Origin of the sequence: Pandoraea pneumonica, from assembly GCF_049918595.1 — a bacterium.
Taxonomy (GTDB): Bacteria; Pseudomonadota; Gammaproteobacteria; order Burkholderiales; family Burkholderiaceae; genus Pandoraea; species Pandoraea pneumonica_A.
The window spans coordinates 1-57,671 of record NZ_JBNCRZ010000009.1 but is presented as its reverse complement, the minus strand read 5'-3'; the positions used below and the strand labels follow the sequence as shown (position 1 = coordinate 57,671).

Here is a 57,671-nt window from a genome sequence, read left to right as displayed (position 1 = left end):
ACCGAAATCGCCCGCACCGCTGGGTGCCCCGTCCACTATGCGAAAGCGGCCGATGCAAGCTCGCGCGCAACACACCGTGGAGACCATTTTCGAAGCGACTGCTCAGGTTCTCGATGAGGAAGGCGAAGGCGCCCTGACCACCAATCGCATCGCCAAAAAGGCCGGATTCTCGATTGGCACCCTGTATCAGTACTTCCCGACCAAGGAAGCCATCCTGCTCGCGATGATCGCCCGCGAACGCCGTCGCGTGATGGACGAGCTCAACGAGCGGCTCGCCCGGGCAGCGGAGGAGGGGGCCGACCCCGAACGTGTGATTCGCGAGCGGCTGCGCGTATTGATCGAAGCCTTCGGCTCCGGCGGACGCGTGAAGCGCTCGCTCATCAAGATGGCCTGGCAACTCGACCACCACGAAAACATCATGCAAGCCCTGCGCGAAGCGTCGGAACACATCGCTATCGCCATGGCCCGGCGCGATGCACCCGGCATGCGCCCACCCACCGCCGCGACGGTGTTCGTGCTGACCCGCGCGGTGATGGGGACGCTGCGCTCGGCAGCCCTCGAAGACTCGCCATTGCTTGGCACTCCGGAATTCGAAGACGAGCTTTACCGGTTATGCTGGGGCGTTTTGCGCGCAGACGTATGAAGGTGGTTTGACCGTGATTTGAAGGTGGTTTGCGCATCGCTTAGCTGTCCTCCCCCCGTCGCACAAAGGAAACGCATTCCATGGGCGAAATCGTTAAGGCGGTAAGCATTCTGGCCGGCGGCGTCGGCATCTTTCTGATCGGCATGTCGATGATGTCCGACGGCCTGAAACTCGCCGCGGGACCGGCCCTCGAACGCATCCTCGCAGGTGCCACACGTACGCGATGGCAAGCCTTCGCTTCAGGTGTGCTTGTCACCGCGATCACGCAGTCGTCGTCGGTCGTGACCATCGCGACCATCGGCTTCGTCAACGCCGGTCTGCTCAAACTCGGCGGCGCCCTCTGGCTGATGTTCGGCTCGAACCTCGGCTCGACGATGATGGGCTGGATCGTCGCCGTCATCGGGCTGAAATTCAATATCGACGCGTTTGCGCTGCCGATGATCGCCGTCGGCGTAGCACTGCGCCTGACCGGCTCCGGCTCGCGGCGTGGCGCCATCGGCGGCGCGCTCGCGGGCTTCGGCCTGCTCTTTTTCGGTATCTCGCTGCTGCAATCGGCATTTATCGATATGGCCGGGGCGATTCGCATGCCGGACGGCGAAGGGCCGCTCGATGTGCTGCTGCAAGTGGTCGTCGGCTTCGTGCTGACGTGCATCGTGCAATCGTCTGCCGCCGCCATGGCGATCACGCTGACCGCCGCGCAAAACGGCATGCTGAGCGCGCAGGGCGCGGCCGCTGTGGTGATCGGTGCGAACGTCGGCACGACGGTCACGGCCGTCATCGCGGGCATTGGCGCGACGCCCAACGCACGGCGGGCAGCCATGGCGCACGTGGCATTCAACGTCGTCGCGGCGTTGGTGGCGTTGCTTCTGCTGCCATGGATGATCGGTGCGATTACCGCCGGTATGCGCTGGCTCGGTTACGCCGACGATCCCGCGATCAAGCTCGCCATTTTCCACACCACTTTCAATGTGCTCGGCGTGCTGCTGATGATTCCGCTAGCCACGCCGTTGTTGCATTGGCTTGAGCGACGCTTCCGCACTCGAGAGGAAGACGAAGGCGCGCCGCAGTTTCTCGACGATAACGTGCTGCAAGTGCCGCAACTGGCGGTAGAAGCCCTGAAACACGAAGTGGATCGACTCGGCGACATGTGTCGACACATGGTGCGCGGCGCGCTGCTTGGCACGAGTGCAGGCGCACTCTCGCAAGAGCACGCCTCGGTGACACGGCTGGGCGGCGCCTGTCAGACGTTTGCCGAACGCATGAGCCGCGTGGCGATGGAGGCAGGGGCGGCACAAGCGCTCGCCAATACGCTGCGCACATTGCGCTATTACGAAAGTGCCGCCGAGCAAGCCGTGGCCGCCGCCGCGCTGCGCGATCAGACGAACACCGCGACAGGGCTGACCGATGTCTACAACGCCTTCGTGCGCGAAGCGACAGCGTTGCTCGATCACGTGGAGGGCGATGCGATGCCTGCCGATGGCGGCCAGTCGCTCACAACGCATGCGTCGGCGATGGAAGCGTCTTACGGTGGGCTCAAGGCGAAGCTGCTTGCCGACGGTGCAGCAGGCACCGTACGTATTGCCGTGATGGAAGAAGCCCTGCGCCGCTACAGTGCGTTGCGTCGCGCGCTGCAACAAACGGTGAAGGCGAGCACGCGGCTGGCGAGAGGCACCGATCCGATCGATTGATCGTTTTGACGAGGTTGGGCCTTCTCAAGCCATCTGATATGCCATGGGCGTGGCCCGCATACCGTCGTCGCAAGATTCTTCGCCTCGCGACACGAACCCGAGCGCCTGATAGAACGGATAGGCGTACGGCGACGCGTAAAGTGTGACTTCGCGAATGTCGGGATGATGCGTGCCCAAATGCACGCACGCGTGGTTCCACAGACGACTGCCAATACCTTGGCGTGCTTTGACGGGATCGACGAATAGCATGCGCAACCACGTGGGCTTCGGCATGATAAGTACGCCCGTCATGACACCAGCATCGAACCATCCGATGCAATAGCGATGTGCTTCGTCACCGGTTTGGAGCATGGCAGCGGAGACCGCCGCACAAAATGACTCGCTCGCTTCCATCGACCAGTCTGGCGCGACATAGTGCGTGAAGCTCTTTCGAACGAGCCGAGCCGCGTCTTCATAGTCGTTATCCGAGAGCCGGTGAATACCGAAACGCATCGGCTCGTCGTGCTGAGAATGTGCCATTCGATGTCGTCGTGTGAGGCGTTGCGGAGAGTGAAAGATATTGTGTCGCCGCCGTGTGACCGTTTGGCTCAGTGCCCCCGACCCTCACATCGGGATGTTGCTGCGTCGCGTCACCCCATCTTGCGCGACATGAAACGCCCCGCTAGAATCCGCAATTGATTGATGGCAGTCGGTGGCGATTCATGTGACTCACATGATGATGTGCCGGTGCCACGTAAGCGTTCACGTCAACCAACGCATTCTCCGCGACAGCGGTCGGTCAGTCCGGCTTATCAAGCGAGGGATGTGCGTTCGTATGGCGATCGCCGGACAATGTTTTCCATTGCACCGGTCCTCCTCCGCGCTGCGTATTCTCTTTCCCTGATTCCCCCGGTGACCCTCTGCGTCGCGGTCGTTCGACCGCCGGCTAGCGCTCGATTTGTCATGCGCGCCGGTCTTACGTGGAGTCTTTTCGTATGTCGTCTTCTGCTGCATCGCCCGCTCAGGCGGCGCTCGCACCTGCCAACGCCACAGCGTTGCTCGTGCGCTTCTCTCTCAACGTGTTTCTCGCCTGCCTGACCATCGGCATGTCGCTCTCGGTTGTGCCGCTGTTCGTGCATGACACGCTCGGCTATCACAACGTCGTCGTCGGCTTTGCCGTCGGCATTCAATCGCTCGCTACGGTGCTCACGCGTAAGTTCGCGGGACGGACGGCCGATCAACGAGGGGCGCGCGTTGCCCTTCAACGTGGGTTGTTTTTCGTCTCGCTCTCGGGCGTCGCGCTGCTCGCCACCAGTTGGCTTGTGCTGCCCGCCGCGCCTCGTCTTGGCGTACTTACCGTTGCGCGACTGTTGCTTGGCGTCGGCGAGAGTCTCGTCATCACCGGCACACTCACGTATGCGATCGGTAGTCTCGGCGCACCGCAATCAGGCCGCGTGATGTCGTGGACCGGCGCCGCCATCTTCGGCGCGCTCGCCGTGGGAGCGCCGGTGGGGCTGACGCTCTACAGCGTCACGTCGCTCGCCGGTGTTGCCATCGCGATCTGCCTGCTGCCGCTCCTCGGATGGTGCGTGATTGCGCGCATTCCGGCGGTAGCCCCCGCGCATCACGAAGGCGGTGCGTTGCCGTATTCGCAGGTGCTGCGGATCGTCTTTCTGCCCGGTCTCGCCCTTGCGTTGCAAGGCGTCGGTTTCGCGGTGGTCGGCGCGTTCGTGGTGCTGTTCTTCGACTCCGCACGTTGGTCGGGGGCGGCACTCGCACTGTCGGCGTTCGGGGCGGCGTTCGTGTTGATGCGTCTCATCGGCGGACGCTGGCCGGAGCGGTTCGGCAATCTGCGTGTTGCGCAAATTTCGATGATCGTGGAAGCGCTGGGATTGTTGCTGGTCTGGCAAGCACCGGGTGCTGGGCTGGCGTTGGTTGGCACCGCGCTTGCCGGGGCCGGTGCATCGCTGATCTTTCCTTCGCTGGGTATCGAAGTCGTCAAGCGCGCCCCGGCGGCGAGTCGCGGCACGAGTCTGGGGACTTATGCCGCGTTTCAAGACATCGCCATTTTGCTGACCGGACCGCTCGCAGGGGCCGTTGCCAACCCGTTCGGCTATCGTGCCGTGTTTCTTTGCGGCGGTGTCGCGGCCGTACTCGGTGCGGTGGTGGTCGTCACATTGCGTGCACGTCACCGCTGATCCAGCAACCGGCGGCGGCATCGAGTGGGTCACGTAGTGTCACGGTGATGGCAGAGGGATGTCCCATCGCCACACCCTGACGCACCACGACGCCACGCTCGCCCGGTGCCAGCCAACCGTAACGGCGTGCGCCGTATAGCAGCGCGGCGGCTGCGATGCCGGTCGCCGCATCTTCTGGGTAGCCGGACGAACGCGGGAACTGGCGGGCTTGCAATACGGGCAGTGTCTTGCCGTCGCCTGCCGATTCCCGTGCGCAGGGGTAAAGCCCGGTCGAGCCAATGGCATCGCAGGTGGCAAGCATGGTCGAGAAATCGGGCTGAAGCGCTTGCAGTTGTTCAACGTTACGCAGCGGCACCAACGTCTTCACCCGGCTAGTGGCGGCGTTGCATATGCCTTCGGGCGCAATGTCGTCGGGCGAGATGCGCAGCGTCGCGCAAATGGCGGCGATTGCACTGGCGTCGAGAATCGGTTCGGTGCGTCCGGCCGGTTGGCTCACTTCGATGTGTTCACTGTCGGCGGCTAGCTGGCCGTCGACCAGACCGCTCAACGTTTCGATTTTGACGGGCTTGCCATCCCATCGCCCAGCGCGGCGTAGCACCCACAGCGACCCCAGCGTCGCGTGTCCGCACATCTCCATTTCATGATTCGGCACGAAGAATCGGAAACGCCACGCGTTACCCGCATGTTCTGGCGCCATGACGAACGCACTCTCGTGACCGTAATGCGCTGCAACGCTACGCATCTCGTCAGGGCGCATCGCATCGGCGTCGAGCACGATAGGGGCGGGGTTGCCACCATTGGTGGCAGCAGGAAAGACGCTCACCAGCGAGACGGTGGCGGGAGCGGGAAGCGAGGGTGAGGTGTGCGGCGTCATAGGCTTACGAAGTTCGTTGTCTACGAAAGATTACGCGCTGCGCTGGCGGCGCGTAAGCCTCATCGAAAAGGTATTTTCGGATTCGGCGCGGCATCGACTTGCGTGTCAGTGCTCGTGTTGCCCGCAGCGAGCGGGATTTCGCGTCTGACAGCGGTACGAACAGTGTGCAATGTCAGTTCACGCAATGCGTCACATTGTTGCGACATATGAAACAGGATGCGCTTTCAGAAAATAACCATTGACTGAATCAGTGCTCGAAGTCGAGCGGCGCTCGATGGTTTACAATCGCGCCGGCCTCCCAAAAACGAAAGGGGATGGCAGGGTGAGAACCGTGGCGCAGCGGCCTATCCGGCTGAGGCGCGACGTCCGGAGACAATGCCTCCGGACCCCGTGTGATGCATTCTCGTCACACGAGAATCGTGCGGTCTGAGAGAGCAGTCGAGTGGGTAAGGCGGCGTGATCGGTGCGAGTGGTCCGTGGGCAGCGTTGCAGTAGCAGTTTTGGCTGCGAGGGCAGCCAACGATCGAAGTGGAGACCATGAGTACTATCGCTAGCGGTACCAATACCGGCGCACGCACGCGCGAAATCGAGGCGCAAGCCTACGCGAAAGCCACCTGGCGTTTGTTGCCATTCTTGTTCCTGTGTTACGTCGCGGCCTACCTCGACCGCGTGAACGTGGGCTTCGCCAAGCTGCAAATGCTGAACGATCTTCAGTTCAGCGAGACGGTGTACGGTCTGGGGGCCGGCATCTTCTTCATCGGTTACTTCTTCTTCGAAGTGCCGAGCAACATCATCATGCACAAGGTCGGTGCGCGCCGCTGGATCGCCCGCATCATGATCACGTGGGCCGTGCTCTCGGCCGCAACGCTGCTCGTCAAGACGCCCACGCAGTTCTATCTGGTGCGCTTCTTCCTCGGGGTGGCCGAAGCGGGCTTCTTCCCGGGCATCGTGCTGTACCTCACCTACTGGTTCCCGGCGCAGCGCCGTGGCCGCATGAACGCGCTGTTCATGATCGGTATTCCTATCGCCGGTGTGTTCGGCGGCCCGCTCTCGGGCTGGATTCTCGCGGCGTTCAACGGCGTGGGTGGTTGGGCGGCATGGCAGTGGCTGTTCTTCATCGAAGCCATTCCGTCGGTGATTCTCGGTGTCGTCACGCTGATGTACCTGCCGAACGGCATTCGTGCGGCCAAGTGGTTGACGGACGAAGAGAAGACGATTCTCGAGAACAACATCGCACAAGACAGCGCTGGCAAGGCCCAGCACTCGATCGGCTCGGTGTTCACCAACGGCCGCGTGTGGCTGATGGCGCTGATCTACTTCTGCTGCATGATGGGCCTCTATGGCATCGGCTTCTACCTGCCGACGCTGATCAAAGCCAGCGGTGTGAAGAACGCACTCGACGTGGGCCTGCTGACGGCCATTCCTTACGCTTGCGCCGTGGTGAGTATGATCACCGTGGCTCGCAGCTCGGACCGCACGCGTGAGCGCCGTTGGCACTTCGCGATCGTGTCGTTTGCTGGCGCCGTTGGCCTGTATCTGAGCACGGTGTGGGGCAATAACGTGCCGCTGGCCATGGTCGCACTGTCGATCGGCACGGCAGGTATGCTCGCCACGATGCCGGTGTTCTGGACGTACCCGAGCGCACTGCTCGTGGGCGGCTCGGCGGCGGCGGCCATTGGCATGATCAACTCGATCGGTAACTTGGCCGGTTTCGTGAGCCCGTTCATCATCGGCTGGCTCAAGGACGTGACGCAAAGCACGAACGCAGGGATGTACTGCGTGTCGGCGGCGCTTGCCCTGGGTGCCGTGCTGGCACTCACGCAGTCGAAGGAGCAGGTCAACCGCTGATGCGGAGTCTGTGAGTCTTACGCCACCCGGCCTGCGTCGGGTGGTGAAGCCAACAAAAAAGCCGGCAATTTGCCGGCTTTTTTGTTGCTGCTGTCCTACCTATTTACGCCTTGGCGACGCTTTCCAGCGCAGCGTTGAACGTCTTGCTCGGGCGCATCACCTGATCGAGCTTCGCGAAGTCCGGCTTGTAGTAGCCGCCGATGTCGGTCGGCTTACCTTGCACGTCGGCGAGTTCGCCCACGATGGTCTTCTCGTTTTCGGTCAGTTGCTTGGCCAGCGGCGCGAACTGCTTGGCCAACTCGGCGTCGTCCTTCTGAGCGGCCAGTTCCTGCGCCCAGTACATCGACAGATAGAACTGGCTGCCGCGGTTGTCCAGCTCGCCAGTCTTCGGCGACGGACCCTTGTTGTTGTCGAGCAGCTTGCCCGTGGCAGCGTCGAGCGTCTTGGCGAGAATCTTCGCGCGCTCGTTACCCGTCTTGATGCCCAGGTCTTCCAGCGACACGGCCAGCGCCAGGAATTCGCCGAGCGAGTCCCAACGCAGGTGGTTTTCTTCCACCAGTTGCTTGACGTGCTTCGGTGCCGAACCGCCAGCACCCGTTTCGTACATACCGCCACCGGCCATCAACGGCACGATCGACAGCATCTTGGCGCTGGTGCCCAGTTCCATGATCGGGAACAGGTCGGTCAGGTAGTCGCGCAGAATGTTACCGGTCACCGAGATGGTGTCCAGACCGCGGATCACGCGCTCCAGGGTGTAACGCATGGCGCGCACTTGCGACATGATCTGGATATCGAGACCGTTGGTGTCGTAATCCTTCAGGTACGTTTCGACCTTCTTGATCAGTTCGGCTTCGTGCGGACGGTACGGGTCGAGCCAGAACACGGCCGGCATGCCCGAGTTACGCACGCGGTTCACGGCGAGCTTCACCCAGTCGCGAATCGGCGCGTCCTTGACCTGGCACATACGCCAGATGTCGCCCGCTTCCACGTTTTGCGAGAGCAGCACTTCGCCCGTCGCGATGTCGACAATGTTCGCCACGCCGTCTTCAGCGATTTCGAACGTCTTGTCGTGCGAGCCGTACTCTTCTGCCTTCTGCGCCATCAGGCCAACGTTCGGCACCGTACCCATCGTGGTCGGATCGAAGTTGCCGTTGGTTTTGCAGAAGTTGATGATTTCCTGATAGATACGCGCGAACGTGCTTTCCGGAATCACAGCCTTGGTGTCCTTCGGACGACCATCGGCACCCCACATCTTGCCGCCGATGCGGATCATGGCCGGCATCGAGGCGTCGACGATCACGTCGTTCGGCGCGTGCAGGTTCGAGATGCCCTTGGCCGAATCGACCATCGCCAATTCCGGACGGTGCTCATGGCACGCGTGCAGATCGCGGATGACTTCTTCGCGCTGCGTGCTCGGCAGCGTTTCGAGCTTTTCGTACAGATTGACCAGACCGTTGTTGACGTTCACGCCCAGTTGGTCGAACAGCTTGCCGTGCTTCTCGAAGGCGTCCTTGTAGAAGATCTTCACGGCGTGGCCGAACACGATCGGGTGCGAGACCTTCATCATGGTGGCCTTCACGTGCAGCGAGAACATGACACCGGTCTCGCGCGCATCTTCCATCTGTGCTTCGTAGAACTCGCACAGTGCCTTCTTGCTCATGAACATGCTGTCGATGATTTCGCCGTCGAGCAGCGAGACCTTCGGCTTGAGCACGATCGTCTTGCCGCTGTTGGTGACGAGTTCCATCTTGACGTCACGGGCACGATCGATCGTCATCGACTTTTCGCCGTGATAGAAGTCGCCGTGCGTCATGTGCGCCACGTGGGTGCGCGAAGCCATGCTCCACTTGCCCATGCTGTGCGGGTGCTTCTTGGCGTAGTTCTTGACGGCGAGCGGGGCGCGGCGATCCGAGTTGCCTTCACGCAGCACCGGGTTCACGGCCGAGCCGAGGCATTTCGAGTAACGCTTTTGAATCGCTTTCTCTTCGTCGGTCTTCGGGTCTTCCGGATAGTCCGGCACCTTGTAGCCCTTCGATTGCAATTCTTTGATCGCGCTCTGGAGCTGGAACACCGATGCGCTGATGTTCGGTAGCTTGATGATGTTCGTGTCCGGGTTTTGCGTCAGACGGCCCAGTTCGGCCAGGTTGTCCGGCACGCGCTGGTCTTCGGTCAGAAACTCGGGGAACTCACCGAGAATACGGCCCGAGACCGAAATGTCGCTCGTGTCGACCGCCACGCCGGCCGGCGCGGTGAACGTACGAATGATCGGGAGGAAGGAGCTCGTGGCCAGAAGCGGAGCTTCGTCGGTCAGGGTGTAGATGATGCTGGGTTGCTGCTTACTCATCGCGAAGTCTCGAATCCAAGAATCAGGAAAAGGTGGGGGAACGCCGCCGACTGGAAACAGCCCGGTAGCCATGTGCGAATTTCCCCGATTGTGACACGGGTCGGGGGCAAAACTGAAATGCCTTTTCGTAATGTGAAGGCTTAGGTCTTATATAAGACTTGCCCTATAGGCCCCGTGAGACCGTGCAAACGCCCGCAGCATGCGGCACTCGGCCCGTGGGGCGGACGCGCGAGACGGGCAAAGCAGGCCGCGCGATCGTCCGTTGACGAGCACGCAGCGACAAATGCGAACGAATTGTCGCGAAAAAGCAAGCGCAGAAACGCGTTTGACGACGTTCTGATTCGCTTTGGTGATGCTTGGGAATTAAAGTGCGCGAGAGGAAGTTGCGCAAGAATCAGTATTTCGGAGGAGGGCTTTTCCGTCTCGGGGACTGACTCACCGCTGAGTCGGAAAAGCCTGAAATACTGGTGGGTGGTACAGGGATTGAACCTGTGACCCCTGCCGTGTGAAGGCAGTGCTCTACCGCTGAGCTAACCACCCAAATCATTAACTAAATCAATGACTTAGTGTTGATTGCTGAAGCTTTCGTTTCGCAATCAGGAGCAGAACTTTAACTGTTTTCGCAGAAGTCTGCAACCTTTCTTTTAAATCTTTTTTGCTGCCGTCGTGATGATATCTCTCGATCACTTCACGTCGTTTCTTGCGATGACTCGCAAGCAGCAAAGACAGCGATTATAGGGACGTTTGTTGCGCTTGGGAAGGGGTTCTTGCGAAAAAATCGCAAAAATTATCGGCTCACGCTGCGGGGGCCGCTTCACCTTCCGGCGGTGCTGGTTCTGTACGCCAAACGCACGTGCCCTTGATGCCCTTGTCGATCTCGCTGAGTACGCCGTCGTGCAGCGCGACTTCTTCGGCCGCAGCCTGAATGACCGGCAATTCGAACTGGCGCAGCGAGATCTTTTCGCGTTGCGCACCGCCTTCTTCATCGTCCTCACCGGCGTCGATCACCAGACTCTTCTGTCCGCGCGTCATGGCCAGATACACGTCGGCCAACAACTCCGCGTCGAGCAGTGCGCCGTGCAACGTGCGGTGCGCGTTGTTCACACCGAGCCGTTCGCAAAGCGCGTCGAGCGAGTTGCGCTTGCCCGGGAACATCTCGCGGGCGCGCAGCAGCGTATCGATCAGGCTCGAACAATGCTCCATGAATGGCGGCCAGCCCATACGGCCGAACTCCATGTCAAGGAAGCCCAAGTCGAACGCCGCGTTGTGAATGATGATCTCGGCGCCGCGGCAGTATTCGCGCAGCTCTTCGGCGACGTCCGCAAACTTCGGCTTGTCCGAGAGGAATTCGGTCGTCAGGCCGTGCACCGCCAATGCGCCCGGATCGCTGTCGCGCTCGGGGTTGATATAGAAGTGCAGGTTGTTGCCGGTCAGGCGCCGATTGACCAGTTCTACGCAACCGATTTCCAGCAGGCGGTCCCCCGTTCGTGGATTCAGGCCAGTGGTTTCGGTATCGAGAATGAGTTGTCGCATGGTGTTCGGTATCTTTCGGAATTGGCGTGCTGCATGGGGCGGGCGTTCAGCCAGAATCTACGCAGCAGGGGGCAGGGCTTACGCCCCGCGCAGACTCTCGACGCCGCGATTGGCCAACTGGTCGGCGGCTTCGTTGCCCGGATGGCCCGCGTGGCCTTTCACCCAGCGCCACTCGATGTCGTGCTTTTGCGAGACGGCGTCGAGCAACTGCCAGAGGTCGGCGTTCTTCACGGGTTCTTTCGCAGCGGTTTTCCAGCCGCGCGCCTTCCACCCGTGAATCCACTCGCTGATGCCTTTCTGCACATATTGCGAATCGGTATGAAGCACCACCTGGCAGGGCTTATTCAGCGCCTCGAGCGCGCGGATCACCGCGAGCAGCTCCATCCGGTTATTGGTGGTGTTGGCTTCGCCGCCAAACATTTCCTTGCGGTGTTGCCCCGCGACGAGCAGGGCGCCCCAGCCGCCGGGGCCGGGATTGCCTTTGCAGGCACCGTCGGTATAGATATCAACTTGCGGCAAGGTCATCTCTCAAACAATCAATCAGGCAGGTCGGCCACTTCGGCAATCTTGCGATGCGTCGTGTTGGGCGTGGCCACCGGCGCCGCAGCCGGCTGGAGACCGAGTATACGCTTGCGCACTTTACCGACCAAGCGCATGCCGCGCACGCGCTTGACCGCACGCACGGCGTAAAGGGCGCCAAAGATCGGCCACCACCGGTCGCCAGCCGGTTCCATGAAATCGAACCGTTGCAGCCAATGCTCGCCTCGTAGCGGCGGGCGGTAGCAACCGAAACGGCCACGGTCGATATCGAACGACAGCAGCTTGAGCCAGTCTTTGAGCCGGGTGAACGCAATGAGATCGGCCCCCGGCGGCAGGAACGGCGCACCAGCGAGCTTGCCCAACTCTTCGCGTGCGCCCCACAGACTCAAATTGTTGAACCCGGTGATGATGACTTGCCCCTCAGGCACGAGAATGCGCTCGACTTCACGCAAGATGTCGTGCGGATTCTCGGCAAATTCGAGCACGTGCGGCAGCACCACAAGATCAGTGCTCGCCGTCGCAATGGGCAATTCGTCGAAGCGGCTCACGAGGATGTCGCGCGTGACCATCTCGGGCATCACGGGCGACGCGGTCTCGCACGACGGGTTGCCGGTGAGGTTGCTCGTATCGGTGGTATCTCTGGCCGCCTTCGTCATGAGAGGCGGTGCTTCGACGCCACGCGGTGCGGTGAGGACGAGGCCCCGGTAGGGCATGCGGTTCTCGCGCAGCGTATCGAGCTCGGGGCGGCCGAGTTGCAGCGCATGATAGCCGAACAGATCCCCGACCCATTGATCGAAGAGGGCCTGTTCCCATGCGAGCGCGTAGCGGCCTGGCGGTGAGACGAGCCAAACGGGCCAGTCTATAATCGGACGTTCTGACATGGTGGCGAGTATATATGGATGCGCACGCAGATGCGGTGACCGGGCAGTCGACCGGTACACTGACCGTCTTTCCGGTCCCCGCGTTCCAAGATAATTATCTCTGGGTCGTCGACGACGGCAAAGATGCCGTCGTGGTCGATCCGGGCGACGCCGCACCGGTCCTCGCCTATCTCGATGCGCGCAAACTGACGCTGCGCGCCATTCTCATCACGCACAAGCATGCCGACCACGTCGGCGGTGTCGACGCGTTGCTCGAACGCTTCGATGTGCCCGTGCATGGCCCGGCGCACGAGGCGATCGCCTGCGTCGATCATCCGCATCACGATGGCGAGACATTCCACATCGACGCCCCGGCCATGTCGCTTAACGTGATCGACGTGCCCGGCCACACCTTGGGTCACATCGCTTACTTCCTTGGCGCGGGCCCGGCCGATGCGCCCCACCTGTTCTGCGGCGACACCCTGTTTTCGTGTGGGTGCGGACGTCTCTTCGAAGGCACCCCCGCGCAAATGCTCGCGTCGCTCGACAAGCTCGCTGCACTGCCACCGGCAACGCTCGTGCACTGCGCGCACGAATATACGCTATCGAATATTCGCTTTGCGCTGGCGGTCGACCCCGACAACAAAGCACTCGTCGCCTGGCACAACGAAGCCACGGCACTGCGTGCGGCCGGGCGTCCCACGCTGCCGACGACGCTCGCACAAGAGCGCGTCACCAACCCCTTCCTGCGCAGCGACGCCCCCGCGGTGGTGGCCGCGGCCGAAGCGCACGCGGGCCGCACTTCGCTCTCGCGTGAGGCTGTCTTCGCAACCGTGCGCGGCTGGAAAGATACGTTCCGTTAATCGGTCGTCATCACCGTTTGCCCTAATCTTGAGTACGTCAGACTGTCAACAGCCTGACGTGCCATGACTTCTGTCCTGAACCGAGCGTTGACACTTGCTCGCGTGCCTGCTCTTCCTTGTGTGATCGCCTCACCGATGACGTTTCGGTGTCATATCGATGGCATCGTATATGCGCAAAATGCGTGAAGTGCGTGTGGCGAAGCGTTCACAATTCAGTGCTTCGATCTAAGGAATAACCCTGATTTTTCGGGCATTTCGGGCGAAAATTTGCAAAAAATTTAGGCATAAAGGTTGACGCATCCGAAGGGTTTCCTTACCATCCTTGCCAATTTCATGAAGATGTCACCCTATTCGAGCCCGATCAATGCGACTTATCGTTAGCTTGCTCCTGACGCTGCTTCTGGCGGCTTGTGCCAGTACAGCGCCACCTACAGGTGCATCGAATTCCACGCCCCAAGCGCAGAGTAAGTCGCCGCTCGCATCGAATGCCAAGGGCAAGCAACGTGTGTCGAGCGATCAGACGATCGACCTCGATAACGACTCGATCAACGATCTGGCCTACGGCAGCGACGATGCCGACCTCTGGGCCCGCATCCGCCACGGCTTCGCCATCCCCGATCTCGATACCGATCTCGCGCAAGACCGCACGCAGTGGTACGCGCAGCGCCCCGAATACGTGGAGCGCATGATCGAGCGTTCGAACAAGTACCTGTTCCATATCGTTGAAGAACTCGAGCGCCGTCATATGCCGACGGAACTCGCGCTGCTGCCGTTCGTGGAAAGCGCCTACAACCCGCAAGCGCTCTCGACGGCCAAGGCCGCTGGCATGTGGCAGTTCATTCCGAGCACGGGCAAGACGTACAACCTCAAGCAGAACATGTTCCAGGACGAGCGCCGAGATGTGCTCGCGTCCACGACCGCCGCGCTGGACTATCTGTCGAAGCTCTATGCGATGTTCGGCGACTGGCACCTGGCACTCGCCGCCTACAACTGGGGTGAAGGCAATGTGCAGCGCGCCATCGACCGCAATCAGGCGCAAGGGCTGCCGACCGATTACCTGAGCCTGCGCATGCCGACCGAGACGCGTTACTACGTGCCGAAGTTGCAGGCCATCAAGAACATCATCGCGCACCCGGATCTCTACAGCGTGAAGCTGCCCGAGATTCCGAATCACCCGTATTTCGTGAGCGTGACCACCAAGCGCGACATCGACGTGGCACTCGCCGCGAAGCTGGCCGACCTGCCGCTCGATGAATTCCGTGCGCTCAACCCGTCGTTCCGCAAGCCGGTGATTCTCGGTGCTGCACAGCCGCAGATTCTGCTGCCGTTCGATAGCGCCGAAGTGTTCCAGAAGCGTTTGAAGGGTTACGACAAGCCGCTGTCGAGCTGGACGACCTACACCTCGGCGTCGCGCGAGCGTCCGGAAGATGTGGCGCGCAAGCTGGGCGTCGACGCTGCTGTGATCCGCTCGGTCAACAACATTGCACCGCGCATGCGTCTGAAGGCGGGTTCCACGCTGTTGGTGCCGCGCTCGGACGATATCGACGAAGACATTAGCGCTTCGGTCGCGACCAACGCCGTGCTGGCGCTGGAGCCGGATCTGCCCGATACCCGCAAGGTGATGGTGCGTGCCCGCAAGCACGACACGCTCGCCGCCGTGGCATCGCGCAGCGGTGTGTCCGTCGGGCAGATCAAAGGCTGGAACCACCTGCGCCGCGACACGCTGACCAGCGGCCAACTGCTGGTGTTGCACGTGCCGGTGAAAGATGCGTCGCGTGTGATCGCGGCATCGGCAGCCCCCGCCGCGCCGACCGCAGCCAGCAAGGATGACGACGATGCACCGCGCACGCGTCTGGTGAAGGGCAAGAACGGCAAGATGATTCGTGTGGTCGACCATCGCCCGGCCGCCAAGCCGACCAAGACGGTGGCGTCGAACACGAAGGCAGCCCCGGCGAAGACGGTCAGCAAAGCACCGGCAAAGACGGTTGCCAAGACCGCAGCGAAGCCTGCTGCCAAGGCCCCGGCCAAGGTCACGAAGACCGCCCAGCGCTAAAGTCGTCGCACCGCCGCCACGCATCGCTGGCGGACGTCGCAGCGCCAAAACAAAAACGCCCGTGAGGAAGCCCTCGCGGGCGTTTTGTTTTCAACCTCCGAAAAGACGTCGCCGCCGCGTGTCATCCCTTCGGAAAATTCCCATAAATGCTTATCCACTCGTTTCCTATGATGGAGACGCGGACGATGTCGTTCGCACTCATTCAATAAGGAGTGCTAAATGAATAAGGCAATGGCAACTGCGAAGGAAGTGACCGAACTCGAAGTGTTCGCCTCGGTGGATGCCACGCATGCGACGCGCGGCGTACTCGGCAACGACGTGGAGGGCATCACCGTTTTGCCGCTGTGCTTCAAGCCGATTTGCATTCCTACGTTGCCGCCGCTCACCGGGGGCAATGCCTGAGGTGTCCGACCCGACACAAATCGGAACCGGCGCGTGTGCGGACGCGCCGGTTTTCCGTCATCTGGCACCTGATGTCCACATCGCGGGTATCGACCGTCACGTCGTGGTGCTCAAGCTCTCGCACGACCGCTACTTCAATCTTTCGTATCCGCATTCGCAGGCGTTGCGCCAGTTGATCGGCTGGCCGCGTGACGGGGATATCTCGGCCGATACGTTGCTTGCGACACAGGCGATGTTCGAAGCGCAGGGCATTCTCGCGCCGCTTGGACGCACCACACCTGACCCTCGCATTGCGACTCGCGATATTCCGCCACGACTCGGTTTCGACGCTTGGCTGGCGCTGCCTGCCGACGTTGCCCGCGCGCCGCGTGTGCGCGATGTGATGCGCGCGGGGTACTGGCTTTGGCAGGCCCAGCGCGTGACCCGGCGCGCACGGATGCGCGGCGTCGTCGACATGGTGGAGCGCGCACAGGCCGAAGTCACCACGCAGTACGGCGCGCCACAAGACTATCTGCCCTACGTGGCGGCGATGCACCGTGCGGCGCTCGTGTATCCGCAATGCTCGCCGTGTCTGCCGTGGTATGCGGCGCTTACCGCGTGGTGCGCGCGTGACGGCTTGCGGCTACGGCTGGTGATCGGCGTGCAGCGTCAACCCTTCTATGCCCACGCTTGGGCGGAAAGCGACTCACGCGTGATCGGGGACGATCTGCGCCGTCGCGAGCAACTTGCCGTGATTTACGAGACCCCGGCCTAAATGGTCACTGCTTGGCCACTGTTTGGCCGCTGCGCTGCATCTGACCCGCGATGACGTCACAACGATGTCGCGAGCGCATCCCTTTCCCGACCTATCACCCATCCACGTACGGAGTCAGCGATGAAACTTGCCCGCCTCAGACCGGGACCGGCCGAACGACACGATCCCTTTCCCGATGCGGTGGTGATGCGCGGTCTGGACGGCGTACCGGTGGCGCGCATCCGCCCGGGTACCGACAGCACGCGCCGTCATTCGAGCGGGCAGAGCGAACTGCTGGCGTGGTACATCAGCGGCACGTTGTTTCTCAAGGATGATGGGCGAGACGTGACGCCCGGTATGGACGTCGCGCGATTGGCGCTCGAATCGCCCGAGCGTTTTGTCGAGCGTTATTGGGGGCACTATCGCGTGATCGTGCACGACCGCTGGCGCGGCACGACGCTCGTGCTGTGCGACCCCTGTGGGCATTGCCCGACGTACTACCGCTTTTGCCGAGACGGCGCCGTGCATCTGGCCGCCGACCCGGTGGCACTCGTAGACGACCACCCCAGCTTCGATAGCCTCGCGCTGAAGTCCTTTCTCGTCCATGGCGATCTGGGCGGCATACAGTGCGCGCTCTATGACGTGGAGCGTTTGCCGCTGGGCCATGCCCTCTGGATTCCTGAGCGAGGCGCGCCGCAGACGCGCGTGGTGTGGTGGCCTGAATGGAAAATGGCCGATGAGCGAGCGCAGAACGTGGCCTCGGGCGAAGGCTTGCTGCGGTTATTGCGGCACTCGGTCGAGCGTAGCGTCGGCGACCGGCCCGCCGTGCTGGAGCTCTCGGGCGGCGTGGAATCGACATCGCTCGCGTTGGCGCTTGCCGAGTCGGGGCGGGCGCCTGCCTGCACCGCGATCAATCATCGTGACCCGTCGTCGCCGTCAAGCGACGAGTCGCATCATGCCGGGGGCGTGGCGCGACATGTACGCATGGCCTTCGAGCGATTGGATATCGACTGCGCGGCATTCTCGCCCGCTGCGCAGATTCCACGGCTCGCCCGCCCGGCCCTGCATTTGTGCATGCTGGCGCAGCTCGACGCCGTGCGCGAGCGGCTCACCGACTATCGCGACCATCGTCTGGTGAACGGGCACGGTGGCGACGCGATCTTCCTGGCGCCACCGCCAAACGGGGCTTTCCTCGATGCGTTTGCTGACAGACAGTGGCGGCGGGCCTTCAGCGCGTGGCGCGATTTGGCGGTCATGCAGCGTTTGCCATTGTGGTGGGTGGCGCAGGGCGCGTTCGAGCAGCTTCGACAGCGTCACGCGAATCCCGATGCGGCGCTCTCGACGGGATTGCTCACGACGGCCGCCCGCATTGCCGACACGCCGCGCACCGAACCGCTGGCAGCCGCATGGTTGTCGCGCTGGACATTGCGCATGCGCCCCGGCAAGCGCGCCCAGATTCTGGGCGTCCTTGGCAACTTGCGTGACGTAGAAGTGCAGCCAGCGCTCGCGGCGGCGGGCACAGTGTTTCCGTTTCTCACGCAACCTGTTGTCGAGGCGGGGCTAGCGATGCCGACCTACCGGCTGTTCAACGCGATTCATAACCGGCTGCCGTTGCGTCGTGCGGCGTATCTGGCAAGCGGGCTACCCAACCTGTGGCGGCGCGATAAGGGCGTATTGACCGGTATGGTGGGCGCGGGTGTGGCGGCGAACCTTCCGCATATCGAAGAGGTTTGCCTTGACGGCTATTGTGCGGCGTCCGGATGGATCGACCGGGATGCGTGCCGTCGCGCCATCGGCCGCATGGCACACCATCACCTTGAATCCATGACGACGATCCGCCGACTCTACGCGATCGAGATGTTCGTACGCGGTTGGCGCGCGGGCACCGTATGACACGACAAGCGGGCTGGCGGGCGTTGTGCTTCGTACTAGCGAAGCTATGGGCGCGCGAGACGCAGGCGTCGCGCCATCGTCTCTGGATCGTGATGGCGGCGCTGGCCGCGGCATTGATGCTCGCCTTGCGTCTGGTAGCCCCATGGGTACTCGGCCTAGCCGTCGATGCGCTGACCGGTGAGCGCGCCGTTGGCTTTGCGATGCCACTGGCGGTGGGGTACGTGGTGCTATGGTCGGCGGCGTCTGTTGGTGAGCGCGGTAAAGACTTGTTGATTCAGCGCGCAATGGAAGACTTGCGGCGGCGCACGGCACAGGGTTATCTGTCACGGCTCGTCGATTTACCGGCCCATCGTGCGCGCGAGGTGAATGCGGGGCAGGCGCTCGATTGCCTCTTTCGTGTCGAAGTCGCGCTGCCCGTCATCGTGACGGGGCTAGTGTTCGGTTTGTTGCCGCTGGCGGTGCAAGTGCTTGCGACCGGCATCATCCTGACCGTCAATTTCGGTGCGATCTACGGCGTGTTGCTCGGTGCCACCGTGGTGGCTTATGTGCTCACGCTGCGTCCGTCGCTCGCACGTGTGACGCGCAGGGAAGCGCAGGCGAACGACATCTCGCGCACGACGATGGGTGCGCTGGCCGACACGCTGAGTCAACTCGAATGCGTGAAGACGTTTGCGCAGGAGCCTGCCGAAATCGAGCGACTGTCGCAACGGCTGCGCACGCGCTATGTCGCAGCGCTTGCGACCGCCACCACGGCGCAGGCCACGAGCGCGTGCCAGATGGCGATCATGGCGCTTGGGGTGTCGGCGATGACGTTGTTCGCTGTCGGCGACGTGATGCGAGGCGCGGAGCCGGTCGGCACCTTGGTGCAGATCAACGCGTATCTGCTGCAATTCGCGTTGCCTGCGGCGATGCTCGGGGCGTTGGTGTCGCAAGTGGCTAGGGCGTTGGTGAGTGTCGATGAGCATCTGCGCGATGCCGCGACCGACCCGGTGGCAAAGGCGGTGGCGCCCGTCGATGCTGGCAACGCACAGGCCTACCCGCGCGGCGTAGCGCGATCGACACTTTTCGGTGTGGCCGATGAGATGGGTTCACCACGCCGGTCAGCGCAAAGCGCGCCACGTATTCACCTCGACCTGGTCGGCGTCGATACGACGAATGGGATGTCGATCATCGCGCACGCCAATCTAAGCATCTATGCGGGAGAGTACGTGGCCATCGTCGGCCCCTCGGGCGCTGGGAAATCCACGTTATTGCGTTTAGTGGCAGGGCTGACGTTGCCGACGCGAGGGCAGCTACATATCGACGGTCATCCTCTGGATGCTGCCTCGGCAACGGCACTGCGTCGCGTGACCGGCTTCGTCACACAAGACTGCCGCCTGTTCGACCGGACCGTGTTCGAGAACGTGGCCTACCGGGCTGGGTTGCCCGACGAAGCACTCCCTGACGATATCGAGATTCGCAAAGAATTCGCACGTGTAACGGCGGTCGCCGAAGTGCCGCACGCGATCTCCGTTGCCGGGCTGTCCGGTGGTGAGCGCCAACGCGTGAACATCGCCCGCGCGTTATGGGGACGCCCGCAATTGCTGCTCTTCGACGAGCCCACCGCAGCACTCGATGTCCTCACCGAAGCCCGCATCCTGAGCCGCCTTGCTCGGGAACGCGCGGGGGCCACATGCGTGGTCGTGGCTCACCGGCTTGCGGCAATTTGTCGCGCCGATCGCATCGTCGTGATGGAGCAGGGCCGCATCGTCGACATCGGCGATCACGCGGCGCTCCTTGCCCGCAATGGTCTGTACGCCCGCATGTGGGAAGCGCAGCAGGCCGATCTCGTCGCGGAACCCTCCGCGTAATCCCTAGGTAAGTCTCGTCTCCGTTGCGCGCTACGGTAAGCCTTCCGTAAGCGTCAACGCGCACACTCGATCCAAAACATGCAAGGAGACATCATGACTTCGTACGCGTCGTTTCACGCTCGTTCAGTCGACCCCGAGTCGCGCGAGGCTTTCTGGGAGGAACAAGCCCGCCTGATCGACTGGGAGACACCGTTCACCCAGGTGCTCGACTACGACAAGCCGCCGTTCGCCAAATGGTTCGTCGGCGGCCGCACCAACATTTGTCACAACGCCGTCGACCGCCATCTGCCGTCACGCGGCTCCCAAAATGCTTTGATCTGGGTGTCGACGGAAACCGAACAAGAGCGCGTGTACACCTACGACGCGTTGGCCGCCGAGGTCAACCGCATGGCGGCGTCGCTGCAATCGCTGGGTGTGACGCGCGGCGAGCGCGTGCTGATCTACATGCCGATGGTGCCCGAAGCACTCTTCGCCATGCTCGCCTGCACACGGCTCGGTGCCATTCACTCGGTGGTCTTCGGCGGGTTCGCCTCGGTGAATCTTGCGGCACGTATCGACGACGCGCGTCCGAAAGTCATCGTCTCGGCCGATGCCGGTTCGCGAAACGGCAAGGTTGTGCCGTACAAGCCGTTGCTCGATGAAGGCATCACGCTCGCGCAAAGCAAGCCGTCGAGCGTGCTGCTGATCGACCGCGGCCTCGCCCCGATGGATCGCGTCGAAGGGCGCGACGTCGACTATGCGGTGCTCCGTGAGCAACATCTCGATGCCGTCGTGCCGTGCGAATGGCTCGAATCGAGCGAGCCGTCGTACGTGCTCTACACGTCGGGCACGACGGGCAAGCCGAAGGGCGTGCAACGCGACACCGGCGGTTATGCCGTGGCGCTAGCCTCGTCGATGCAGCACATCTTCTGTGCGAAGCCGGGCGACACGATGTTCTGCGCCTCCGACATCGGGTGGGTCGTCGGACATAGCTACATCGTCTATGCGCCGCTGCTCGCAGGCATTGCGACGGTGATGTACGAAGGCACGCCGATTCGCCCGGATGGCGGTATCTGGTGGCGCATTGTCGAGAAGTACCGCGTGACGCAGTTGTTCACCGCGCCGACGGCGATCCGCGTGCTGAAGAAGCAAGATCCCGCTTATCTCACGCAATACGATCTGTCGTCGCTGCGATTGATCTTCCTCGCAGGCGAGCCGCTCGACGAACCCACGGCGCGATGGCTGACAGACGGTGTGGGCAAACCTGTCGTCGATAACTACTGGCAGACGGAAACCGGCTGGCCGATTCTCGGGATGGCGCGCGGTATCGAAGTCTTGCCAAGCAAACTTGGTTCTCCAGGCAAGCCGGTATATGGCTACGACGTGAAACTGGTCGACGAGGTCACCGGCGAAGACTGCGGCCCGAATCAGAAAGGCGTGCTGGCCATTGAAGGACCGTTGCCGCCGGGGTGCATGAGCACGGTGTGGGGTGACGACGCGCGCTTCGTCAAAACGTATTGGCAGACCGTGCCCGGGCGGCAGTTGTATTCAAGCTTCGACTGGGGCGTGCGCGACGACGATGGTTATTACTTCATCCTCGGGCGCACCGACGATGTGATCAACGTGGCGGGCCACCGGCTGGGTTCGCGTGAGATTGAAGAGAGCATTGCGAGCCATCCGGCCGTGGCGGAAGTCGCGGTGATCGGCGCGCAAGATGCACTCAAGGGGCAGGTCGCCATTGCATTTGCCGTGCTGCGTCAGCCGGAGCTGATCGAGACGACGGAGCAACGGCTCGCGTTGGAAGGCGACGTGATGAAGACGGTGGACAAGCAACTGGGTGCGGTGGCGCGTCCGGCGCGCGTGTTCTTCGTGACGATGCTGCCCAAGACGCGCTCGGGCAAGCTGCTGCGCCGCGCGATTCAGGCGATCTGCGAGGGGCGTGAGACGGGGGATCTCATCACGCTGGAAGATCCGGCGGCGCTGGAGCAGGTGCGGGAGGCTGTGCAGGGGCGGTGATATCGCAAGCGTTGACGACGGCGGCGATCGAGGGCATCGCGGGTGCCGAGGGTATCGACGGTGTCGTGGGTGTGCGAACATACGCGCATTCGTGAACCCGTCGACCTGTTGAAAGCGCAGCGCTATGACTGAAACCCCTCTCACTGCTTGGCGACAGAAGGCGATGCTGTTGGTCGTGTCCGTCGGCTTCTTCATGCAGACGCTGGACTCGACGATCGTCAACACCGCCTTGCCCGCGATGGCGCGCGATCTGGGCCAGTCGCCGTTGCACATGCAGGCGGTGGTCATCGCCTACGCGCTGACCATGGCCGTGACCATTCCGCTCTCGGGGTGGCTTGCTGACCGTCTCGGCACGCGCATCGTCTTCACGAGCGCGCTCACGATCTTCTCCATTGGCTCGGCCATGTGTGCGTACTCGACGACGCTCGATGCGCTCGTCGTCTGGCGGGTGGTGCAGGGGTTCGGCGGGGCGATGCTGTTGCCGGTGGGGCGTTTGGCCGTGCTGCGCGCGTTCCCTCGCGAGCAGTATCTGCAAGCGCTGGCCTTCGTTGCCGTGCCGGGCATGATCGGACCGCTGATCGGCCCGACGCTCGGCGGCTGGCTGGTCAAGGTCGCTTCGTGGCATTGGGTGTTCCTCATCAACGTGCCCGTGGGTGTGCTGGGTTGCGTCGCGGCGCACTTCTTTCTGGTCAATGCGCGCGCGCCGCATCAGACGCGGTTCGACGTCAAAGGTTATCTGCTGCTTTCGGTCGGGATGATCGCGACGTCGCTCGCGCTCGACCGGCACGCCGACATGGCCGGGGCGCACGCGCTGATGCTCGTGTTACTGGTCGTCGGCTTTGCCGGTTTTGTCGCCTATGGGCTGTATGCGAACCGCACACCGCAGCCGCTGTTCTCGCTGGCAATGTTCCGCGTGCATACGTTCAGCGTGGGGCTATTGGGGAATTTGTTTGCACGCATCGGCATCGCGGCGGTGCCGTATTTGGTGCCGCTGCTGCTTCAGGTGAGTCTGGGGTATTCGGCGTTCGAAGCCGGGTTGCTGATGCTGCCGATCACGATCTCGGGCATCTTCGCGAAGAGCCTCGCGACGCATCTGGTCACGCGCTATGGCTATCGCCCGGTGCTGGTCTGGAACACGATTCTTGCTGGCGTGGTCATGGCGAGCTTTGCGCTGGTGACGCCGCATTACCCGGTGCCGTTGCTCATCGTGCAGTTGGGTATTCTCGGCGGGGTGAATTCGATTCAGTTCACGGCGATGAATACGCTCACGCTCAAGGACCTGAACCCGGACGATGCGAGCGGCGGCAACAGCCTGTTCTCACTCGTGCAGATGCTGGCGATGAGCTTCGGCCTGACGGTTGGGGGCGCGTTGCTCGTCACGTTCACGGGCGCCTTTGGCGAGAGCGCGGGCGTGGGGGCGTTGCCCGCGTTCCGTGCGACGTTCGCTTGCGTGGGTTTCATCACTTGCTGCTCGGCGTGGATCTTCGCGCAACTGACCGATCGCGAGCAAATGGCGAACGACGAACATGTGACGCCTGCCCAAGCCACTGCTGCGGCAACTACGCCGCCACCGCCGGCTAACTAGCGAGCGGCCGGTCCAAAATCTCCGGCGCGCGGATCGCATCGATCAGCAGCCCGAGGAAGGCTTCGACCGGTGCGGGTAGGGTGCGCCCGGCCATCGTTTGCACTTGCAGCGAGCGCTGATGTAGTGCCGGATTGCGGATCGGAATGGCGACAAGCCCTTCCGGCGCGAGACGGCTGCGTACCGTCAGCAAACCGGTGAGCGTGACGGCGTTGCCCGTGCGTACGAAGCTGTGAAGCGCCGCGTGATAGTTGCTGACGAACACCGGCTCGAACAGCAAGCCTTCGAGGGTGCAGCACAGATCGAACATCTGCCGGATGGTCACACCGGCGTTCGATAACGCCAGCGGGTAGGGCAATAAATCGGCCAACGCCACGTCACGCCGCTTTGCTAGCGGATGCGCGCGCGCCATGAGCGCATAGATCGGTGCGGGCTGCGTGTGCACCACCTGCACACCTTTTTCCGGTGCGACGCTGAAACAGACGGCGATGTCGGCTTCGCCATCTCGCACGCGTTCGGTGGCGGCGAATGGCGAGATGACGTCGAGCAGGAAATGCGCGCCGGGATAAGCCTCTCGAAATCGCGCAAACACTTGCGGCAGGAAGTCTCGCGCGACGCCTTCGGAACTCGCCACACGAATGGTGGCGCGGCCGACTTCCGACAGTCCGCGAATCTCCGAGGTCACGCGTTCCGCATCGAGCAAGACGCGTCGCGCATGGTCGGCGAGCAGTTCTCCCGCTTCGCTAAGCACCATGCCGCGTGGTCGCCGTTCAAACAGTGGCGTACCCAGATCCTCTTCCAACTTCGCGATTTGCCGACTCAGTGCCGACACGGCGACGTGCAGACGCTCCGACGCGCGGCTGAGCGAGCCGGTCCGGGCGACTTCGAGAAAGTAACGCAGGGCATGGGTTTGCATGGGCGACGCAGCGGCAGTGAGAGGGCGGGAGGGCGCGACGCGGTAAGTGCGAAACGCTCGTGAAACGTGTGGCTTTTGCTTTGCCGAAACGGCAACGGAACGTTCGAAATATTATCATTGTTGTCAAAAAAACCGACTCCTAGAATGGCCTGAACGGTTGTGCCAGAGCGTGCTACCGACACGCGTCGCAGCGCGAGTGCGAGCCCCGGCCGCCGTCCCCATAAGCCATTTGGAGACATGCAGTGACCCGTAATGCCGCAATTGCTCAAGCTACCGCCCAATACGATTCGGGCGCGTTTCTCGATACCCTCAATCGCCGCGTGGCGTTCAAGACGGAGAGTCAGGAAGCCGATAGCGGCGAGATTCTCCAAGCCTATCTCGCCGATGAAATGACGCCCGCGCTCGCCGCGCTGGGCTTCACTTCACGCATCGTGCCGAACCCGGCACCGGGCGGCGGCCCTTTCCTGATTGCCGAGCGTCGCGAGGGGGATGACCTGCCGACGGTGCTGACCTACGGTCACGGCGATGTGGTGCGTGGTTACGACGCGCAATGGCGTGCCGGGCTAAAGCCGTGGGAGATCGTTGTGGAAGGTGATCGTTGGTACGGCCGAGGCACGGCGGACAACAAGGGTCAGCACACGATCAATCTGGCGGCGCTCGCCGAGGTGCTAGCCGCACGCGGCGGCAAGCTTGGCTACAACGTGAAGATGATCGTGGAGATGGGCGAGGAAATGGGCTCGCCGGGTTTGCACGCGGTCTGCGAGCAGTTGCGCGAGGAGTTGCGTGCCGACGTGCTGATCGCCTCCGATGGCCCGCGTTTGGCTGCGACGCATCCCACGGTCTTCTTGGGCTCGCGTGGTCTCGTGAATTTCAAGCTGAGTCTGAATCTGCGCGAAGGTGGTCATCACTCGGGCAACTGGGGCGGCTTGCTGCGTAATCCGGGTGTGGTGCTCGCCAATGCGATTGCGTCGATGGTCGATGGCAACGGCAAGATCTTGATTGAGGGTCTGCGTCCGCCTGCATTGCCCGCGTCGGTTCGCCGCGCGCTCGAGGGGTTGGAGGTTGGCGGTGGCCCGAACGATCCTGAAGTCGATGCCGACTACGGCGAGCCTGGCCTCACGCCGACCGAGCGTGTGATCGGCTGGAACAACATCGAAGTGCTCGCGTTCAAGACGGGCAACCCTGAAAAGCCGGTCAACGCAATTCCTCCTTATGCGTACGCCCACATGCAGATTCGGTTTGTGGTCGGCACCGACTGGGAGCGGCTCGGCGAGATCGTGCGTGCGCATTTAGACGCGCACGGCTTCACGATGGTCGATGTGGAAGTCGAGCGTGGGGTGATGGCGACGCGTCTCGACCCGGAGGATCCGTGGGTGTTGTGGGCGTTGGCATCGATGCGCGAGACGACGGGCAAGCCGCCGGTACTGCTGCCGAACCTTGGCGGCACGTTGCCCAACGATGTGTTCGCCGACGTGTTGGGGCTGCCTACGCTGTGGGTGCCGCACTCGTACCCGGCTTGCTCGCAGCATGCGCCTGACGAGCATTTGCTCGGCTCGGTCGCGCGTGAGGCGCTGCAAATCATGGCGGGATTGTTTTGGGATCTGGGCGAAGTCGACCTCAAAGAGGGGAAACCGCGATGAACAGTTCTGCTGCCGCACCGGGGGCGGGGCATACGGGGAGTCTTTCGGAGGGCAATGCGGAGAGTTCCGCCAGCTCGTCCTCGTCTGCCGATGCGAAACCGGCCGCTCACGTACCCGTCTACAAGCTGATCGTTGCCACGTCGATCGGCAATGCGCTCGAATGGTATGACCTGATCGTCTACGGCTACTTCGCCGTGACGATCTCGACGCTGTTCTTCCCTGCGCACGATGAGACTGTGTCGTTGTTGATGGCGTTGGGCACGTTTGCGCTGTCGTATCTGGCGCGGCCGCTGGGGGCATTCGTGTTGGGCGCTTATGCGGATCGTCATGGGCGGCGGGCGTCGCTGATGTTGTCGATCGCGATGATGACGGTGGGCACGGGGCTGATTGCGTTCATGCCGACGTATGCGGCCATTGGCGTGTGGGCACCGGTCGGTATTTTCCTGTCGCGATTGATGCAGGGGTTCTCGGCGGGCGGTGAGTTCGGTAGTTCGACGGCGTTTTTGGTCGAGCATGTCCCGAATCGCCCGGGCTTCATGTCGAGTTGGCAGTTTGCGAGTCAGGGCGCGAGCACGTTGTTGGCATCGGCTTTCGGTGCGGTGCTGACAGGGGCGCTCACGCAGCCGCAGTTGGATTCGTGGGGCTGGCGAATTCCCTTCATCTTCGGGATGCTCGTTGGGCCGATCGGTTTGTACATCCGCAAGTATGTGGATGAGACGCCGGCGTTCCAGAAGGAGGCGATCAAGGCACGAGAGGCGGCCGAGGCGAAAGCTGGCGAGGTGGCTGGGCCATCACCGATTCGGGAAGTGTTGGCGACGCAGAAGTCGCGATTGTTGGTGTGCATCGGTGCGTTGATTCTGACGACGACGGCGAACTACATGATTCTGTACATGCCGACGTATGCGACCAAGCAGTTGGGGTTGCCGCCGCAGCAGGGCTTTATCGCGACGCTGGTCACCGGGTTCGTGATCATGACGCTGACGCCGTTTGTGGGGCATTGGTCGGATCGAGTGGGTCGCATCCGGATCATGGCGGTGGCTGGGGTGTTGTTCTTGTGCACGGTGTATCCGGCGTTCGCGTTCATGAATGCGCACGCGTCGCTCGCGACGATGATGTTGGTGATGTTGTGGGTCGGCACGCTCAAGGCGGTGTACTTCGCACCGATTCCGGCGTTGATGTCGTCGTTGTTCCCGACACGCACGCGGGCCACGGGGATGGCGGTGGGTTACAACCTCGGCACGACGATCTTCGGCGGCTTTACGCCGCTTGCTGTCGCGTGGCTGATTGCCTCAACGGGCAACAAGCTTGCACCGGGGCTGTATCTGATGGTCGGCGCTGTCATTAGTCTCGTGACGCTGTTGATTGCACGCACGAAGATGGGGGCGCGATGACCTTAGGTTGTCGGTAATGTTTGCGCGTATGCGCAGACGTGGGGGCTAGCGGGCGGTTGAGAGGCAATCGCCTGCTGGTGCCTCGTTAGTGATGCCGGCTGGGGATGCCGGGGTCGTTGGCGGCGGACGCGCTCAATCCGGTGAGAAAGGCGTCACAGATTTTTGCGAGCGTGTTGGAGGGATGGCTGGGGCGGCAGGAGAGTCCGTCGTATCTGGCGCATTCGGCTTCCAGCGCTTCGGATAGCGTGCGCGCGACGTCGGCAAGAATCGTTCCCCAGACGGATTCTTCCGTGATGTTCATGACTTCGGCGTACTCGCCGACTTTCATCGAACAGTGCAAGTCATCTTCAGTGATCCATACGCGAAGCATTTCGACGGCGCTGTCATCGAGCAGTGCAGCTTCCGGTATCGGGCATTCATTCATGATTCACCTCGCAATGTGATGTGGGTTCGTAGTTGGGAGAGTCGCAAAGTCCGCGAGAGCGCGGGGGCTTGTGGCTCATCCGTCCAGCGCCGTTGATCGGCAGGGCAACCGTACACGCGTTGATCCGTGTGATGCCGTCGTACGCCAACTACGGCTTTGCGTGGTGCAAATCCTCTAAACGTCCCTCAAGACCCCGTATCGCGGGGGCTGGCGGGGGATTGCTTTGCGCTGTGTGCGGGCTATCGGCCGTGGTCCTAGGAGAGTTTTTGCAGATTATTCACAGCGGAGGGAGGGGGAGGGTGGGGCGGGAGTTGCGGGGGGGGGGCGAAGGGGGGCATTGAGTGAATGAAGTGTGTACATCAGGGGTGGTGGGTCTCTTTCTCAAGAAGATTGCCTCGATTTTCGATAATTTCTTGGTCAATCGTATTGTTGTATCTGTGCGATTGAAGACCTTCGCTTGGTGCAGGGAGTGGTCTATTAATGTCTTCGGTCGTCAGTATTCCGAGCGCGAGTAGGATGAGGCCTATTGAGAATAATGTGATGAGGTAGTTTGTTATGAAATGAAAGGAAATTTTAAAAATAATTATTAAATTTCTGAGATTGGTCTCTTTTTTCTTATGGTCGTTTTTGTTGGCGTGTGGGGAGTTTGGTAAATTTCTGGGTTTCTTGTTTGGCCGGTCGCTGTAAATATTGATAAGCATCCAAAAGCCTAGGCTGAAAGATATTCCCGCCGCCACTCCTATTTTTGCTGAGAAGAGAATGTTGTGGAGTATGGCTTCGATGTCGAAATAAAGGGGGTAGAAAACTAGTTCGAAAAGTAGGCTGGTTGTTAGCGATAGGAGGGATAGAAATGTCGATGATCGGAGGGTGAGGGAAAATAAGTTGGTGTGTGGATTTTCTCTAGTCATTTGTCACCGAGTTTGATATTTAAGTAATGCTGAATTCCTGTGTGATTGCTCGTAATGTCAGTGCGACTGGCGTATTGAGGTGGATAAACGGTAGTCTCTGCTTTTCTCTATTCGAAGAAGAACATTGACGCGATCCTCGTTAGATCCTCCAATAGCGACATTGACCATGACATGCAAACCGGCGATCGCGCTGCCTTTGACAGTCGTGCCACCACGCGATACCACCGTGGTTTTGCTATCAGTTGGGATGTGACTGTAGTTGTTGGTGACGTCGCAATCATCCGTGTTGCGGCGCGAGGCGCCAGCGTTTGCCGTTGCGCCAACCATTCCTCTTGAGTCAGGTCTCGTTTAGCGCGAGCGCGCGACGTCCCCCCGTCTTCAGTAGCACCGGCCTTTAGAGCCCGGGGGGTAATGTAACGCTTTGTCGACGAGCTTCCGGGCGTAGGATGCGGGCGTTAATCCGCCCAGCGATTTCTTCGGCAGATCCTCGTTATATTCGCGGCGCCATGCCTCGATCACCAGCTTGGCATGCGACAGCGTGGTGAACCAGTGGTGTTGAGGCATTCATCCCTGAAACGCCCGATGAACGATTCGATGTAGGCATTCTGGTTCGGTTCGCCCGGCTCGATCAGAAACAGATTCACGCCTCGCCCGTGTGCCCGGGTCAGCATGTCCCGGTTGCAAAACTCCGCTCCGTTATTGGTCCGGCGCCGGCTGATAGCGAAATGCGCTGGCGCTCATGCCGATTACCCGCAGCGCCCGGCGTTCGCTCAGGCCTTGCTGCGTCATATGGCGCACCACCTCTCGGCGTGAAGGGGCATTTACCACTTTTTTCGTAATGCCTCGCCCGTGACCTCGTTTTTCAGCATCGACTCGGCCAGCAGTCTCTTCAATCGGGCGTTCTCGGTTCCCAACTCCTTCAGGCGCTTCGCGTCGGGCACGGCTCATCCCGCCGAACTCGCTGCGCCACAGGTAGTAGCTCGCTTCGGAAAATCCATGCCGCCGACACGAATCCTTGAGCGGCATACGGGTCTCCGCTTCCCGCTGGAGGCCAATGATCTGAGCTTCGGTGAATCGCTTCTTCATGTCCAATCTCCTGATTACGTGATTGGACTCTAACTCGCCGCGCTACTCAAATCGGAGGAGACGTCGTTGTTTGAAAATATATTTTATACCGCTACCACGGGCGTCTATTAACACCGTGGCGACTAACTGCGCCGGTATTAATTTCAACCTGATACTCCGTCCCAATCCAGTTTTCGAGAAGAACAGATTTCCCTAGGACAGCGATTCGTGTGTAAGGCTTTGGATTCTCATCGCCACCGTCCGGAGCCTCGTGGATTTTCCAGAGCAATGTGCCGCCTGAGTCGAAAGCGTATACATTCCGATTGATGGATTTGTCGCCACGTCTATGAAATGAATCATCGTCAACAAGAACAATTTTCATTTCTTGAAAAATCACGACTTGCTTTGCATTAAATAGAAGCTTTTTTTCAAGATTTTCATCTATTTTTATGGCTTACTTTGGTGGTCTGGTGTTCGAGAAGGATGAGCTAGATATTCTTTCGAGAAGCTGATGCTGAATGCTGGTTGTACCGCATTGGTACCTAATCCTCTTAGTAGGTCTGTCTGAGCCTCCTGGATTTCCTCGGCCGAAGCACCGTTCTTGGCCATGAACTCACCGAGCGACGCGGACGCGGCACCGGCGCTTGCGCCGTCCGTGGCGGAGACTCCCGCGACGATGCTCCAAGCGCCCCAGCGGAACAGTTACCCCCGACGCCGCGGCGCCCGCGCATCCCACGATGCCTTGCAGGGCGGCTCGCGTGGTTTCGCTGTCGAGGTCATCGGCGATCTGCTCCACGTTCTCCACGCCCAGCGTTTGCAAATAGCTCACGGCAGCACGCTGCGCGAATTCGCCCATGCCTGCGCTGACGTTGCCCGCAGCCGCCGCGGAAATGACCGTGATGATCTGGCGAATATTCGTGAAGACGCCAACCTCGCGCTGCAGCGCCTTAACGATCTTGAGGTCGGCCCGAATATCCTCCTCGTTAAGCGTCCTTTCCTTAAAACCCTGCAAGTCGCCCTAACAAATCGTCGGCGACTGACTTAATAATTACGTTTGCGCCGATATCGCACGCACGAATCGTGTTCCCATAAGGATCATCATGGATGACTTCAACATCCTCTCCTGAAATTCTTAGTCGGGCCTTACGGCAATCTGGCCCGTCAACCAGCTCAACAACAACAGCGGCGTAATGAACGACGAGAAACTCCATGAGTTTGTCGAAACCCGCCCAATCTGGGATTGCAGGGACATCGATGCAAGCTTTGTTGCCGCTATCATGCGTAAATACGACAGGCTTCCTAGTCATCCATTACCTCTTTCGCTTGATTCCTAACGCATCGTCTACGGCACGGTTCGACCGGACCGCGCCGTCTCTCACATATCGCCAGACATCGTCCCCCTCAAACCCTTGCTCGGCGGCACGGCGAAGAACGTCATCCAATGTCTTCGGTGGATCCAAGGCAGCAGCCTTTGCCTGATCCAGCATTAGCTCTCGTGCTTTCATTTTGATTTCGTTTCTAAGGTTAAATGCCTGGATGGCTTGATCTCGGATCGATGCTGATTTATCAATTTTTTCAGGAATCTTGTCCAATTCGTTGTGATACCAGACGCGTGTCGCGTCGTCGGACAGTGAACCTGAGGGGGGGCATCCGTGAAACTATCCTTGCTCAACATCGGATCAAACGCCACCGGTCCGTCATTCGGCGTCGCGGTAATGGTCGGGCCTTTCGCGCCTTGATCCGGGGTTGTGGTGATTGTAGCGCCGCGCTCACCTTGGTCTGGCGTGGCCGTTATCGTCGGGCCTTTCTCGCCTGAGTCTGGTGTTGCGGTGATTGTGGCGCCCGACGGGCCGTTGTTTGGCGTGGCGGTAATCGTTGGCTTTTCAGATGCGTCCGAGCCCACGCTCTCCGTGGCTTGCTCCACAACGTGACGACTAGCACAAGCCAACGGCGACACTTTGCACGCTGCGTCCGCTAAAGCTTCACGCAAGGCGTCAGCAAGTCTTGCTGTGGGCTCAGCACCGCCGTTGCCTCTACCGGCTGGATCCAATTCGTCCGTGGCGTTCTTACCTCGACCACCACGAATCGAACCCGACGGTGTACCGGGTTGCGGCGGCGGGGGCAGAACCGTAATCCCGAGCGTATTGTTTTCGGCCTCAGTCGTTGCCCCCGTCGATGCCGTCGCCACGTCGCCGCCGGTGCCCGCCGTCACCCCGGCCACAATTGACGTGATCAGATTGACGCGTGCTTCCCGCTCTACCTGCGAAAGCGGCTGCCCCGGTTTGTCGGTGGTTGCGAGTAGACTGCCGAGCAACGATCCCGCTGCGGCCCCCATTGCACCTGCGTCGCAACTCCCGCCTGACGCAGCCCCGCCCGCGCAACCGGCGATGGCATGCAACGTTGCTTTCGATGCGGGATCAAGGTTCTCGCCGAGCGTCTTGATCTCTTTCGCGGCGAGTCCTTGCAGATAAGTCACGGTCGCGCGCGTGGCCATCTCACCAGCGGCCCCCGTGACGTTGCCGCCGATGCCTGCGGTGACCGCGCTTACGATCAACCGGTAATCGCCTCCCGGTCCCCATTTCTTCGCGTCGGCAAGTTGCTCGCCAAGTGCTGCGCGTTGCTCGGGGTCGGTGGTGTTCTTAAGCTGCGCTTCGATCTCGTCGGCTTTCTTGGCGCGGTTGTTCACAAACGTCCCAACTTCGTGCTGCAACGCTTGTGTGATCTCGAAGCTGGTTTCGATTTGCTCCTTATCGAACTCGTTAGCCAGCGCGTTGGCGCCATCCTGATCTGAGGACACGTCACGGTTCACGGATGCGATGGTTTCTTCCGCTGTCTTGTCGGTTTTCGCCAGTTGCGCCGCTTCATCCGTGATTTCAATGACACCAGCACTGATGCCGCTGCGCGTCACGCTTGTCCCGCTACCGCTTGCCGCGACGACCGCCGGTGGGGCAACGCTCACCGGGCCGGTCTTCGGTAACTCGCTGCCGGGTATCGCTTTCGCTCCGGTTTCGGCTCGGCCCTTCTGATCGGTGCCGACGCGAGCGCCATCGCTGCCGCCTGTGCTGACGCCACCGCCCAGGCTCACACCGAAGGCGTCGTACTCCGCGTGATTCTCGATATCGCGCTCGGTCAACGAACCGGTTTTCAGACGATTCCTATTCGACTCGGCTGCTTTGTCCGTGGACGCGATAACGGCACCGACGAGATCGGTGTTGCCGCGTACCGTCACGTCAAAGCCACCGTCGCCTGCTTTGATCCCGGCCTGCTCGGTCACGCTCGCGAAATCACTGCTGATTTGTTGATGGCTAACGTTCACGCTGCCGGACGCGCCGCCAAAACCCACCGTGCCGCTCGCGCTGATGGATTGGTCCTTCGACTCGTAGACGCTGGTGTCTTGCAGACTCTCTAAGCTCAGGTCGCCGCCGACCTCGACCACGACTCGCTCACCCGCAATCACGCCGCCTTTGACGGTCGTGTCGCCACCCGATGCCACCGTGGTTTTGCCGTCAGCTTTACCCCGTGAGGCGCTAGCGTTCGCCGTCACCCCGATGGACATGCCATTGCTGCCCACCGACACGCCTACGCCAATGCCGTCCGATGACTTTACTTTCTATCATCTATCTCGCACAAAACCCAAGATCCAAAGCCGAGTGGTATTCCGACTGCAATTCCGGCTTTTGCGGAGTATGTGATGCTGCTCCACGGAAAATAAAAATCGCCTCTGATAAACGCAAATATTATTGCCACTGATAATCTTGAGAGTAGGAATAGAAAAAATGAAAAAAATATTGAATAAATGATAAATAAAAATATTTGAATGTGAGCTTTTTTGGGGATTTTCATTTTTGGCCTCGAGAATTGTCGAGTTGCTGTTGTATTTCTGCGGTGACGCCCTCTGTTGCTAGCGCGCCACCGATGGCTCCGAAAACCTCAGCTACAGGTGGTTTTGCAATGCCGTGTACTGCTTTTGAGACGAGAGATCCTACATTCTCTCCAATAAGCGAGCCTGTGCCGGTTGCGATAATCGGATTCGACGGATCCTCATTCTTGAATAGATTTCCTGTATATACGCTGCCAATGTTAATGGCGATTACTGGGATCAATCCCTTTCCCTGAGTTGCGGCGCCGACGGCAGTTGCGGTTGCTACGTCACGGTAATTAATCGGTTTTTCGCCATTTGTTGTTATTTGAAATAACACATTGGACCCGCCGCCAATCGCACCACCTACTATCACGCTTGCTACACCCACCGCCGGAAGTGAAACCGCTCCCGCTATGGCTGGCACCAGCACCGACCCGCTCTTCAATAGTCCCGTTGCAGGCTGCGGAGCGCCGCTTCCCAGTCCTCGGAGTAGGTCTGCCTGAGCCGTCTGAATCTCCTCCGCCGTAGCGCCGTTCTTAGCCATGAACGCTCCGAGCGATACGGATGCGGCCCCCGCCCTTACGATGCCTGCCGGAAGCTGGAACTGGTTGTTTTCCATTTCCAACCGCGACGCTGCGCTGGCGGCGGCAGCGCTCGTGCCGTCCGCGGCTGAAATTCCCGCGACGATGCTTTGCACTAGATACTAGATTCATGCGGGCTTCTTTCTCGGACGGGGTGATATCTCGGCTATTGGTATCGCTAGCTACGTTTATCAAGTTGTTCAGCACCACACTCGCCGACGCACCAAGCGCCCCGGCAGAGCAGTTGCCCCCTGACGCTGCTGCGCCCGCACATCCCACAATGCCTTGCAGGGCGGCTCGTGCGGTCTCGCTGTCGAGGTCGTCGGCGATCTGCTTCACTTTCTCCACGCCAAGCGTTTGCAGATAACCCACGGCAGCACGCTGGACGAATTCGCCCACGCCTGAGCTGACGTTGCCTGCGGCAGCGGCAGAAATGACAGTGACTATCTGGCGATACGTGCCGCCCGGTGCCCACTTCGCCGCGTCCTCAAGTCGTCTATCCAATTCGGCTAACTTGACGGGATCTTTCTCCTACTCGCGAGCCTTCTTCAGCTCCGCGTATTCCTTTACGCGGTTGTTCACAAACGTCCCAGCCTCACGCTGCAACGCTTGCATGACCTCGAGGCTGGTTTCGATCTAATCGCAGTCGGAGTCTTGGATGGGGAAGTGTTTAATTTTTTCGGATACGGACGAGGATCCACATGCCGACTCCGGCTGCTAATCCGGTGCCAACGCCTATTTTAATCGATGAAAATAGATCGTTGAAATCAAAGAGGAATAATCCATTCTTTAAAAATATTATTGTGTATATTGCCAGCTTGGATCCGATGGAAATTGTAGTTAAAAATACTGTTGAGTAAATTATAAATAAAAATAACTTTAATGATTCATTGTTGATTTTCATTTTTTAATTTAAAGTTGTCGGCGCCTTTTTGTGCTCCGGTTGAGATGCCTTCTCCTATTACGGAGCCAGTTATGGTTTCGAGTAGCTCTGATGTGGATTTGTTGGTAACGCCGGGTGTTAGATTTCTCGAGATGGACTTTCCTGCAACTCCTCCGAGGACTGCGCCTGCGCCAGCAGCAGCTATTGGGTTTGTGGGGTCATTTCCTTGCAGTTTGCTACCTATGTAAGCACCACCACTGCTCACTACTCCGGTTGTGAAAATCCCTTTTCCTTGGGTCATCGAACCAACGGCGATTGCGATTAATGCATCCGTGTAGCTAAAGGGTTTTTCGCCATTTGATGCGACTTGTACGATGCTGTTTGCCGTGCCACTAACAATTCCTCCCGTAATGAGACTAGCGGCGCCGACTGTCGGTACGGAAATCAGAGCGGGCGCAGTACTAATAAAGGCCGCCCAACTCTTCAAGAGCTCCGTTGCTGGCTGTGCCGCATTGGTACCTAATCCTCTGAGTAGGTCTGCCTGAGCCGTCTGTATCTCTTCAGCCGAAGCCCCATTCTTTGCCATGAACTCGCCGAGTGACGCGGATGCAGCACCTGCGCTTACGATGCCGGCCGGAAGCTGGAACTGGTTGTTTTCCATCTCCAGCCGCGAAGCTGCGCTGGCGGCGGCGGCGCTCGTGCCGTCCGTGGCTGCAATTCCCGCGACGATGCTTTGCACTAGATTCATGCGGGCTTCTTTCTCGGACGGGGTGATATCTCGGCTATTGGTATCGCTAGCTACGTTTATCAAGTTGTTCAGCACCACACTCGCCGACGCACCAAGCGCCCCGGAAGAGCAGTTGCCCCCTGACGCTGCTGCTCCCGCACATCCCACAATGCCTTGCAGCGCAGCTCTCGCGGTCTCGCTATCGAGGTCGTCGGCAATCTGTTTCACTTTCTCCACGCCCAGAGTTTGCAAATAGCTCACGGCAGCACGCTGGACGAATTCGCCCACGCCTGCGCTGACGTTGCCTGCGGCAGCGGCAGAAATGACAGTGACTATCTGGCGATACGTGCCGCCCGGTGCCCACTTCGCCACGTCCTCAAGTCGTCTATCCAATTCGGCTAGCTTGACGGGATCTTTCTCTTGCTCGCGAGCCTTCTTCAGGTCTGCGTACTCCTTCACACGGTTGTTCACAAACGTCCCAACTTCGCGCTGCAACGCTTGCGTGATCTCGAAGCTTGTCTCGATCTGTTCGCGATCGAACTCGTTAGCTAGCGCGTTGGCGCCATCCTGATCTGAGGACACGTCACGGTTCACGGACGCTATGGCTTCTTCCGCTGTCTTGCCGGTTTTCGCCAGTTGCGCCGCTTCATCTGTGATTTCAATGACACCAGCGCTGATGCCGCTGCGCGTTACGCTTGTCCCGCTACCGCTTGCCGCGACTACCGCCGGTGGGGCAACGCTCACCGGGCCGGTCTTCGGTAACTCGCTGCCCGGTATTGCTTTCGCTCCGGTTTCGGCTCGGCCTTTCTGATCGGTGCCGACGCGAGCGCCATCGCCACCACCCGTGCTCACGCCACCGCCCAGGCTCACACCGAAGGCGTCGTACTCCGCGTGGTTCTCGATGTCGCGCTCGGTCAACGAACCGGTTTTCAGACGATTCCTATTCGACTCGGCTGCCTTGTCCGTAGATGCGATAACAGCACCGACGAGATCGGTGTTGCCGCGTACCGTCACGTCAAAGCCACCGTCGCCCGCTTTGATCCCGGCCTGTTCGGTCACGCTCGCGAAATCACTGCTGATTTGTTGATGGCTGACGTTCACGCTGCCGGACGCGCCGCCAAAGCCCACCGTGCCGCTGGCGCTGATGGATTGGTCTTTCGACTCGTAGACGCTGGTGTCTTGCAGGCTCTCCAGGCTCAGGTCGCCGCCGACATCGACCACGACTCGCTCGCCGGCGATTACGCCGCCTTTGACGGTCGTGTCGCCACCCGATGCCACCGTGGTTTTGCCATCAGCCGTGATGTGGCTGTAGTTGTTGGTGAGGTCTTTGCCGTCGGCTTTACCGCGTGAGGCGCTGGCGTTCGCCGTCACCCCGATGGACATGCCATTGCTGCCCACCGACACGCCTACGCCGATACCACCGGAGATACCGCTGCTCTTGCGGTGCTGCTCGAAAGTGTCGGCGCTCGCCAAAAGGCTGATATCGCCGTCGGCCTTGAGCGTAGCGTCTTGTCCGGCCTTGATATCGCTGCCGCGAACGAGCAGAGACGAGTCTTTGCCATCACCCTCGGCGCTCACCGAAACATTGCCGCCCGCGCTGACCGTCGAGCCAATCGACGTAATGTTCTCCTGCGTCTCGCGGCTCTTCTGCAACGAGCCACCGACCGTGATCGAGACGCTTACGTTGGCGGCATCTTTCAGATTCTTGACGGTATCGGCGGCGTTCTTGACCGCTAACCCGCCGGCGGCGACGCCGAGCGCTTTCATGCGTCCGTCGTCGACCTTGCTCGCCGCCTTGCCCACCTGGCCAACGGTTTCGGCCGCAGCGAGCAACGGACTGCTGACTGCAATCGTCACGCCGGATTGGCGAACCTCTGTTTCACGCTCGCTGGCGTCCCGCTCAACGCTCTCGGTAATCGCAACGCGCTTGGCCGAAATGTCGATGTCGCCCGCAGGCGCGATAACTGCGCTGCCTTCCTGTCGGTACTCGTCGCCAGCCCGGACCGAAACATCACCAGTTACTGAGCCGAGCACGCTACCTGTCTGGTTCGTACTCTCGCGACGTTTGGTTTCCTTCTCGCTGCGGTTGCCGAACGTAACGCTCGTGCCGCTGCTGAACATGCCGCTGGTTTTGGTTTCCGAGATGCTGAGCGACTGCTGGCTATCTTCGGCGGACGTGATGGCTACGTTGCCCTGCGCCGCAACGTTCACGTTGCCGTCAGCGACGACGTTCGATCCGACTATAGAGACGTCTTTTCCGGACGCAATCGAGACGGTGTCGCCAGAGACGGTGCTGCCGGTCGTTTGCGTCCCGTGCACCTCCTTGTAGCGTTCTTCCGTGGTTGTGGAGAAAAGGCCGGACTTGGCGTCGCGTGACCACCGAACGTCGTCATGCTGTGCGGTGACCCCGCCGACGGTCACGTCGCCGGTGGCGACGATTTGTACGGCGCCCTTGTCACCCGCATCCCGGTTGCCGCTGCTAACACCGCTATCCCCCGCGCTCACGTACGAGCCGAGAATCTTGGCGTCGCCCTTGCGTGAGCCCTCGTCAGCGACATAGGCACGCACGCCACGCTCGTCGAGTACGCGCTGAACCGCTTCGACTTGGCCCGCCGCAATGCCGATGGCACCGCCCGCGCGGATGTCGCTGCCGTGAATGCTTTCTGTGTGGGTGTCAGCCGTGGCGGCATGATCTTCGTTGCGCGACCGGCCGGAGAAATCTAACTTGTCAGTGACGGCAGTCACTTCCACGTCGCGGCCAGCCGCGATGACAACATTGCCGCCGGTAGTCATCTGTGAACCTTTGACCACCGCGTCCCGGCCCGCGACAACGCTTGTATTTCCGCCGACATCGACGACCGACGCGACGTGTTCGATCACCTGCGTCACGCTACGGTTGTCGCCAGTGCGGCCATCGCCGAAGCTTCGGTCCAACGCGATGGCGTCGATCGAGACGTCACGTCCGGCGGCGAGCTCGGTATCGCCGCCCGACTGAATTTGCGCACCTGTGACGTTCAGGTCGCGTCCGGCAGTCACGGCTAGCGTGTCCAGCGCGCCGATTTTCCCGATGGCATCGACGCTGGTGGTTTTGCCGCTACCACCAACGCCCACCCAATCGACCGTGCGAGTTTGGCTGGTCACGACGACGTCGCGGCCCGCTTCCACGCGCACCTGGTTGCCCAGGATATCGCCGCCGATGTTCGTGATATCGCGCGATGCGATGACTTCGACGTTGCCGACCGTCACACGGTCGACGTTTACGGGTGCCACGCTTTCCACACTGCCGACCCCGTTCGTGCCGCCTCGATCGGCGTTACCGTCGTTCGTCGCGGCTGCTACGGTCTTTTGTCCTCCCGGGGCGCTCCCCCCAATCACCCCGCGATTCTCGATATCCACAGCACGAATCTTCGTACTCGAATCGCCGACGATCTGCCCCCGATTGCTCACCGTCTGGCTGGCTTCCACGACAACATCGCGCCCCGTGACGAGTGCGCCGCCAGGTTGCAGGCGCACACGCTTGCCATGCGCGAGGTAGAGCGTCGGGACCAACACGGTGTGCGTCGAACCATCGGGGGAGGTGACGTCCTGCTTCACCAGCCAAACAATGTCGTCGGTCAGCGCCTGCATTTGGGCTTGCGTGAGACGAATGCCGACGCGAAGCGAAAGATCACGTCCGGCGCGCGCGCCTTGCGTTAGCAGCGCGCGATATTCCGTGTCGGCGGTGGCAGCCTCGTCGCTGTCGTAGGCCGTCAGTCTCGCGCGACCCGTCAGGCGAAGAATCTGCTCACGAACCAGCTTCGCCTCATAGAACCCATCGCCAATACGTCGTTCGATACCCGCAGGATCGATGTTCAGCAGATCCAGCATGTAATTGCTGGACACGAACTTGCCGTAATCGGTAAAGCGTTTATCTGTGACAACGAGGTATGGCTGCGACGGCGCCGTCACAATGCTGAACAAGCCACTGCTCGGCAGTGTCAGGTCGGGAATGCCCCCTGACACTGCATCGAGCGTTTGCAGGGCGCCTGACACGTCGGTAGACGCTCGCGCTTGTTGCGGGGCATCGATGACGGATTGCGACGCAGTGGAAACGGCAGAGGAGGGGGCATCGTCGGCGCCGACGGCAATTTCGGGGCGCTGGGAATCTCCCGGCCGTACCACACCCGGGGCTTCGGGCACGTTCGGGACGCGAGCCGACACCTGAGCATCGCCCCACGGCGCATCGATGACCTGGCCATCGGCCGATACGGCATCGATCACGATGTCTCGCGCGTGAATTCGTGTCGATTGATTCGAGGAGATCAAGGCGTCGAGGACGCCGACGACTGACTTTCGCTCACTCGTGCCCAAGTTCACCGTGGTGAACCACCGGTCGCGATTGCCGCGCTTCTCGTGCCAGTACAGATCGGACGTTTGACTGGTCTGCTCGATGCGCTCAAGCCCGACGCTACGGTTGGTGATCTGGCCGCCGTTGCCTCGTACGTCGAGGTTGCCACCCGCGCTGATGAGCGACGCGTAGTTCAGCGCGCTACCCGCATCGACATTCAAGCGAATCGAGCGCTGCGACGCGATGACACCCGGCGCATCCGCACTGATGATCCGATCGACCGTGCTGCGTGTCGTGATTTGCCGCCGGTATTCGTTGGTATCGCGGCTATCTTGAATGCCGTGCCCGTATCGGAATATCCGTGCGCCCTCGTCCGGCGCGCCGGTAATCGGTTGGTGAGCCTCATCGACCACGGTCGGCCGAATGTGCTGTGACGGGTCGTAGTCCGGCCAGAAGCGAACGATCCAGTTGCCATTCCCGTCGTCCTGAATGGACTCGAAGTGCTGCACCGCGCGCTTCGTAATGTTGCGAGTCGCGTAATCGACGGAATACACCGAGTCTTTGTAGACCTCGATGATCGGCTTCGCCAACGAGAAGGTCTTGCTTTCAGTGTCGAGCGCGGTGAGATGACCCTTAGGCAACGTGACGGCAATGGGGTCGCTCACCGCATAGAGCTTTTCGGCGGAGTGGGCCGCGCGTGCCTCTTGAGTCCAGCGCCATTGGGAGAACGGAATGTTGCCGGGGTTGGGGACCTGCTTGGTTTCCTTAACGCGATCTGTCGGTTGCCCATGATCATTGAGCTCATAGATGCGTTCTTCGATCATCGTCGGCCCATCGTCGATGCGCAGGCTATGGCTCCAATGCTGCGTCGGCAATTCCTGACATGGCGCGCCAGTCGCGGCAGCGCACCGCGTAAGCGAGGTGTCGTCGGGCAACGTCACGTAGCCGGCGATCCAAACGTGCCGAACGGCGGTTGTCGTTCCCTCGTCGATGCCTCGCTCGATGTTGACTCGACCCCGTTCGTTCACGAAGGTCTTAACGGCAATATCGATGTCGCCCCCGGCCTCGATCGTTGCCGACCGGTTGGTTAAGCCCGCCGCTTGGTGGGCGAGGAACCCGGCGCCATCGCGCGTGTCCGCCGCGCCGATGCGCAAGCTACCGAGGCTATATAACGTCGCGCCGTTCTCGTTGAGTACCTGACCTTGGGCGAAGATATCCAGTTGCTGCGTTGCCGCCATAACGGCAGCGGCGCCAGAATTGGTCAGATGAGTGCCGTCGAATCGAATGCGCTCGCCTATGACTGCGCCTGTGTTGTGCAATACCGGCGCGCGAAGTTGGACATCGTCGCCATCGATCCGCGACGCGTTGTCGATTCGGTCGGTGGCGTTGGCAACGACTGTCTTGCCTTTGATTCGGCCGCCGCTTTGATTAAGGACGCGAGCGGCATTCACGGTAAGTTTGCGTACTGCCGCGAGCTCACCGCCGATCGTCAACAGGCCAGAGATCGTCAGGTTGAGATCACCGTTTGTGCGCCAATCGTGAGACGGGCCAAAGGTGAAGTCTCCCGGCAACGTGATGTTCAGGTTGTTGCCCGCACGAAGCTGACCGGTGCCAAGCCACTGGTCGGCGCTCAGATGCAGATCCCGGTTGACGGCAATCTCGCCGCCGCGGTGATTCATCCGCGATGCGGTGAGCCTGACGTCCTGTCGTGCCTGAAGTTGCCCGAGATTGTCGAATGCCTGAACACCTTTGCCGTCGTAACCGGTCAGATGCAGATCGCGGCCGCTGAACAGCGATCCGACGTTCTCGAAGCGGTCGCGAATCGTGAGCGCCAAGTCTTGCCCGGAATGGATCCCGGCGCCCGAACCGTTGCGTAACACCAAGCTCTGTAGCTCGACGTTGCCGTTTCCGCCGATGAATCCGGTTGGGCGGGATTCGGAAGGCGTAAGCGTTGTGTCGTTGCGAATCTCGTCAGCATGAAGTGTCGTTTTTCCGAGCGTGGCGTTGACGATGCGACCGTCCGTGTTGTCGAGCGTCGCAGCGCTCAGCGTGAGGGTTTCGTCGGAGACGGCTGGCGTGTTGTTGCCATCGGTGTCGTCGGTGGTCTGTGACGCGTCGGTTGACCGGGGATCGTTCTCGCCGCGCCCCGCAGCATTGCCCGCGACCTCGATGCTCCCGCGAACGTTGTTAAGTGCACCACCTATTCGCCCATTTAATGCACCTGTCGAGTGGATTTCTCCATCGGAATTGTCCAGATCGTGGTCTACCGTCAACGTCGCAGTGCTGTTTGATCGAATGCGGCCCCGCCGATTCGCGAGACTCTCGCCATTCGCTTTTAAAGCGCGCTCCGAGTGGATATCCCCACCCGAGTTGTCGATGTCGTGACGTACCGCCAGCGCAAGTGTGTCGTTCGTTCGAAGTCGACCTTGCTGATTGATGAAGCGCTCGGCGCTTACGGTCGCAGGTCCTTTCGAATGGATTGCACCGTCGCTGTTATCGAGAACGTCTTGTGCTGAAAGCGCTAGCGCGTCGTTGGTGCGGATCTTGCCTTGCCGGTTGCGGATGCTTTTGCCGCTGACCTGCAAGTCACCACCGGCGTGGATTTCGCCGTCTATGTTGTCGACTTCGCCGGACGTCGTGAGCGATATCGCGTCTTTCGCGCGAACGCTGCCTCGCTGATTGGCAATGCTCCGACCGTGTGCCAGCAGTGCGCCTCCCGCATGGATTTCACCGACACCGTTATCGACATCGCCTTGCACCTTCAGTAAAAGTGCGCCGTTGGTTCGAAGGTGACCTTGCCGGTTGGTGAAGTCACCGCTGGTCGCGACCGCTAGCGAGTGGCTGCTTTCAATGCGTGCGCCGTCCAGATTCTCAAGACTGCCCGACGAAAGGTTGACGACGCCGTTTCCGGCGATAACCCCGCCGCGCGTTTCGCCATTGCCTTCACCCGATACCTGCGATGCTTGATTCCGCAAATGCCCAAGCACAGCGATATCTAGTGCTTGAGTGCCCACATTGATGATCGTCCCGCCCTCGTTGTTAAGCGTTGCAGACGAAAGACGGATTTGCGCACTGTCGCCGACGGCTTCGATGCGACCATTGGCGTTGTCGATGCCGTCTGTCACCGCAAGACGCAGCGCGTCGTGGGCCGCTGCACGGCCTGACCGGTTCATGAATGCACCACCGATGATGGCGTCCAGCGTGTCGCCTGCACGCAGTTCGCCACGGTCGTTGATCAGGTCCGCTGCGGTTTGCAACGTGAGCGATTCGCCCGACCGAAGCGTACCGTCGGTGTTGTCCAGCGTGCCGGTGCGGACCGTCACGTCACCATTCGACGCGATTTCCGCGCCTTGCCGGTTAGTGATGCCGTCTGTCGCAACGATCTCGGTTCGACCCTGCCCACTGTTGCGCACCGCGCCACTATCGTTGTTCAACTGTCGCGCGCGAATGTCCAGTGTGTCCGCTGATTCAATGGTGCCGAGCGCGTTATTCAGTGACGTCTGCGCTTTCAACGCGACGGCTTGCCCGGCGATGGTCCCGGAAGCGTTGTCGATGAAGGTGGCTGCGTCTGCCGTCAACGAGCGCAACGCCGTGAGGCGACCGTGATCGTTGCCGAGCGAGTTCGCGGTCAGTCGCAAGTCGCCGTTCGTGCCGACCTGGGCGCTGCGGTTATCGAGCGACGTGGCGTGGATCGCCAAGTGGCCATCCCCGGCATGCGCTACGGTGCCACCAGTGTTGTCGAACGTCTTGGTGTCGATCTGCGCGTCATGGGCGGCAAGTCGGAGGGTGCCGTCGCGATTGGTCAGGGCTTCGGCGATCTTCAACAGTGGGGCGGCGTCGTGGTGCTGATGTGGAGACGTGTCGCGTTGCGGATTCGGCGTCTCGGACGGTTGGCTTTGCACAATCTCGCCCGACGTGTTGTCGAGCCGCACGGCGTCTACCGCCAGCAACCCCGCATGTATCTCACCGCGCACATTGCGCAGGGTATTGGCCGAGACGTCTAGCTGACCTTCGGTGTGGACGCGACCCCCAGTGTTGTCCAGCAGTTCGCGCACGGCCAGTGCGACACGTTCCCGCGCAAGAATCTGGCCGCCGGTGTTCAGCAAGCTACCTGCCGTTTCAAATCGGAACGCGCCTTCGGAGACCCATCTACCGCTGTTGACAGCGCTTCCGGCTGTCACAATCACATCGCCTTTCCCGGCAATTTCCCCCTGAACGCTATTCGGCGCCGCGTTCGCCAGTTCCCCCGATTCACGATTCAAGGACCGATTAGCCAGCTCGCCGGTGACGTTGATCCGCATCGTCGCGTCGCTTAACGCCAGCAAGCGGCCGCCGTCATTTTGCAGGGCGTCAGCGTCGAGGGAGAAGAGGCCTCCCGATTGGATCAGGCCAGTGCGGTTGCTCACCACCCCGCGCGTTAGCAAATGGAGCGCTTGCTTCGCAGAAACCACGCCCTGTTCGTTTTGCCAACTGTCTGCGCTCAGGTGCAGCGCACCGTTCGTCGCGAGTGAGCCGTCGGTGTTCTCGAATCGGCCGGTCAGCAGACGTGTCGCGCCAGCGCCTGCGTGGTCGATCTTGCCTGCCGTGTTGTCCAGCGATTCGGACGTCAGCAGCAGGTCCGAGCCGTTGACGGCGATTCGCCCGTCGCGGTTATCCAACGCGCCGCGCAGGGAGATGTTCGTTACCGACGCTCCCCATTGAGAAACATCTCCGCCCCGATTCTTCAGCCCCGCCGCGTCGATCGACAGATGCTGCGTCGCTAACGACGCGCCGTCATGAATGAGCTCGCCCTGACTGGTCAATGTTGCTGTTTCGCCAACGCGAGTCGTCGCACCGGCCATGGAGAGCGGGCCGCCCAGTGCATGAACAAAAAGATGCTGCGGCGTGGTGGTCTTCGCGCCGCTCAGGTCAACGGTGTTTGCCGTGAAATGGATGCCGCCGGTCGCTGTATGGGCACCTGTGGCCCGCAGTGACCCCGCGACCGATAGCTTGATATCCGCCGGTTGACCCGCAGTCCCATCCGGGTTGGCGCCAGCGGCGATCGTTCCCGCGGATGCCACGCTGTCCGCGTTGACCTGAAAATGTCGAGCCGCCGACCCCACGCCGCCGTGCTGCCACATGCCGCCGACGGCGAGCGTGACGTCAGCCTCGCTGCGAAGTTGCCCTGTACTGATCAGATCGCGTGTCGTTTGCAACTGCAGCGCATCGGTGGCGAGCACATCGCCCCTCACATAGATGCTGTCGGCCGTCTTCGCGTGGAGCGCGCCGCCCGAATGCAATTTCCCTGAAACACGTAACTGACCTTCACTCGACAACGTCAGCGTTCCCCCGTTCGCCGAGACGTCGCCGTCGACATTGACGCCAACGCCAGCCTCGGTGCCGATGAGCCGAATCTTGCCCGCGTAGATGCCCCCAAGACGTGACACGTCGAGTGCGAATGCGGGCGTGACCCCTGACGATGCCTCGGTCGAGCGTACGTCGAATGTCGACGCGTCGATCTCGTTCCGCCCAGTCACGACGTCCAGTTGCTGCGCGTGAATCGCGGCATTGACCTCAACAGCACGCGCGAGCAATGCCGCGTGGGAAAGGTTGCTGGCGTTAAAGCCGTTGCCGGTGACGTAGAGGGTGCCGTCGGTGACGCGAAATGCTTCGAGAGAGCCGCTGCCGCCGAACACCGGCAAGCCGGTCGTCAGCACGCCGCGTGAGGTATTGATGAAGCCGCAGCCGTTGCACGTAATGCCGTTCGGGTTGCTGACGATGACTTCGGCGCGGCTGCCTGCCACTTCGAGATACCCGGCGAGATTCGACGAGAGCGCGCTCGTCACCTGATTCAGAATGAGGCGCGCCGGATCGCCGGTGAGATTGGGATTTCCCGGCACTAAGCCACCGGTCTGCGTTTGAACGATCGTGGCGGCGTTGTTGAGAATGGCGCCTTGGGTCGGCACGTCGAATTGCTGGTACTGATTGTGGGAGACACCCGCCGCGCTCGGCGCAGTGATGTTGATGAGTGGCAGGCCGTTCGGCGTCACGCCAACGCCCGGCGCGTGCGGGCCCGCTGCGGGAACGATCTGTGCCGTCGCGGATTGGCAGAACGCCGCGGCGCTCAACCCGAGCGCGCCGACCATAAGCCGCGTCGCACCGGGGCGGGTTCGACGGCGTGCCGCTCGCGACGTCCCGGGCGTGCGCCCGCAGCGGACATGTTCTCCGACGGCAATCCACTGACGCCGGACGTGACTGAAGACAAGACGGAAGCAACGGTGATTCATGTGGAAACTCAATAGCTCAGTAGCGCAGGGCGAGGGACACGCCAGCAACGATGGAATTGGTCGGGAATCCGGCCGGGCGATAGAGCGGCTTGGCTAGAAAGACGTCGTAACTGGCGCTGACGAACGCATCGGTATGGGCACCGAACTGGCCGCGCAAGCCCAGCACAGCCCCCGCCAACTGCGTGCCGGGCAATTCGCGTGTGCCCGGACCGAATACGCGCCCGTAATCGACCCCGGCGTAGAGCGCATGCGCGCTGGTGCCTATCGGCATATGGATTTCGTTACGGAGAAAGAAGCCGCGCGACGCGCTCAACGTGTAGTCGCCCGTGAAGCCGCGCACGCTGTAACGCCCGCCGATCGCGATCTGATCGACCGCCCACAACGCGTCGGCCGTGGTCTGGGCATGAAAGACGCCGACATATCGCAACGGCGTCGGGCCGATGGCGAGGGCAGGGATTGCGGGCAGGGCGGGTAATGGCACGGACCACTGCGCGTCCAGTAAGACGAGGTGATAGCGATAGGTCTGTTGGGCCATGCGCTGGGTGACCGGGTCGCGCAGATCGTCTTGTGCGCCGAACCAAGGCATGCCCTGCCGGTAGCTCAGCACGACGTCGGCTTGCGCTGCACCCACGTACTGCCGACGCGCCACGCCGAGCTGGAAATAGGTGTTGTTGCGGTACTGCTGCGGGATTTCGAAGTCTTCGATAAAACTCCTGCCGAAGCGGCGGCCCAGTCGAGCTTCGAGTGCCGTCTTGCCGTTGCGGTCGCGTTGCACGACGCGCTCCACCTTCAACTCGGCAATCTGATTGCGCCCGCTTGAGACGAACGTCTGATTCGCCCCCGCGATGCGCTGGAAGTACGCACGCGTGCTGCCGAAGATCGACACCGTGTTGTAGCCCCACGGAAACGAGTAGCCGAGGCTCGCGCCCTTCGTGCCGAAACGATCGTCACCCGTGGCGAGGTCGTGCTGCACGGCGACGTCGAGCAGATCGTTCAGCCCTAACAAGTTGTCGACGCCCACCGCGAGTTGCCCTTGCAAGCGACCTGTGTCGCGGGTGCCGCTGTTGTCGACCGACGCCAGCAGCCGCCATGGGCGCCTGCGCTGGGTATCGATCACCAGCATGCTGGTGCCCGGTGCGTCACCTGGCTCGATACGAATATCGGCGTCCTGACTCGGCATGCGCTTGAGCTGCTCCAGCCCTTGCTCGAGCGCGGGGAGCGACAGAATGTCGCCCTCGCGCAGGGGGAGAGCGGCCTGCCAGTGTGTGCGTGTGGCGGGATCGCTAAAGCGCACGGTCGAGACCAGGCCGGGGACGATCAATAACTTCAGACGACCATCGGCGAGATCCTGTTCAGGGACCACCACACGCGTCGTCAGCCAGCCTTGGGTGAGCACGGCGTCCGTAGCGAACGTAGCGATATGGGCGATGCCCTTTGCCCCAGCGCACTGGCCGATGAACGGTGCTAAGGCGCGCTGCACAAACGTGAACTGCGTTGGCAAGGGGATGCCGTCAACGGTTGTGACGTCAATTTCACGAAGCGCGATGCAGGGGGCTTCTGAGGGAAGCGTGGTCAGATCTGCGTCATTAACTTCCGCTTGCCGCGTATCGAGCGTCAGACGCGCGTCAGGCGCGTCGCTGCGCAGCGTCCGCTCGTCGCTTTCGCGCCGCTGTTGTTCAAGTCGTTGATCCCGAATGCCTTGATTGCTGACCGAGTCCGCCGTAGCCGTTGCTGCGGGAAGCGCGAGGGCCACCGCGCTGACGACACGAAGAAGAGAAATAAGACTGTCACGATGTGCCACGAATGCATTGCCCGGTTACGAAGTCGAAAATCGCAGCGCGTGACAAAGCCACCGTCGGTAGAGACGGTCATCGATCGTTGTCGGTACGTCGTCGCGCGCTGGCGCGGGAGGCGGGTGCAACAGTGAGCACGGTGACCGTGCTACAGCCGGGGGGGCTTACACCAGAGCGTTAGGCCGGGGTTTGCAGAGAGAACCGCTGATGGCGAAACTGGGACCAATTCTGTCAGCCAAGCGACGAGTTGTAATTGTAAAAATGGCTCAAACTATGAGAATCGGAATCGTCCGAACCCTTCTTGCGCAATATCCCGAGCGATTTTCGGAATTGGGTTGCGGAATTTCTGTATTCGACCATGTCGTGACGAAACTCCGCGTTTTCCCCACCTTCGGCACTTGCAATCTGACCTTGTAGCGGCTAATTTTTTTCGCTAGTATTTTAGGCATAAACTATTTACGATTTAACAAAGATCGGCGTGAACGGTGCGCGGTCAATGTTTTCCGGAGGGTGAAGATGAATATCGTCTGTATCGGTGGCGGTCCTGCCGGCCTGTATTTCGGGCTGTTGATGAAGCTGCGCCAACCTTCGCACCGTGTCGTGGTGGTCGAGCGCAATCGCCCGTACGACACCTTCGGCTGGGGCGTGGTGTTCTCCGATGCCACGATGGATAACCTCCAGGAAGCCGATCCGGTAAGCGCCGCGCAGATCAACGAGGCCTTCAATCACTGGGACGACATCGATATCCACTTCGAAGGCCGCACCATTACCTCGGGCGGTCACGGCTTCATCGGCATTGGCCGCAAGAAGCTGCTCAATATTCTTCAGGCGCGCTGCGAAGCGCTCGGCGTGGAACTCGTCTTTGAGACGGACGTCGCTGACGATCAGGAAATCGCACGGCGCTATCAGGCCGATCTGATCATCGCCTCCGATGGCCTGAACAGCCGCATTCGCACCCGCTACGCCGACACGTTCCGCCCCGACATCGACACGCGCCAGAACCGATTCGTCTGGCTCGGCACCCATCAGCGCTTCGACGCCTTCACGTTTGCCTTCGAGAAAACCGAGCACGGCTGGTTTCAGGCGCATGCCTACCAGTTCGATGCCGACACATCGACGTTCATCGTCGAGACGCCGGAAGCCGTCTGGCGTGCCCATGGCATCGACCAGATGAGTCAGGAAGAGGGCGTGAAGTTCTGCGAGCAGTTGTTCGCCAAGTACCTCGGCGGCCATGAGTTGATGAGCAACGCCAAGCACTTGCGCGGCTCGGCCATCTGGATTCAATTCCCGCGCGTGATCTGCGAGCGCTGGGTGCACTGGAACGAGATGGACGGCAAGCGCGTGCCGGTCGTGCTGATGGGCGACGCCGCCCACACCGCCCACTTCTCGATCGGCTCGGGCACGAAGCTCGCGCTCGAAGATTCGATCGCGTTGGCCGACGGTCTGGGCACCGACGGCGTCGACGCCCTGCCGCGTGTGCTCGACGACTACGAAGCCGCACGCAGTATCGAAGTGCTCAAGATTCAAAATGCCGCGCGTAATTCCACCGAATGGTTTGAAACCGTGGAGCGCTATGCCCGCTTCTCGCCGGAACAGTTTGCTTATTCGCTGCTGACGCGCTCGCAGCGCATCTCGCACGAGAATCTGCGCGTGCGTGACGCCGCTTACGTTGAGGGCTTCGAAGATTGGCTCGCCGAACACGCCGGTGTGTCGCGTGCTGCGGGCCAGCATGCGATTCCGCCGATGTTCACGCCGTTCAAAGCGCGCGGGCTCACGCTCAAGAACCGCATCGTGATGTCGCCGATGGCGATGTATTCGGCCGTCGATGGCGTGCCCGGCGACTTCCACCTCGTGCACCTTGGCAGCCGCGCACTGGGCGGCGCGGGCATGATCGTGGCAGAAATGACCTGCGTGTCGCCCGACGCCCGCATCACGCCGGGATGCCCGGGGCTGTGGAACGATGCGCAGCGCGACGCCTGGAAGCGCATTGTCGACTTCGTCCATGCGGGCGGCGACGCCAAGATCGCCATGCAGATCGGTCACGCGGGTCGCAAGGGCTCGACGCGACTGGCTTGGGACGGCATCGACCAGCCGCTCGACGACGGCAACTGGCCGCTGATCTCCGCCTCGCCGCTGCCTTATATCGATGGCGTTTCACAGACGCCGCGCGAGATGACCCGCGCCGACATGGATCGCGTGAAAGACGATTTCGTGCAAGCCACCCGCCGCGCCGCCGAAGCCGGTTTCGACTGGCTCGAACTGCACTGCGCACACGGTTATTTGCTCTCGAGTTTTATTTCGCCGCTCACCAATCAGCGCAGCGACGAATACGGCGGCTCGCTGGATAACCGCCTGCGTTATCCGCTCGAAGTGTTCCACGCGGTGCGCGCGGTGTGGCCGGAGAACAAACCGATGTCGGTGCGTATCTCGGCTAGCGATTGGGTCGAAGGCGGCATCACGCCGGACGACGCCGTACTGATTGCCCGTGCCTTTAAGGATGCTGGTGCCGATCTCATCGACTGCTCGTCGGGGCAGGTGAGCAAAGAAGAAAAGCCGGTTTATGGCCGGATGTTCCAGACGCCGTTCGCCGATCGCGTGCGCAACGACGCTGGCATTCCGACGATTGCCGTGGGCGCAATCTTCGAAGCGGATCACGTGAACAGCATCATCGCGTCGGGCCGCGCCGACCTTTGTGCGCTGGCGCGCCCGCATCTGGCCGACCCGTTCTGGACGCTGCACGAAGCGGCGAAGATCGGCTACAAGGATCTCGCCTGGCCGGCGCAGTACTATGCCGGCAAACGGCAGTACGAAACCAATCTGGAACGTGCTGCCGCGTACGCACAACAGATCGGGAAATAAGGACGCGCCATGACGCAACAAATAACGCCTGCCAACGCCGCGGCCCCCACGTCGCTCAAAGGCGTGCATGCGCTCGTGACGGGCGGGGCACGCGGCATCGGCGAGGCTGTGGCCCGCTCGCTGCTCGCACAAGGTGCGCGCGTGACGCTGCTGGGACGCAGCGAATCGACGCTGGCAAGCGGCGTGAAGGCATTGGCGGCGCTCGGCGACGTCGACTGGGTGAGCGCCGACATCGCCGACGCGGCAGCGGTCGACGCCGCCTTCACACGCGCGGCCGAGCGCTTTGGCCCCGTGCAAGTGTTGGTGAACAACGCGGGGCAAGCGATCAGTGCGCCGTTCGGCAAGACCGACAGCGCGTTGTGGCAGCAGATGATCGACGTGAACCTGACAGGCACGTTCCACTGCATTCAGGCAGCATTGCCCGCGATGCTTGCCGCTGGCTGGGGCCGCATCGTCAACGTGGCGAGTACGGCCGGGCTGGTGGGATATCCGTATGTCACCGCTTACTGCGCGGCGAAGCATGGCGTGATCGGCCTCACGCGCGCGCTGGCGCTTGAAGTGGCAAAGAAGGGCGTGACGGTCAATGCCGTGTGCCCCGGCTATACCGAAACCGACATCCTGCGCGAGACGATCGCCAATATCGTCGCGAAGACCGGCCGTAGCGAAGCCGAGGCGCGCGCCGAACTCGCGAAACACAATCCGCAGGGACGTCTCGTACAACCGGAAGAAGTTGCCGACACCGTGCTATGGCTCTGCCAGCCGGGCGCGGCGGCGCTCACCGGGCAATCGGTCGCGGTCGCCGGTGGGGAAGTGTTGACCGGCTGACGCGCGGGGCAACAAATCCACGTATCGACGAATCGTCTGACAACTATCGAACTGTTTCATCCGGCCCGAGTGCGGCGCCGATGAAGCTCAAGGAGGCAAAGGTAATGAGTGACGTGAAACTGACCATGGCGCACCACAAGCGCCCGTTCGCGAACTTTGAGGCCAAGCATTTTCTGTGGGCGGTGTCGAACGACGCGCAAGGGCGTCCGAGCATCGGCACCATCACGCTGAACCGTCCCGATAAGAAGAACCCGCTCACGTTCGACTCGTATGCCGAGCTGCGCGATCTGTTTCGCGGTCTGGTCTACGCGACGGATATCAAGACGGTGGTCGTGACGGGCGCTGGCGGCAACTACTGCTCGGGCGGCGACGTGCACGAAATCATCGGCCCGCTCACGCAAATGCGCATGCCGGAATTGCTCGACTTCACGCGCATGACGGGCGATCTCGTCAAGGCGATGCGTGCGTGTCCGCAGCCGATCATCAGTGCCATCGACGGCATCTGCGCCGGCGCTGGTGCGATGATGGCGCTCGCTTCCGACATGCGTTTGGGCACGCCGCAAACGAAGACGGCATTCCTGTTCGTGCGCGTGGGGCTGGCCGGTGCCGATATGGGCGCCTGCACGTTGCTGCCGCGCATGATCGGTCAAGGACGTGCTTCTGAATTGCTGTACACCGGTCGTGTGATGACGGCGGACGAGGGCCTGCAATGGGGCTTCTTCAACGCGTTGCACGACGGCGGTGCAGTGCTCTCGGCAGCGCAAACGCTGGCCGATCAAATCGCCTGCGGACCGACGTTCGCGCATGGCGTGACCAAGAAGCTGCTGCATCAGGAGTGGAACATGGGCGTGGACGAGGCCATCGAGGCCGAAGCCGAAGCGCAGGCCATCTGTATGCAGACGCAAGACTTCCGCCGCGCTTACGACGCTTTCGTCGCAAAGCAGAAGCCGGTGTTCAAGGGCGACTGAGGCGAGCCACATCATGAGCCAGAACTCGACGTCCAACATGAACGCCAACCCCCACGCCCACGCCAGCACGCCGCAGAACGCGCGTAATAGCGAATTCCTCGCGTGGCCGTTCTTCGACGACGCCCATCGCCAACTCGGCACCGAACTCGACGCTTGGTGCACGCGCGAGCTTCATGTCGATCATCACGCCGATACCGATGCGACTTGCGTGTCGTTGGTGCGCCAATTGGGCCGCGCGGGTTGGTTGAAATACTGCGTGCCCGCCAGCCATGGCGGCGCCCTCGACAAATTGGATTCGCGCGCCCTGTGTGTGCTGCGCGAGACGCTTGCACGTCACGACGGCTTGGCCGACTTCGCCTTCGCGATGCAAGGCTTGGGCAGCGGCGCCATCACGCTCGCAGGCAGCGAAGACCTGAAGCAACGCTATTTGCCGCGCGTGGCAGCAGGCGACGCGATTGCGGCGTTCGCGCTGTCGGAACCCAATGCGGGCTCCGACGTAGCCGCCATGGCCTGCACCGCGACGCTCGACGGCGATCACTACGTGCTGAATGGCGAGAAGACGTGGATCTCGAACGGTGGCATCGCCGACTTCTACTGCGTGTTCGTGCGCACCGGTGAAGCGCCGGGCGCGCGCGGTATCAGCGCCTTCGTGGTCGATGCCGATACGCCGGGGCTGACGATCGCCGAGCGCATCGATGTGAGCGCACCGCATCCGCTCGCCCGACTCAAGTTCGATAACTGCCGCGTGGCTGCCACGCAGCGACTGGGCGAAGCCGGGCAGGGCTTCAAGGTCGCGATGATGACGCTCGACATCTTCCGTGCATCGGTGGCCGCGGCGGCGCTCGGATTCGCTCGCCGTGCGCTCGACGAAGGGCTGGCGCGTGCCAAGTCGCGCGAAATGTTCGGTCAGACGCTCGCCGATTTCCAACTGACGCAGGCCGCCTTGGGCGACATGGCGACTGCCGTGGATGCGGCGGCGCTGCTGACGTATCGCGCGGCATGGCAGCGCGACGTGCAAGGTCAGCGCACCACGCGCGAGGCCGCCATGGCGAAGATGTTTGCGACGGAATCGGCACAACAGGTCATCGACCGCGCGTTGCAAATGTTCGGCGGCGCGGGCGTCGTGTCGGGCGCCATCGTGGAACGGCTCTATCGAGAAATTCGCTCGCTGCGAATTTACGAAGGCGCGACCGAAGTACAAAAACTCATCATCGCGCGCGAACTGCTCAAAGACGGCTGATCGCCGAAGGCTTGACTGATCTGATTGCTGGATTACCGGGGGCAAGGAGAAGCACATGGAACGATCTGGACATCTCGACACTTTCGCGCGCGACAACTTGCCGCCCGCAGATCAGTGGCCCGAGTTTCTGCTCGACAATCCCGACGTGGCGTATCCGGCGCGCATCAATTGCGCCGCCGAGTTGCTCGATCGCACGATTGCGCAAGGGCGGGGCGACGCACCGGCGATTTACTCCGTCGAGAACGGCCAACCCACGGTGACTTCGTATGTCGGCCTGCGGGAAATGGTCGACCGGATTTCCCATGTGCTGCGCAACGACATGGCGCTGGTGCCGGGCAACCGCGTGCTGCTGCGCGGCCCGAACAATCTGTTCATGGCGGCGGCCTGGCTGGCGGTGATCAAGGCGGGGCTGGTCGGCGTGCCGACGATGCCGCTGCTGCGCGCGAAGGAACTCAAGCAAATCATCGATAAGGCTGAGGTCAGCGCCGCGCTATGCGATGGCCGTCTTAAGGATGAGCTGGAATTCAATCGTCAGGCGGGGCATGAGTATTTCTGCCCAGTGCTCTCACAAGTGGTCTATTTCCACGATGCAGGTGAGCACTCACTGGAGGCCCGTATGGCCCGCCAACCGGCGAGCTTCGACGCCTGTGATACGGCGGTGGACGACGTCTGTCTGATCGCGTTCACGAGCGGCACGACGGGGCAACCGAAGGGCACGATGCATTTCCATCGCGACGTGCTCGCGATGTGCGATTTGTTCCCGCGTCATGTGCTCAAGCCGGGGCCGGACGACATCTTCTGCGGCACTCCCCCGTTAGCGTTCACTTTCGGTACAGGCGGCTTGTTGACGTTCCCGCTGCGCGTGGGCGCGGCAACGGTGCTGCTCGAAAAGCTCACGCCGGACTCGCTGTTGCAGGCGATTCAGGATTACCGCGCGACGATCTGTTTCACCGCGCCGACGTTCTATCGTCAGATGGCGGCGCTGGTCGGTAAGTACACGCTCACGAGTTTGAAGAAGACGGTGTCGGCCGGTGAAGCGTTGCCCGATGCGACGCGCCAGTTGTGGAAGCAGGCGTCGGGCATCGAGATGATCGACGGCATCGGCGGCACGGAGATGATCCACATATTCATCTCGGCGGCGAACGGCGATGTGGTGCCGGGCGCTATCGGCAAGCCGGTGCCGGGCTATATCGCGATGATCGTCGACGAGAACATGCAGCCGCTGCCCCCGGGCAAGGTCGGCAAGCTCGCCGTGAAGGGGCCGACGGGATGCCGCTATCTCGCTGACCCGCGTCAGATGAACTACGTGAAGCAGGGCTGGAACCTGCCGGGCGATACGTTCATGTGCGACGAAGCGGGCAATTACTACTATCAGGCGCGCTCGGACGACATGATCGTCTCGGCCGGGTATAACATCGCGGGCCCGGAAGTGGAGTCGGCGCTCTTGACGCACCCGGCGGTGGCGGAGTGCGGCGTGGTGGGGGCGAACGACGAAGCGCGTGGGCAGATTGTGAAGGCGTACGTGGTGCTCAAGCCCGGTCAGCCGAGCGATGAGGCCATGGTTAAGGCGCTTCAGGAGTATGTGAAGGCTAACATCGCGCCTTATAAATATCCGCGCGCCATCGAGTTTGTCGACGCGCTGCCGCGCACGGAAACGGGGAAGTTGCAGCGCTTCAAGCTGCGGCAGATGGCGCAGTAGTTGGCGCAGTAGTCGGCGCGATGGATGGCGCAGGCGGGCGTGGTAGCGCCGTAGCGCGCCGCGAGGGAAGACAAAGGGATAAGGGAGGAGACGACTATGTCGGGCACAGAAGTCAGCACGCATGCTTTTGTGAAGCCGCTGCTGGTGCGCTTCAAGCATTGCGATCCGGCCGGCATCGTGTTTTATCCGCGCTACTTCGAGATGATCAACGATCTGGTCGAAGACTGGTGCGCCGAAGGGCTGGGGTTGTCGTTCGGCGAGATGCACCTGCGCGATGGGCTCGGCGTGCCGACGGCTAACGTCGAGTGCCGGTTCAGTGCGCCGAGTTTTTTGGGCGATACGCTCACGCGGTCGCTGGAAGTCATGCGTCTCGGGCGCTCGTCGATGACGCTGCGCATCCGCTTTGCGGGAGCGAACGACGAGACGCGTTTGCAAGCCACGCTGGTGCTGGTCTGGGTCGCGAAAGGCGAGGGCGGTAAGCCCGCGCCCATCGCGGTGCCGCCAGCGCAGCGCGCGGCGATTGTGCGCTTTGCCGCACCTGATTCTGTAATTGAAGGAGTGACCTGATGCTGCAAGTTCTGCAACCGCCCGAGTGGGCGAAACCGCGCGGCTACGCGAACGGCATGGCGTTCGAGATGACGGTAGGCAGCCGCATCGTTTTTGTCGGCGGTCAGATCGGCTGGAATGCGCAGCAACGCTTCGAGACGAACGATTTCGCACTGCAAGTGCGTCAGACCCTGGAAAACATCGTGGCGATTCTGGCAGAAGGCAAAGCCAAGCCAGAGCACATCGTGCGCATGACCTGGTACGTGAAGAACAAGGAAGAATATGTGGCGAACTACCCAGCCATCGGCGAGCACTATCGCGCGGTGATCGGGCGTCACTTCCCGGCAATGACGGCCGTAGAAGTGGCCGATCTGGTCGAGGATGAAGCGAAGGTGGAAATCGAGGTGACCGCGGTGGTGCCGGCGGCTTGATGTTCTGATTTGCCGTGTTTTTTTGGGGGGCGCTTAAACCGCCCCCTCCGCGCTTCGTTTCTTCTTCCCGCCAAACAAAAACGCCAGACATCGTCTGGCGTTCTTATTTGATTCCCTGCAAGGTCGCTTGTTATGCGGCCTTCGGCACGCCCTGCACTTTGTCCAACTCGGCCTGCGTCAGCAAGTACGTCGTCGGCAAATCCTGCTCATCGCAGTTGTGTCCGTCACCACCCCGGTCCACGACGATGAAATCGCTCACCTCGTGCAACGCCAGCAACGGGTGATGCCACACGCCACGCGCATAGTTCACACCCTGCCAGCCATCCGAGACAAACGCGCGCATTTTGGTCACGTCCAACTCGCCTGCCGGTGCCACCACCACGAGATACGGCAGCGTCTTCAGCGGAATAAACGCCTGACTGCCCAACGGGTGACGCTCCAA

Annotated in this window: 38 protein-coding genes, 1 tRNA gene and 3 pseudogenes (1 of these 42 running past the window's edge); 22 read left to right on the top strand and 20 right to left on the bottom strand. The window is 61.3% G+C overall.

All coding sequences use genetic code 11. The features are described from left to right. Together ACPWR9_RS25595 and ACPWR9_RS25590 are read left to right on the top strand one after the other, a co-directional pair. A protein-coding gene (locus tag ACPWR9_RS25595; RefSeq protein ID WP_246182671.1) for a TetR/AcrR family transcriptional regulator crosses the window boundary here: on the top strand, positions 1 to 643 show its 3' portion. The gene continues 8 nt to the left of window position 1, outside the view; 643 of the gene's 651 nt are visible here — the last part of the coding sequence; its start codon lies beyond the left edge, outside the window; the stop codon is at positions 641 to 643. 80 nt (positions 644 to 723) lie between these two features. After that, positions 724 to 2,331: a Na/Pi cotransporter family protein gene (locus ACPWR9_RS25590; protein ID WP_426300556.1), complete on the top strand. Its 1,608-nt coding sequence runs from the start codon at positions 724 to 726 to the stop codon at positions 2,329 to 2,331. Between the two features lie 24 nt (positions 2,332 to 2,355). Here the strand turns inward: ACPWR9_RS25590 and ACPWR9_RS25585 are convergent, their stop codons facing one another. After that, on the bottom strand, positions 2,356 to 2,850 hold the full coding sequence (locus ACPWR9_RS25585) for a GNAT family N-acetyltransferase (RefSeq protein ID WP_426300558.1): 495 nt from the start codon (positions 2,848 to 2,850) through the stop codon (positions 2,356 to 2,358). 455 nt (positions 2,851 to 3,305) lie between these two features. Here ACPWR9_RS25585 and ACPWR9_RS25580 point away from each other — a divergent pair, with 455 nt between their 5' ends. Next, positions 3,306 to 4,508 (top strand): arabinose transporter, encoded by a 1,203-nt coding sequence (locus ACPWR9_RS25580; protein WP_426300560.1) that lies wholly within the window; start codon positions 3,306 to 3,308, stop codon positions 4,506 to 4,508. Here the strand turns inward: ACPWR9_RS25580 and ACPWR9_RS25575 are convergent. Next, positions 4,483 to 5,382, bottom strand: a complete 900-nt coding sequence (locus ACPWR9_RS25575) for a PhzF family phenazine biosynthesis protein (protein WP_426300562.1) — start codon at positions 5,380 to 5,382, stop codon at positions 4,483 to 4,485. The two genes, ACPWR9_RS25580 and ACPWR9_RS25575, sit on opposite strands and share 26 nt — an antisense overlap. A 537-nt stretch (positions 5,383 to 5,919) precedes the next feature. On the opposite strand from ACPWR9_RS25575, the gene ACPWR9_RS25570 reads away from it, so the two are divergent. Then, positions 5,920 to 7,230, top strand: a complete 1,311-nt coding sequence (locus tag ACPWR9_RS25570) for an MFS transporter (RefSeq protein ID WP_150681420.1) — start codon at positions 5,920 to 5,922, stop codon at positions 7,228 to 7,230. 103 nt (positions 7,231 to 7,333) lie between these two features. Here ACPWR9_RS25570 and ACPWR9_RS25565 read toward each other — a convergent pair whose 3' ends face one another. The 5 genes from ACPWR9_RS25565 to ACPWR9_RS25545 form a co-directional block, all read right to left on the bottom strand. Further along, a complete protein-coding gene (locus ACPWR9_RS25565; RefSeq protein ID WP_150681419.1) occupies positions 7,334 to 9,574 on the bottom strand; it encodes an NADP-dependent isocitrate dehydrogenase in 2,241 nt (746 codons plus the stop codon). Positions 9,575 to 10,039: 465 nt separating this feature from the next. After that, positions 10,040 to 10,114: transfer RNA gene (locus ACPWR9_RS25560), tRNA-Val, on the bottom strand. Between the two features lie 255 nt (positions 10,115 to 10,369). Beyond that, positions 10,370 to 11,107, bottom strand: coding sequence for a DNA polymerase III subunit epsilon (dnaQ, locus tag ACPWR9_RS25555; RefSeq protein ID WP_426300564.1), 738 nt, complete (start codon positions 11,105 to 11,107; stop codon positions 10,370 to 10,372). A gap of 78 nt (positions 11,108 to 11,185) precedes the next feature. Further along, entirely contained in the window at positions 11,186 to 11,632 is a 447-nt protein-coding gene (gene rnhA, locus ACPWR9_RS25550; protein ID WP_426300566.1) for a ribonuclease HI, read from the bottom strand. 11 nt (positions 11,633 to 11,643) lie between these two features. Beyond that, positions 11,644 to 12,528 (bottom strand): methyltransferase domain-containing protein, encoded by an 885-nt coding sequence (locus ACPWR9_RS25545; protein WP_426300568.1) that lies wholly within the window; start codon positions 12,526 to 12,528, stop codon positions 11,644 to 11,646. A gap of 14 nt (positions 12,529 to 12,542) precedes the next feature. On the opposite strand from ACPWR9_RS25545, the gene gloB reads away from it, so the two are divergent. The 8 genes from gloB (at position 12,543) to mdtD (ending at position 23,881) form a co-directional block, all read left to right on the top strand. Further along, positions 12,543 to 13,370 (top strand): hydroxyacylglutathione hydrolase, encoded by an 828-nt coding sequence (gene gloB, locus ACPWR9_RS25540; RefSeq protein ID WP_426300570.1) that lies wholly within the window; start codon positions 12,543 to 12,545, stop codon positions 13,368 to 13,370. Positions 13,371 to 13,734: 364 nt separating this feature from the next. Further along, the gene (locus tag ACPWR9_RS25535) at positions 13,735 to 15,423 is read left to right on the top strand and encodes a transglycosylase SLT domain-containing protein (protein WP_426300572.1); all 1,689 of its coding nucleotides are present in this window, start codon (positions 13,735 to 13,737) and stop codon (positions 15,421 to 15,423) included. A gap of 219 nt (positions 15,424 to 15,642) precedes the next feature. After that, positions 15,643 to 15,825 (top strand): hypothetical protein, encoded by a 183-nt coding sequence (locus ACPWR9_RS25530; RefSeq protein ID WP_426300574.1) that lies wholly within the window; start codon positions 15,643 to 15,645, stop codon positions 15,823 to 15,825. A 1-nt stretch (position 15,826) separates the two neighbouring features. Next, a complete protein-coding gene (locus tag ACPWR9_RS25525; RefSeq protein ID WP_426300576.1) occupies positions 15,827 to 16,579 on the top strand; it encodes a lasso peptide biosynthesis B2 protein in 753 nt (250 codons plus the stop codon). A gap of 120 nt (positions 16,580 to 16,699) precedes the next feature. Continuing rightward, positions 16,700 to 18,451, top strand: a complete 1,752-nt coding sequence (locus ACPWR9_RS25520) for an asparagine synthase-related protein (protein WP_426300578.1) — start codon at positions 16,700 to 16,702, stop codon at positions 18,449 to 18,451. Further along, a complete protein-coding gene (locus ACPWR9_RS25515; RefSeq protein ID WP_426300580.1) occupies positions 18,448 to 20,301 on the top strand; it encodes an ABC transporter ATP-binding protein in 1,854 nt (617 codons plus the stop codon). The genes ACPWR9_RS25520 and ACPWR9_RS25515 overlap by 4 nt, the downstream gene beginning before the upstream one ends. A 93-nt stretch (positions 20,302 to 20,394) precedes the next feature. Next, positions 20,395 to 22,296 carry a propionate--CoA ligase gene (locus tag ACPWR9_RS25510; protein WP_426300582.1) on the top strand — a complete coding sequence of 634 codons (1,902 nt, stop codon included), beginning with the start codon at positions 20,395 to 20,397 and terminating at the stop codon, positions 22,294 to 22,296. Between the two features lie 124 nt (positions 22,297 to 22,420). Further along, positions 22,421 to 23,881 (top strand): multidrug transporter subunit MdtD, encoded by a 1,461-nt coding sequence (mdtD, locus tag ACPWR9_RS25505; RefSeq protein WP_426300584.1) that lies wholly within the window; start codon positions 22,421 to 22,423, stop codon positions 23,879 to 23,881. On the opposite strand, the gene ACPWR9_RS25500 is transcribed toward mdtD, so the two are convergent. Continuing rightward, positions 23,874 to 24,794, bottom strand: a complete 921-nt coding sequence (locus ACPWR9_RS25500; protein WP_426300586.1) for a LysR family transcriptional regulator — start codon at positions 24,792 to 24,794, stop codon at positions 23,874 to 23,876. The two genes, mdtD and ACPWR9_RS25500, sit on opposite strands and share 8 nt — an antisense overlap. Before the next feature lie 242 nt (positions 24,795 to 25,036). Here ACPWR9_RS25500 and ACPWR9_RS25495 point away from each other — a divergent pair, with 242 nt between their 5' ends. Together ACPWR9_RS25495 and ACPWR9_RS25490 are read left to right on the top strand one after the other, a co-directional pair. Beyond that, positions 25,037 to 26,434, top strand: coding sequence for a M20 family metallopeptidase (locus tag ACPWR9_RS25495; protein WP_426300588.1), 1,398 nt, complete (start codon positions 25,037 to 25,039; stop codon positions 26,432 to 26,434). Beyond that, positions 26,431 to 27,825, top strand: a complete 1,395-nt coding sequence (locus ACPWR9_RS25490) for an MFS transporter (protein ID WP_426300590.1) — start codon at positions 26,431 to 26,433, stop codon at positions 27,823 to 27,825. The genes ACPWR9_RS25495 and ACPWR9_RS25490 overlap by 4 nt, the downstream gene beginning before the upstream one ends. A gap of 85 nt (positions 27,826 to 27,910) precedes the next feature. Here ACPWR9_RS25490 and ACPWR9_RS25485 read toward each other — a convergent pair whose 3' ends face one another. From ACPWR9_RS25485 to ACPWR9_RS25450, 8 genes and pseudogenes are all read right to left on the bottom strand, one after another. Next, positions 27,911 to 28,249 (bottom strand): DUF5076 domain-containing protein, encoded by a 339-nt coding sequence (locus ACPWR9_RS25485; protein WP_426300592.1) that lies wholly within the window; start codon positions 28,247 to 28,249, stop codon positions 27,911 to 27,913. Positions 28,250 to 29,214: 965 nt separating this feature from the next. Then, the gene (locus ACPWR9_RS25480; protein ID WP_426300594.1) at positions 29,215 to 29,484 is read right to left on the bottom strand and encodes a hemagglutinin repeat-containing protein; all 270 of its coding nucleotides are present in this window, start codon (positions 29,482 to 29,484) and stop codon (positions 29,215 to 29,217) included. Between the two features lie 51 nt (positions 29,485 to 29,535). Further along, positions 29,536 to 30,243: pseudogene (locus ACPWR9_RS25475) on the bottom strand (integrase core domain-containing protein). 592 nt (positions 30,244 to 30,835) lie between these two features. Further along, positions 30,836 to 31,234 (bottom strand): hypothetical protein, encoded by a 399-nt coding sequence (locus tag ACPWR9_RS25470; RefSeq protein ID WP_426300596.1) that lies wholly within the window; start codon positions 31,232 to 31,234, stop codon positions 30,836 to 30,838. Further along, positions 31,221 to 31,433, bottom strand: coding sequence for a hypothetical protein (locus tag ACPWR9_RS25465; protein WP_426300598.1), 213 nt, complete (start codon positions 31,431 to 31,433; stop codon positions 31,221 to 31,223). The genes ACPWR9_RS25470 and ACPWR9_RS25465 overlap by 14 nt, the downstream gene beginning before the upstream one ends. A 290-nt stretch (positions 31,434 to 31,723) precedes the next feature. Next, a pseudogene (locus tag ACPWR9_RS25460) lies at positions 31,724 to 33,814 on the bottom strand (hemagglutinin repeat-containing protein); the annotation flags it as partial. Positions 33,815 to 34,061: 247 nt separating this feature from the next. Further along, positions 34,062 to 34,628, bottom strand: coding sequence for a hypothetical protein (locus ACPWR9_RS25455; protein WP_426300600.1), 567 nt, complete (start codon positions 34,626 to 34,628; stop codon positions 34,062 to 34,064). Next, on the bottom strand, positions 34,621 to 35,169 hold the full coding sequence (locus tag ACPWR9_RS25450) for a hypothetical protein (RefSeq protein ID WP_426300602.1): 549 nt from the start codon (positions 35,167 to 35,169) through the stop codon (positions 34,621 to 34,623). The genes ACPWR9_RS25455 and ACPWR9_RS25450 overlap by 8 nt, the downstream gene beginning before the upstream one ends. A 197-nt stretch (positions 35,170 to 35,366) precedes the next feature. On the opposite strand from ACPWR9_RS25450, the gene ACPWR9_RS25445 reads away from it, so the two are divergent. Continuing rightward, on the top strand, positions 35,367 to 35,525 hold the full coding sequence (locus ACPWR9_RS25445; protein ID WP_426300604.1) for a hypothetical protein: 159 nt from the start codon (positions 35,367 to 35,369) through the stop codon (positions 35,523 to 35,525). Positions 35,526 to 35,552: 27 nt separating this feature from the next. On the opposite strand, the gene ACPWR9_RS25440 is transcribed toward ACPWR9_RS25445, so the two are convergent. The 3 genes and pseudogenes from ACPWR9_RS25440 to ACPWR9_RS25430 form a co-directional block, all read right to left on the bottom strand. Continuing rightward, positions 35,553 to 46,727, bottom strand: a complete 11,175-nt coding sequence (locus ACPWR9_RS25440; RefSeq protein ID WP_426300660.1) for a hemagglutinin repeat-containing protein — start codon at positions 46,725 to 46,727, stop codon at positions 35,553 to 35,555. A gap of 18 nt (positions 46,728 to 46,745) precedes the next feature. Further along, positions 46,746 to 46,868: pseudogene (locus ACPWR9_RS25435) on the bottom strand (ESPR-type extended signal peptide-containing protein); the annotation flags it as partial. 16 nt (positions 46,869 to 46,884) lie between these two features. After that, the gene (locus tag ACPWR9_RS25430) at positions 46,885 to 48,621 is read right to left on the bottom strand and encodes a ShlB/FhaC/HecB family hemolysin secretion/activation protein (RefSeq protein ID WP_426312906.1); all 1,737 of its coding nucleotides are present in this window, start codon (positions 48,619 to 48,621) and stop codon (positions 46,885 to 46,887) included. 556 nt (positions 48,622 to 49,177) lie between these two features. Here ACPWR9_RS25430 and ACPWR9_RS25425 point away from each other — a divergent pair. The 7 genes from ACPWR9_RS25425 (at position 49,178) to ACPWR9_RS25395 (ending at position 57,229) form a co-directional block, all read left to right on the top strand. Continuing rightward, complete coding sequence (locus tag ACPWR9_RS25425) at positions 49,178 to 51,520, top strand: bifunctional salicylyl-CoA 5-hydroxylase/oxidoreductase (RefSeq protein ID WP_426300608.1); 2,343 nt, start codon at positions 49,178 to 49,180, stop codon at positions 51,518 to 51,520. A 9-nt stretch (positions 51,521 to 51,529) separates the two neighbouring features. Then, entirely contained in the window at positions 51,530 to 52,345 is an 816-nt protein-coding gene (locus ACPWR9_RS25420) for an SDR family NAD(P)-dependent oxidoreductase (RefSeq protein ID WP_426300610.1), read from the top strand. A 104-nt stretch (positions 52,346 to 52,449) separates the two neighbouring features. Continuing rightward, positions 52,450 to 53,313, top strand: a complete 864-nt coding sequence (locus ACPWR9_RS25415; protein ID WP_426300612.1) for an enoyl-CoA hydratase family protein — start codon at positions 52,450 to 52,452, stop codon at positions 53,311 to 53,313. A gap of 37 nt (positions 53,314 to 53,350) precedes the next feature. After that, on the top strand, positions 53,351 to 54,553 hold the full coding sequence (locus tag ACPWR9_RS25410) for an acyl-CoA dehydrogenase family protein (protein WP_426300662.1): 1,203 nt from the start codon (positions 53,351 to 53,353) through the stop codon (positions 54,551 to 54,553). Positions 54,554 to 54,608: 55 nt separating this feature from the next. Then, a complete protein-coding gene (locus tag ACPWR9_RS25405) occupies positions 54,609 to 56,252 on the top strand; it encodes an AMP-binding protein (protein ID WP_426300614.1) in 1,644 nt (547 codons plus the stop codon). 96 nt (positions 56,253 to 56,348) lie between these two features. Continuing rightward, complete coding sequence (locus ACPWR9_RS25400; protein WP_426300616.1) at positions 56,349 to 56,819, top strand: acyl-CoA thioesterase; 471 nt, start codon at positions 56,349 to 56,351, stop codon at positions 56,817 to 56,819. A 2-nt stretch (positions 56,820 to 56,821) separates the two neighbouring features. Beyond that, on the top strand, positions 56,822 to 57,229 hold the full coding sequence (locus ACPWR9_RS25395) for a RidA family protein (protein WP_426300664.1): 408 nt from the start codon (positions 56,822 to 56,824) through the stop codon (positions 57,227 to 57,229). A 130-nt stretch (positions 57,230 to 57,359) separates the two neighbouring features. Here the strand turns inward: ACPWR9_RS25395 and ACPWR9_RS25390 are convergent. Continuing rightward, on the bottom strand, positions 57,360 to 57,671 hold a 312-nt coding region (locus ACPWR9_RS25390; protein WP_426332403.1), incomplete at its 5' end, for an ureidoglycolate lyase.

Bases quoted from the DNA above. Each gene is read 5' to 3' on its own strand.
- ACPWR9_RS25590 (WP_426300556.1), top strand. From the start codon at position 724: ATGGGCGAAATCGTTAAGGCGGTAAGCATTCTGGCCGGCGGCGTCGGC.
- ACPWR9_RS25585 (WP_426300558.1), bottom strand. From the start codon at position 2,850: ATGGCACATTCTCAGCACGACGAGCCGATGCGTTTCGGTATTCACCGG.
- ACPWR9_RS25580 (WP_426300560.1), top strand. From the start codon at position 3,306: ATGTCGTCTTCTGCTGCATCGCCCGCTCAGGCGGCGCTCGCACCTGCC.
- ACPWR9_RS25575 (WP_426300562.1), bottom strand. From the start codon at position 5,382: ATGACGCCGCACACCTCACCCTCGCTTCCCGCTCCCGCCACCGTCTCG.
- ACPWR9_RS25570 (WP_150681420.1), top strand. From the start codon at position 5,920: ATGAGTACTATCGCTAGCGGTACCAATACCGGCGCACGCACGCGCGAA.
- ACPWR9_RS25565 (WP_150681419.1), bottom strand. From the start codon at position 9,574: ATGAGTAAGCAGCAACCCAGCATCATCTACACCCTGACCGACGAAGCT.
- dnaQ (WP_426300564.1), bottom strand. From the start codon at position 11,107: ATGCGACAACTCATTCTCGATACCGAAACCACTGGCCTGAATCCACGA.
- rnhA (WP_426300566.1), bottom strand. From the start codon at position 11,632: ATGACCTTGCCGCAAGTTGATATCTATACCGACGGTGCCTGCAAAGGC.
- ACPWR9_RS25545 (WP_426300568.1), bottom strand. From the start codon at position 12,528: ATGTCAGAACGTCCGATTATAGACTGGCCCGTTTGGCTCGTCTCACCG.
- gloB (WP_426300570.1), top strand. From the start codon at position 12,543: ATGGATGCGCACGCAGATGCGGTGACCGGGCAGTCGACCGGTACACTG.
- ACPWR9_RS25535 (WP_426300572.1), top strand. From the start codon at position 13,735: ATGCGACTTATCGTTAGCTTGCTCCTGACGCTGCTTCTGGCGGCTTGT.
- ACPWR9_RS25530 (WP_426300574.1), top strand. From the start codon at position 15,643: ATGAATAAGGCAATGGCAACTGCGAAGGAAGTGACCGAACTCGAAGTG.
- ACPWR9_RS25520 (WP_426300578.1), top strand. From the start codon at position 16,700: ATGAAACTTGCCCGCCTCAGACCGGGACCGGCCGAACGACACGATCCC.
- ACPWR9_RS25515 (WP_426300580.1), top strand. From the start codon at position 18,448: ATGACACGACAAGCGGGCTGGCGGGCGTTGTGCTTCGTACTAGCGAAG.
- ACPWR9_RS25510 (WP_426300582.1), top strand. From the start codon at position 20,395: ATGACTTCGTACGCGTCGTTTCACGCTCGTTCAGTCGACCCCGAGTCG.
- mdtD (WP_426300584.1), top strand. From the start codon at position 22,421: ATGACTGAAACCCCTCTCACTGCTTGGCGACAGAAGGCGATGCTGTTG.
- ACPWR9_RS25500 (WP_426300586.1), bottom strand. From the start codon at position 24,794: ATGCAAACCCATGCCCTGCGTTACTTTCTCGAAGTCGCCCGGACCGGC.
- ACPWR9_RS25490 (WP_426300590.1), top strand. From the start codon at position 26,431: ATGAACAGTTCTGCTGCCGCACCGGGGGCGGGGCATACGGGGAGTCTT.
- ACPWR9_RS25485 (WP_426300592.1), bottom strand. From the start codon at position 28,249: ATGAATGAATGCCCGATACCGGAAGCTGCACTGCTCGATGACAGCGCC.
- ACPWR9_RS25480 (WP_426300594.1), bottom strand. From the start codon at position 29,484: ATGGTTGGCGCAACGGCAAACGCTGGCGCCTCGCGCCGCAACACGGAT.
- ACPWR9_RS25465 (WP_426300598.1), bottom strand. From the start codon at position 31,433: ATGGAGTTTCTCGTCGTTCATTACGCCGCTGTTGTTGTTGAGCTGGTT.
- ACPWR9_RS25455 (WP_426300600.1), bottom strand. From the start codon at position 34,628: ATGGCTAAGAACGGCGCTACGGCGGAGGAGATTCAGACGGCTCAGGCA.
- ACPWR9_RS25445 (WP_426300604.1), top strand. From the start codon at position 35,367: ATGCCGACTCCGGCTGCTAATCCGGTGCCAACGCCTATTTTAATCGAT.
- ACPWR9_RS25440 (WP_426300660.1), bottom strand. From the start codon at position 46,727: ATGGTCGGCGCGCTCGGGTTGAGCGCCGCGGCGTTCTGCCAATCCGCG.
- ACPWR9_RS25425 (WP_426300608.1), top strand. From the start codon at position 49,178: ATGAATATCGTCTGTATCGGTGGCGGTCCTGCCGGCCTGTATTTCGGG.
- ACPWR9_RS25420 (WP_426300610.1), top strand. From the start codon at position 51,530: ATGACGCAACAAATAACGCCTGCCAACGCCGCGGCCCCCACGTCGCTC.
- ACPWR9_RS25415 (WP_426300612.1), top strand. From the start codon at position 52,450: ATGAGTGACGTGAAACTGACCATGGCGCACCACAAGCGCCCGTTCGCG.
- ACPWR9_RS25410 (WP_426300662.1), top strand. From the start codon at position 53,351: ATGAACGCCAACCCCCACGCCCACGCCAGCACGCCGCAGAACGCGCGT.
- ACPWR9_RS25405 (WP_426300614.1), top strand. From the start codon at position 54,609: ATGGAACGATCTGGACATCTCGACACTTTCGCGCGCGACAACTTGCCG.
- ACPWR9_RS25400 (WP_426300616.1), top strand. From the start codon at position 56,349: ATGTCGGGCACAGAAGTCAGCACGCATGCTTTTGTGAAGCCGCTGCTG.